Origin of the sequence: Methanohalophilus halophilus, assembly GCF_001889405.1 — an archaeon.
GTDB lineage: Archaea > Halobacteriota > Methanosarcinia > Methanosarcinales > Methanosarcinaceae > Methanohalophilus > Methanohalophilus halophilus.
Map to the genome: position 1 here is coordinate 115,343 of NZ_CP017921.1, position 57,671 is coordinate 173,013.

At 43.1% G+C, this 57,671-nt stretch carries 55 protein-coding genes and 2 tRNA genes (2 of these 57 running past the window's edge); 16 read left to right on the forward strand and 41 right to left on the reverse strand.

Features of this window, described 5'->3' with window-relative positions; genetic code table 11:
* A protein-coding gene (gene hmgA, locus BHR79_RS00590; RefSeq protein ID WP_072560298.1) for a hydroxymethylglutaryl-CoA reductase (NADPH) crosses the window boundary here: on the reverse strand, window positions 1-1,195 show its 5' portion. Its footprint begins 50 nt before the window's first position; 1,195 of the gene's 1,245 nt are visible here — the first part of the coding sequence; the start codon lies at window positions 1,193-1,195; its stop codon lies beyond the left edge, outside the window.
* A 279-nt stretch (window positions 1,196-1,474) separates the two neighbouring features.
* Here hmgA and BHR79_RS00595 point away from each other — a divergent pair, with 279 nt between their 5' ends.
* Both BHR79_RS00595 and BHR79_RS00600 read left to right on the forward strand, forming a co-directional pair.
* Entirely contained in the window at window positions 1,475-2,008 is a 534-nt protein-coding gene (locus BHR79_RS00595) for a hypothetical protein (RefSeq protein WP_072560300.1), read from the forward strand.
* 121 nt (window positions 2,009-2,129) lie between these two features.
* Window positions 2,130-3,431 (forward strand): TrpB-like pyridoxal phosphate-dependent enzyme, encoded by a 1,302-nt coding sequence (locus BHR79_RS00600; RefSeq protein WP_072560302.1) that lies wholly within the window; start codon window positions 2,130-2,132, stop codon window positions 3,429-3,431.
* Between the two features lie 14 nt (window positions 3,432-3,445).
* Here the strand turns inward: BHR79_RS00600 and BHR79_RS00605 are convergent, their stop codons facing one another.
* A complete protein-coding gene (locus BHR79_RS00605) occupies window positions 3,446-4,399 on the reverse strand; it encodes a mechanosensitive ion channel family protein (RefSeq protein ID WP_234970464.1) in 954 nt (317 codons plus the stop codon).
* Window positions 4,400-4,696: 297 nt separating this feature from the next.
* Window positions 4,697-5,605: a 30S ribosomal protein S6--L-glutamate ligase gene (rimK, locus tag BHR79_RS00610; protein ID WP_072560304.1), complete on the reverse strand. Its 909-nt coding sequence runs from the start codon at window positions 5,603-5,605 to the stop codon at window positions 4,697-4,699.
* 96 nt (window positions 5,606-5,701) lie between these two features.
* On the opposite strand from rimK, the gene BHR79_RS00615 reads away from it, so the two are divergent.
* From BHR79_RS00615 to ahbC, 6 genes are all read left to right on the forward strand, one after another.
* The gene (locus BHR79_RS00615; RefSeq protein WP_072560306.1) at window positions 5,702-7,891 is read left to right on the forward strand and encodes an ATP-dependent DNA helicase; all 2,190 of its coding nucleotides are present in this window, start codon (window positions 5,702-5,704) and stop codon (window positions 7,889-7,891) included.
* 43 nt (window positions 7,892-7,934) lie between these two features.
* Window positions 7,935-9,221, forward strand: coding sequence for a histidinol dehydrogenase (hisD, locus tag BHR79_RS00620; RefSeq protein WP_072560308.1), 1,287 nt, complete (start codon window positions 7,935-7,937; stop codon window positions 9,219-9,221).
* Window positions 9,222-9,307: 86 nt separating this feature from the next.
* Window positions 9,308-9,706, forward strand: a complete 399-nt coding sequence (locus tag BHR79_RS00625; RefSeq protein WP_072359329.1) for a DUF1699 family protein — start codon at window positions 9,308-9,310, stop codon at window positions 9,704-9,706.
* A gap of 106 nt (window positions 9,707-9,812) precedes the next feature.
* Window positions 9,813-10,577, forward strand: coding sequence for a uroporphyrinogen-III C-methyltransferase (gene cobA, locus BHR79_RS00630; protein ID WP_072560310.1), 765 nt, complete (start codon window positions 9,813-9,815; stop codon window positions 10,575-10,577).
* Window position 10,578: 1 nt separating this feature from the next.
* Window positions 10,579-11,367 carry a uroporphyrinogen-III synthase gene (locus BHR79_RS00635; RefSeq protein ID WP_072560312.1) on the forward strand — a complete coding sequence of 263 codons (789 nt, stop codon included), beginning with the start codon at window positions 10,579-10,581 and terminating at the stop codon, window positions 11,365-11,367.
* Between the two features lie 13 nt (window positions 11,368-11,380).
* A complete protein-coding gene (ahbC, locus tag BHR79_RS00640) occupies window positions 11,381-12,574 on the forward strand; it encodes a 12,18-didecarboxysiroheme deacetylase (protein ID WP_072560314.1) in 1,194 nt (397 codons plus the stop codon).
* On the opposite strand, the gene BHR79_RS00645 is transcribed toward ahbC, so the two are convergent.
* From BHR79_RS00645 to BHR79_RS00665, 5 genes are read right to left on the reverse strand one after another with little or no spacing between them, the layout of a single operon-like run.
* Window positions 12,575-12,799 (reverse strand): YgaP family membrane protein, encoded by a 225-nt coding sequence (locus tag BHR79_RS00645; RefSeq protein ID WP_072560316.1) that lies wholly within the window; start codon window positions 12,797-12,799, stop codon window positions 12,575-12,577.
* Between the two features lie 32 nt (window positions 12,800-12,831).
* Window positions 12,832-13,512 carry a peroxiredoxin gene (locus BHR79_RS00650; RefSeq protein WP_072560318.1) on the reverse strand — a complete coding sequence of 227 codons (681 nt, stop codon included), beginning with the start codon at window positions 13,510-13,512 and terminating at the stop codon, window positions 12,832-12,834.
* Window positions 13,513-13,531: 19 nt separating this feature from the next.
* Window positions 13,532-13,891 carry a carboxymuconolactone decarboxylase family protein gene (locus BHR79_RS00655; protein WP_072560319.1) on the reverse strand — a complete coding sequence of 120 codons (360 nt, stop codon included), beginning with the start codon at window positions 13,889-13,891 and terminating at the stop codon, window positions 13,532-13,534.
* 14 nt (window positions 13,892-13,905) lie between these two features.
* Entirely contained in the window at window positions 13,906-14,292 is a 387-nt protein-coding gene (locus tag BHR79_RS00660) for a desulfoferrodoxin family protein (RefSeq protein WP_072560321.1), read from the reverse strand.
* A gap of 21 nt (window positions 14,293-14,313) precedes the next feature.
* Window positions 14,314-14,829 carry a ferritin gene (locus tag BHR79_RS00665; RefSeq protein WP_072560322.1) on the reverse strand — a complete coding sequence of 172 codons (516 nt, stop codon included), beginning with the start codon at window positions 14,827-14,829 and terminating at the stop codon, window positions 14,314-14,316.
* Between the two features lie 265 nt (window positions 14,830-15,094).
* On the opposite strand from BHR79_RS00665, the gene cca reads away from it, so the two are divergent.
* Window positions 15,095-16,432: a CCA tRNA nucleotidyltransferase gene (cca, locus tag BHR79_RS00670; protein WP_072560324.1), complete on the forward strand. Its 1,338-nt coding sequence runs from the start codon at window positions 15,095-15,097 to the stop codon at window positions 16,430-16,432.
* On the opposite strand, the gene BHR79_RS00675 is transcribed toward cca, so the two are convergent.
* From BHR79_RS00675 to iorA, 3 genes are read right to left on the reverse strand one after another with little or no spacing between them, the layout of a single operon-like run.
* Entirely contained in the window at window positions 16,429-17,277 is an 849-nt protein-coding gene (locus BHR79_RS00675; protein WP_072560326.1) for a DNA-3-methyladenine glycosylase family protein, read from the reverse strand. The two genes, cca and BHR79_RS00675, sit on opposite strands and share 4 nt — an antisense overlap.
* 10 nt (window positions 17,278-17,287) lie before the next feature.
* A complete protein-coding gene (locus BHR79_RS00680; protein WP_072560328.1) occupies window positions 17,288-17,881 on the reverse strand; it encodes an indolepyruvate oxidoreductase subunit beta in 594 nt (197 codons plus the stop codon).
* Complete coding sequence (gene iorA / locus BHR79_RS00685) at window positions 17,878-19,683, reverse strand: indolepyruvate ferredoxin oxidoreductase subunit alpha (RefSeq protein WP_072560330.1); 1,806 nt, start codon at window positions 19,681-19,683, stop codon at window positions 17,878-17,880. The genes BHR79_RS00680 and iorA overlap by 4 nt, the downstream gene beginning before the upstream one ends.
* Window positions 19,684-19,838: 155 nt before the next feature.
* On the opposite strand from iorA, the gene BHR79_RS00690 reads away from it, so the two are divergent.
* Window positions 19,839-20,186, forward strand: coding sequence for a helix-turn-helix domain-containing protein (locus BHR79_RS00690; RefSeq protein WP_072560332.1), 348 nt, complete (start codon window positions 19,839-19,841; stop codon window positions 20,184-20,186).
* Window positions 20,187-20,188: 2 nt separating this feature from the next.
* A complete protein-coding gene (locus BHR79_RS00695) occupies window positions 20,189-20,806 on the forward strand; it encodes a 4Fe-4S binding protein (protein ID WP_072560334.1) in 618 nt (205 codons plus the stop codon).
* 4 nt (window positions 20,807-20,810) lie between these two features.
* Here the strand turns inward: BHR79_RS00695 and BHR79_RS00700 are convergent, their stop codons facing one another.
* Genes BHR79_RS00700 through BHR79_RS00710 form a run of 3 tightly spaced genes read right to left on the reverse strand, consistent with a single transcriptional unit; the run spans window position 20,811 to window position 25,442 of the window.
* Window positions 20,811-22,835, reverse strand: coding sequence for a thioredoxin domain-containing protein (locus tag BHR79_RS00700; protein WP_072560336.1), 2,025 nt, complete (start codon window positions 22,833-22,835; stop codon window positions 20,811-20,813).
* A gap of 8 nt (window positions 22,836-22,843) precedes the next feature.
* The gene (locus BHR79_RS00705) at window positions 22,844-23,698 is read right to left on the reverse strand and encodes a 2-oxoacid:ferredoxin oxidoreductase subunit beta (RefSeq protein ID WP_072560338.1); all 855 of its coding nucleotides are present in this window, start codon (window positions 23,696-23,698) and stop codon (window positions 22,844-22,846) included.
* 1 nt (window position 23,699) lies between these two features.
* On the reverse strand, window positions 23,700-25,442 hold the full coding sequence (locus BHR79_RS00710) for a 2-oxoacid:acceptor oxidoreductase subunit alpha (RefSeq protein ID WP_234970462.1): 1,743 nt from the start codon (window positions 25,440-25,442) through the stop codon (window positions 23,700-23,702).
* A gap of 564 nt (window positions 25,443-26,006) precedes the next feature.
* Here BHR79_RS00710 and BHR79_RS00715 point away from each other — a divergent pair.
* Window positions 26,007-26,408 (forward strand): hypothetical protein, encoded by a 402-nt coding sequence (locus BHR79_RS00715; protein ID WP_072560340.1) that lies wholly within the window; start codon window positions 26,007-26,009, stop codon window positions 26,406-26,408.
* Between the two features lie 21 nt (window positions 26,409-26,429).
* On the opposite strand, the gene BHR79_RS00720 is transcribed toward BHR79_RS00715, so the two are convergent.
* Window positions 26,430-26,501: transfer RNA gene (locus BHR79_RS00720), tRNA-Arg, on the reverse strand.
* A gap of 140 nt (window positions 26,502-26,641) precedes the next feature.
* On the opposite strand from BHR79_RS00720, the gene BHR79_RS00725 reads away from it, so the two are divergent.
* Both BHR79_RS00725 and BHR79_RS00730 read left to right on the forward strand, forming a co-directional pair.
* Window positions 26,642-28,003, forward strand: coding sequence for a PAS domain S-box protein (locus tag BHR79_RS00725; RefSeq protein WP_234970470.1), 1,362 nt, complete (start codon window positions 26,642-26,644; stop codon window positions 28,001-28,003).
* Window positions 28,004-28,012: 9 nt separating this feature from the next.
* Complete coding sequence (locus BHR79_RS00730; RefSeq protein WP_280522252.1) at window positions 28,013-28,243, forward strand: ATP-binding protein; 231 nt, start codon at window positions 28,013-28,015, stop codon at window positions 28,241-28,243.
* On the opposite strand, the gene BHR79_RS00735 is transcribed toward BHR79_RS00730, so the two are convergent.
* From BHR79_RS00735 to mtaA, 24 genes are all read right to left on the reverse strand, one after another.
* A complete protein-coding gene (locus tag BHR79_RS00735) occupies window positions 28,244-28,444 on the reverse strand; it encodes a helix-turn-helix domain-containing protein (protein ID WP_072560343.1) in 201 nt (66 codons plus the stop codon).
* Between the two features lie 104 nt (window positions 28,445-28,548).
* A complete protein-coding gene (gene rpsJ, locus BHR79_RS00740; RefSeq protein WP_072359292.1) occupies window positions 28,549-28,860 on the reverse strand; it encodes a 30S ribosomal protein S10 in 312 nt (103 codons plus the stop codon).
* 35 nt (window positions 28,861-28,895) lie between these two features.
* Window positions 28,896-30,164 (reverse strand): translation elongation factor EF-1 subunit alpha, encoded by a 1,269-nt coding sequence (tuf, locus tag BHR79_RS00745; protein ID WP_072560345.1) that lies wholly within the window; start codon window positions 30,162-30,164, stop codon window positions 28,896-28,898.
* A gap of 111 nt (window positions 30,165-30,275) precedes the next feature.
* Window positions 30,276-32,468: an elongation factor EF-2 gene (locus BHR79_RS00750; RefSeq protein ID WP_072560347.1), complete on the reverse strand. Its 2,193-nt coding sequence runs from the start codon at window positions 32,466-32,468 to the stop codon at window positions 30,276-30,278.
* 37 nt (window positions 32,469-32,505) lie between these two features.
* Window positions 32,506-33,066 carry a 30S ribosomal protein S7 gene (locus BHR79_RS00755; protein WP_394328864.1) on the reverse strand — a complete coding sequence of 187 codons (561 nt, stop codon included), beginning with the start codon at window positions 33,064-33,066 and terminating at the stop codon, window positions 32,506-32,508.
* A 5-nt stretch (window positions 33,067-33,071) separates the two neighbouring features.
* Window positions 33,072-33,500, reverse strand: a complete 429-nt coding sequence (locus tag BHR79_RS00760; RefSeq protein WP_072359284.1) for a 30S ribosomal protein S12 — start codon at window positions 33,498-33,500, stop codon at window positions 33,072-33,074.
* A gap of 42 nt (window positions 33,501-33,542) precedes the next feature.
* A complete protein-coding gene (locus BHR79_RS00765; protein WP_072560351.1) occupies window positions 33,543-33,968 on the reverse strand; it encodes a NusA-like transcription termination signal-binding factor in 426 nt (141 codons plus the stop codon).
* A gap of 19 nt (window positions 33,969-33,987) precedes the next feature.
* Window positions 33,988-34,275 (reverse strand): 50S ribosomal protein L30e, encoded by a 288-nt coding sequence (locus BHR79_RS00770; RefSeq protein WP_072560353.1) that lies wholly within the window; start codon window positions 34,273-34,275, stop codon window positions 33,988-33,990.
* A gap of 74 nt (window positions 34,276-34,349) precedes the next feature.
* Complete coding sequence (gene rpoA2, locus BHR79_RS00775; protein WP_072560355.1) at window positions 34,350-35,507, reverse strand: DNA-directed RNA polymerase subunit A''; 1,158 nt, start codon at window positions 35,505-35,507, stop codon at window positions 34,350-34,352.
* Window positions 35,508-38,153, reverse strand: coding sequence for a DNA-directed RNA polymerase subunit A' (locus BHR79_RS00780; protein ID WP_072562240.1), 2,646 nt, complete (start codon window positions 38,151-38,153; stop codon window positions 35,508-35,510).
* Window positions 38,154-38,164: 11 nt separating this feature from the next.
* Window positions 38,165-39,979: a DNA-directed RNA polymerase subunit B gene (gene rpoB / locus BHR79_RS00785; protein ID WP_072562242.1), complete on the reverse strand. Its 1,815-nt coding sequence runs from the start codon at window positions 39,977-39,979 to the stop codon at window positions 38,165-38,167.
* Window positions 39,972-41,612 carry a DNA-directed RNA polymerase subunit B'' gene (locus tag BHR79_RS00790; protein WP_091829054.1) on the reverse strand — a complete coding sequence of 547 codons (1,641 nt, stop codon included), beginning with the start codon at window positions 41,610-41,612 and terminating at the stop codon, window positions 39,972-39,974. Before BHR79_RS00790 ends, rpoB begins: the two co-directional genes overlap by 8 nt.
* Before the next feature lie 127 nt (window positions 41,613-41,739).
* Window positions 41,740-41,976: a DNA-directed RNA polymerase subunit H gene (locus BHR79_RS00795; RefSeq protein ID WP_072359276.1), complete on the reverse strand. Its 237-nt coding sequence runs from the start codon at window positions 41,974-41,976 to the stop codon at window positions 41,740-41,742.
* A gap of 48 nt (window positions 41,977-42,024) precedes the next feature.
* Window positions 42,025-42,101, reverse strand: a tRNA-Lys gene (locus BHR79_RS00800).
* Window positions 42,102-42,320: 219 nt separating this feature from the next.
* The gene (locus BHR79_RS00805; RefSeq protein ID WP_072560357.1) at window positions 42,321-43,556 is read right to left on the reverse strand and encodes an adenosylhomocysteinase; all 1,236 of its coding nucleotides are present in this window, start codon (window positions 43,554-43,556) and stop codon (window positions 42,321-42,323) included.
* 357 nt (window positions 43,557-43,913) lie between these two features.
* Entirely contained in the window at window positions 43,914-44,849 is a 936-nt protein-coding gene (locus BHR79_RS00810; protein ID WP_072560359.1) for a carbohydrate kinase family protein, read from the reverse strand.
* A gap of 81 nt (window positions 44,850-44,930) precedes the next feature.
* Window positions 44,931-45,767: a methyltransferase domain-containing protein gene (locus BHR79_RS00815; RefSeq protein WP_072560361.1), complete on the reverse strand. Its 837-nt coding sequence runs from the start codon at window positions 45,765-45,767 to the stop codon at window positions 44,931-44,933.
* Between the two features lie 24 nt (window positions 45,768-45,791).
* Window positions 45,792-46,583: a glycine/sarcosine N-methyltransferase gene (locus BHR79_RS00820; RefSeq protein ID WP_072560363.1), complete on the reverse strand. Its 792-nt coding sequence runs from the start codon at window positions 46,581-46,583 to the stop codon at window positions 45,792-45,794.
* Between the two features lie 161 nt (window positions 46,584-46,744).
* On the reverse strand, window positions 46,745-48,151 hold the full coding sequence (ahcY, locus tag BHR79_RS00825) for an adenosylhomocysteinase (protein WP_072560365.1): 1,407 nt from the start codon (window positions 48,149-48,151) through the stop codon (window positions 46,745-46,747).
* 106 nt (window positions 48,152-48,257) lie between these two features.
* Window positions 48,258-49,457 carry a methionine adenosyltransferase gene (gene metK / locus BHR79_RS00830; protein WP_072560367.1) on the reverse strand — a complete coding sequence of 400 codons (1,200 nt, stop codon included), beginning with the start codon at window positions 49,455-49,457 and terminating at the stop codon, window positions 48,258-48,260.
* Between the two features lie 546 nt (window positions 49,458-50,003).
* Window positions 50,004-51,338 (reverse strand): amidohydrolase family protein, encoded by a 1,335-nt coding sequence (locus BHR79_RS00835; protein ID WP_072560369.1) that lies wholly within the window; start codon window positions 51,336-51,338, stop codon window positions 50,004-50,006.
* Window positions 51,339-51,353: 15 nt separating this feature from the next.
* On the reverse strand, window positions 51,354-52,001 hold the full coding sequence (locus BHR79_RS00840; RefSeq protein ID WP_083432975.1) for an HD domain-containing protein: 648 nt from the start codon (window positions 51,999-52,001) through the stop codon (window positions 51,354-51,356).
* Window positions 51,998-52,741, reverse strand: coding sequence for a 4-phosphopantoate--beta-alanine ligase (locus BHR79_RS00845; protein ID WP_072560370.1), 744 nt, complete (start codon window positions 52,739-52,741; stop codon window positions 51,998-52,000). The genes BHR79_RS00840 and BHR79_RS00845 overlap by 4 nt, the downstream gene beginning before the upstream one ends.
* An 83-nt stretch (window positions 52,742-52,824) precedes the next feature.
* Entirely contained in the window at window positions 52,825-53,865 is a 1,041-nt protein-coding gene (gene mtaA, locus BHR79_RS00850; RefSeq protein ID WP_072560372.1) for a methylcobamide:CoM methyltransferase MtaA, read from the reverse strand.
* A 199-nt stretch (window positions 53,866-54,064) separates the two neighbouring features.
* Here mtaA and BHR79_RS00855 point away from each other — a divergent pair, with 199 nt between their 5' ends.
* Window positions 54,065-54,916, forward strand: a complete 852-nt coding sequence (locus BHR79_RS00855; protein ID WP_072560374.1) for a DMT family transporter — start codon at window positions 54,065-54,067, stop codon at window positions 54,914-54,916.
* Between the two features lie 26 nt (window positions 54,917-54,942).
* Here the strand turns inward: BHR79_RS00855 and BHR79_RS00860 are convergent, their stop codons facing one another.
* Both BHR79_RS00860 and coaBC read right to left on the reverse strand, forming a co-directional pair.
* Window positions 54,943-55,818: a pantoate kinase gene (locus BHR79_RS00860; protein ID WP_072560376.1), complete on the reverse strand. Its 876-nt coding sequence runs from the start codon at window positions 55,816-55,818 to the stop codon at window positions 54,943-54,945.
* Window positions 55,819-55,826: 8 nt separating this feature from the next.
* Window positions 55,827-57,035: a bifunctional phosphopantothenoylcysteine decarboxylase/phosphopantothenate--cysteine ligase CoaBC gene (gene coaBC, locus BHR79_RS00865; RefSeq protein ID WP_072560378.1), complete on the reverse strand. Its 1,209-nt coding sequence runs from the start codon at window positions 57,033-57,035 to the stop codon at window positions 55,827-55,829.
* Window positions 57,036-57,154: 119 nt separating this feature from the next.
* Here coaBC and BHR79_RS00870 point away from each other — a divergent pair, with 119 nt between their 5' ends.
* Window positions 57,155-57,671, forward strand: partial view of a DUF7109 family protein gene (locus tag BHR79_RS00870; protein ID WP_072560379.1) — the 5' portion only. The gene runs 41 nt beyond the window's last position; 517 of the gene's 558 nt are visible here — the first part of the coding sequence; its start codon is at window positions 57,155-57,157; the stop codon falls past the right edge of the window.

Consider the following 57,671-nt stretch of genomic DNA (forward strand, 5'->3'; position numbering starts at 1 on the left):
CACCTACAAGAGAGATTTCTCCTGCAAGTACCGCTGATGCTATTATTTCAGCCAGTTTTTTTGAATTGGCACCGGGCACATCACTTCCCCCGGCAACTCCCAGCAAACCCAGGCATTCTGCCTGCGTACCTATTTTAGTACCTCCACCTACAGTACCCAGTTGTAATGCCGGCAGGGTCACGGTACAATAAAGGGAGCCATATTTTGTGACATCCATTGTAGTTATCGCACTGCTACCCTCAACAACATGAGCAGGATCCTGGCCACAGGCAATATACATGGCAGCGATAATATTGGCCGCATGGGCATTGAATCCCAGGGACTGGGCACGTGCTGAACCCAGAAGATTTTTCCTGTAATTCACCTCTTCCATTGCTTGCGGAGTGGTCTTTAATTTCTTTTCTACAATTTCAGCAGTTAACTCAACTTCAACAACCACAGTTTTACCCCGGCCCTTGATGTTATTGATAGCTGCGGGTTTTTTGTCGGAGCACATGTTTCCGGAGAGCGACACCGGATACACACCAAACTCATCACTAATCAGGTCCACAATCGCCTGGGTAGCAATCGTTACCATATTCATTCCCATAGCATCCTTGGTGTCAAATTCAAAACGCAGATAAACATTGTTACCCAGGACATATGGTTCAACACCGGTAAGTTTACCAAATCGTGTTGTTTCAGAAGCTTTATTTTGAAGTTGTCCAAAAACGTCCCCGTCTTTTATCCAGTCAACAAATTCTTTTGCGTGATTAATATCATTCATCCTGAACACAGGCGCCCTGGTCATCACTTCATTGAAGACCCTCACTACAGTGCCACCTGAAACAGAAATCGCTGAACAACCACGATTCACACTAGCAACCAGAGCCCCTTCTGTCGTGGCAAGAGGAAGATAATAGTCCCCTTGCGCAAATTCTCCTCTTATTTTAACGGGACCTGCAATTCCCAGAGGAACCTGTACCGCTCCAATCATATTTTCAATATTGCGCTTACCTGCTTCATTTGCATTTATACTGAAACTACCAATATGTTCCAATTGTATATCTCTAATTCTTTCCAGAGCCATTCTGCGAAGGAGCACAGCCCTATCTTTTTCGACATGTTTGTCCAAACGATGCATTGAAAGATCGCCACTTACAAGTTGGCCCAATAATTTCTCTTCTTCCATAGAAAGTTGATTTTCCGGATTCATTGTGATCACTAATGATTTTGTGAATATGTATAATTATCACATATTGTTACAAGTATTCCACGCATAATAATCTTTAGAAATTAAAATCTTAAAACATACTTCCTCATACTAATGATTACTATACAAAACGATGTGGATAACGTTAAATAAGAATAAATATAATTTAAACTTGCTAGTGGTATAGCAGGTGGTACAACAAGAAAGCTTACATTAATAGCTATAGTTCAGGCTATCTGTTGTGCTTCTCTATCTTTATAGCAGACGTGGTGGTATGAGCTAATGAAGAGTGGGGATAGTCCAAACGAAGCCCCCGAGGCCAGCCAGAATCCCGATTCAGAATTCAATAAATGGAGAAGGGAATGGCTGGTCAAAAAGGCAAAGGAAAGAAGTAGCCATGGTACAAGGGAAAGTAATCCTGATATGGACAATGGCTTCTGGTACTGGTACATGGAAAAAAGTGCAAAATTGCATCAAAGGTACATGCATCTTTATGATGATATAACTGCAAAAGAATTCAGGGAAAACAAAGAGAGAATTGATGATGCAAGGGATGACATAGATTACATAAGGCAACAATTTTTGAAACAGGATCGAGAAACAGTGAAAGTACTGGCAGACAAGCTTGCTAAAGTGGGTTTGGAAAAAGAATCAAAGGAATTCCTATCTTTAAAGCCCATGCATAAGGAAACTATTCAAAAACTTGACCGTTTTTTTGAAGTGTTGCATAGCAAACACTACAATGATCTTGAAATAATCGATTTTTATTTATCCCTCTCACCAGAAGAAAGAGTGGAACTGGGTTGCAAACCCTAAAAATTCACAAATATATCTTTTCTTTTGCAACCTTTTCTGGTATGATTATCCGATAGTCTTAAATAAACAACTGTCCGTACAAAATAGTACTAAAGTGTACATTAAACATGAGGGACTTATCATGGAATATACAAAATATATACTCGATGAAAATGATATGCCAAAGAAATGGTATAATATTTTACCTGACATGCCCACCCCCCTTGATCCTCCATTGAATCCTGCAACAAATGAACCAATCAAACCGGAGGAACTCGAACCTCTTTTTGCCAAGGAACTTATCAAACAGGAAATGTCTGATAAGCGTTACATAGACATCCCTGATGAAATAAAAGATATCTATAAGCTCTGGAGACCATCACCCCTTTACCGTGCCTCAAGACTTGAAAAGGAACTCGACACACCTGCAAAAATCTACTACAAACACGAAGGTGTGAGCCCTGCTGGCAGCCACAAACCTAACACCTCAATTGCCCAGGCCTACTACAACATGAAAGAGGGAACCGAAAGGATTACTACTGAAACGGGAGCAGGACAGTGGGGAAGCGCTCTTTCTCTTGCATGCAACTATTTTGATATTGAATGTAAGGTATACATGGTACAATCAAGTTTCTACCAGAAACCTTACAGGAAATCCCTGATCAACCTCTGGGGAGCAAATGTAATTCCATCCCCGAGCAATGAGACCCAGTTTGGCAGGAAGATCCAGGAAGATTTCCCTGATACAAGCGGAAGTCTGGGTATAGCCATCAGTGAAGCTGTGGAAGATGCTGCTCTCAATGACAATACCCGGTATGCATTGGGAAGTGTGCTAAACCATGTGATGCATCACCAGACAATAATAGGACTGGAAACCCAGGAACAGATGAAAATGGCCGAGGATTACCCGGATGTCGTTATAGGTTGCTGTGGCGGCGGTAGTAACCTTGCAGGAATCGGACTTCCATTCATCAAAGATAAAATGGATGGCAATGACCTGAGAGTAATCGGTGTAGAACCATCCGCATGCCCTACCTTAAGCGCCGGGGAATTCAGGTATGATTACGGTGATACTGCCAAAATGACACCATTATTGAAAATGCATACTCTGGGATACGATTTCATACCGCCTGCAATCCATGCCGGTGGACTGCGTTATCACGGTTGTTCACCAATAATCAGTCAGCTTGCCAATGAAGGGCTCCTGGAAGCCACAAACTACCACCAGATCGAAGTATTCGAAGCAGGTGTTACTTTTGCCCGAACAGAAGGATTTGCCCCAGCTCCTGAATCATCCCATGCAATCAAATGTGCTATCGACGAGGCAATGAAGTGCAAGGAAACAGGGGAAGAAAAGACAATCCTGTTCAATCTGAGTGGCCATGGTCATTTTGATATGAGTTCCTATGATAAGTATTTCAACGGAGAACTTGGAAACGAATAAAAAAGAAGAGGATATTAAAAATCCTCTTTTCCTTCTTTTATCCCAACATAACTGTTTTCGTGTTCTGCAACCAGGTCTTTTTTGTACACAAGTGTCCTGTATGGGAACGGAATCTCGATTCCTTCTTTATCGAAACGTTTCTTGATGGCTTCCCTAATCTCACATCCTGTACCATAAGCAAAACTTCTGTCCCGTACCCAAACAAACAATTTTAGATTAACTGAAAAGTCCCCGAGTCCAGTTAAAAGGACAAGAACATCATCATCACTGAACTTTTCATCATATTTACGAAGTTCAGAGAAAGACATCGTATTTTTATTTTTGCGCCCTTCGTCGACCATTATCTTACGGGCCAGATCAATATCTGAATCATAACTTATACCGATATCAATAGGCCAGCATACCGTTGGGTCTTCTATAGTCCAATTTATGATCGCTTCATCACTGATTACATGGTTTGGTATGATAAGCCTGCGGTTATCCCACGTTTTAACGACAGTATGACGCAAAGTGATGTCTGTAATCTTGCCGTAATCATCCCTGATATTAACACGATCTCCTACCCTGAAGGGACGAAATATAGCAAGGGATACACCTGAAATAATATTTGACATTGTGCTCTGGGCAGCAAGACCAACGACTATACCCAAAAACCCTGCACCTGCAAAGATAGCAAAAGAAAGGTTTTGAAGCGTCGGAAAACGCATAATTATCAGAACTAAGCCAAATACATAAACAAGGGCTACGGATGTATGCCTGATAATTCGATAAGCAGTTTCATCTACAGCCATTTTACGGCTGGCCATTTCAAATTGATGATGAATTAGCCTGTCAACTAATTTTGATGCAACAAACGTAAGTACAATAATGAAAATTACGAATAGAACATCCAGTGCATGCCAGGAATTCCAGAAATGCCACGAAATGTCAGAAAGTACATCTGATGTGTTTGCCATTGGACCTACCATATTTACTCTTACTAAAACATCCAATAAATAATAGTGCTTATAATTTAATCTTTATCCATTGTTGTGTTCTTAAAAGAGCTGCTTCCAAAATAATCTGCAAGGTTTTCCATAAAAATAATGGTAGGTCTCCTTTAACAAAGGGCAACATCGTGTTGCTTATTAATCCAATTTTTTGCAAATACACAGTAATTATATTGTTACCCACATGATCATACAGAAATAGCAAGATTCTCTTTTATTCATCTCGTCATCCATATGAACTCAATATATCATTTCACATTACATACAACAGAATCCTTATTGTTTTGAACCTTTGGTACCTGTACGATAAGGCCTGGCATTTTCTTCGATAAAATCAATTATCATGGAAGCAACATTTTTTCCGGATGCCTTTTCGATTCCTTCAAGTCCGGGGGAAGAATTTACCTCCATTACAAGGGGACCCCTTGAAGATCTAAGCATATCAACTCCCGCCACATTCAGTCCTAGAGTTTTTGCTGCTTCAACAGCAGTTTTCCTTTCCGCCGGAGTAATTTTTACAGAACAAGCAGTTCCCCCACGATGGAGATTGGAGCGGAATTCTCCCTCTTTTGCCTGTCTTTTCATGGCAGCCACAACTTTATTTCCAATCACAAAACAACGGATATCCGATCCCTCTGCCTCTTTGATATATTCCTGCACCATTATATTGACTTCCATTCCTAAAAAGGCATCAATCAAACTTTCAGAAGCACTCCTTGTTTCGGCAAGAATTACACCTATTCCCTGGGTACCTTCAAGTAATTTCACCACCAATGGAGGACCTCCAATCATTCTAATGACATCATCGATATCATCGGGTGATCGAGCAAACCCTGTGATAGGCATACCCAATCCTTTTCTGGAAAGAATCTGCAAGGAGCGTAGTTTATCCCGGGACCTAGAAATGGATACTGATTCATTTACTGGAAATACGCCCATCATCTCAAATTGGCGTAAAACCGCAGTGCCGTAAAATGTAATGGAGGCAGCTATACGCGGTATAACAGCATCAAAATTATCAAGATCCTTACCCTTATAGTGGATGGAAGGCTTTGAAGATGTAATATTCATATAACAACGAAGAGTATTGACAACCATTGCAGAATGGCCTTTGATTTTTGCCTCTTCCACAAGCCGACGTGTTGAATATAAATTTCTACTTTGTGACATAATAGCTATTTTCAACCCACAATTCCCCTTTAATAATAAATGCTATTAATTGTATTTGTACCTTTCAACAGCAAAAGTGATATCCAAACTCACCTTTAGATGTGAAATTTCATGAAAATAGAAGAACTGGACCTACCTTCAGAAGCCATTAACCTATATCTTCAGGCCGGTATAGAAGAACTCTATCCGCCCCAAACAGATGCTGTAGAAAAAGGACTTCTGCAAGGAGAAAACCTACTTGCAGCAATCCCCACAGCATCAGGGAAGACCTTACTTGCAGAGATGGCGATGTTAAAGGCTATCAAAAAGGGAGGTAAGGCACTTTATATTGTACCACTGCGCGCACTGGCTTCTGAAAAATTCAGGGATTTTAAGCGATTCGAAAGTCTGGGTATAAAGACAGCCATATCAACCGGGGATTTTGATTCAAGGGATGAATGGCTCGGTTCTAATGACATAATCGTGGCTACCTCCGAGAAAACGGATTCCCTTTTGCGTAATTCCACACCATGGATGAAAGATATCACTGCTGTGATCGTTGATGAGGTCCATCTGCTGGATTCGGCAAACAGGGGACCCACACTGGAAGTAACCCTGGCAAAACTCAAAAGACTCAATCCGGAGGCACAGGTTGTTGCTCTTTCAGCTACAGTTGGTAATGCGATGGAAATTGCACAGTGGCTGGAAGCAAAACTAGTATTGAGCGAGTGGAGACCCACGGACTTACATGAGGGGATTTTTTTCGGGGATGCCATCAATTTCGATGAAGAGCAGAAGTTTATCGAAAGACGCCACAAGGAAGATTCTGTAAACCTTGTCCTGGATACTGTTATCGAGGGAGGACAATGTCTTGTTTTTGACAGCAGTCGTAGAAATTGTGTCGGATTTGCAAAGAAGTGTGCTCCTGTTGCAGGAGAACTTCTCGACAGGCAAAATCGCAATGAACTGGAAGAAATTGCAAAAGAGGTTCTGGAAAACGGGGAGACAAAACTTACTGAAACTCTTGCCTACTGCATAAAAAAAGGGGTTGCTTTTCATCATGCGGGACTGAATTCTGCCCATCGCAGGATAGTAGAAGATGCATTCCGGAACAATTTAATAAAGATGATCTGCAGCACACCAACACTTGCAGCCGGATTGAACCTGCCTGCCCGACGTGTGGTCATCCGCAGCTACAAACGCTATGATCCCAATGCAGGAATGCAACCCATTCCTGTGCTTGACTACAAACAGATGGCCGGCAGGGCAGGCAGGCCACATCTGGACCCTTACGGAGAAGCTGTAGTCATAGTGAAAACATATGAAGAACTAACCGATGTTTTGGAGAGATATATTAATGCTTCTGCAGAAGATATCTGGTCCAAACTGGGTACCGAGAATGCACTGCGAACCCATATCCTTTCAACTATTGCAAGTGGTTTTGCAAATTGCCACAAAGAGATACTTACCTTTTTGGGTTCAACCTTTTTTGCCCAACAACAACAGAGCTGGAATTTCGAAGAACTGCTGGATGATTGCATAACGTTCCTCAAAAATGAGGGAATGCTTGAACAGGACAATGAGGTCATCCGGGCAACAGCACTGGGAAAAATGATATCCTCACTATATATCGATCCCCTCTCGGCTTCAAAAATCATCCGGGGACTGGAAAAAACCACACATGTCACAGATATGACTTTGTTACAACTGATTTGCAGCACACCGGATATGCGCCTGCTTTACTTGCGCAACAGGGATTATGAAATAATAAATGATTATGTGATGAATCATACCGAAGATTTTATTGAAGTGCCCAGTCCTTTCAAACAGATAGAATATGAATGGTTTCTTTCAGAGGTCAAAACCGCTTTGTTACTCCAGGAATGGATCAATGAGAAAAGCCTGGAAAAAATTGTTGAGAACTATCAGGTCGGAGAAGGCGACGTTTATGCCAGCTCTGATATTGCCGAGTGGCTTATGCATGCCACTTCAAGAATTGCATCCAGAATAAATCCACAACTTGAAACCGAATGTGCAAAACTCGAAAAAAGGATACATTATGGCGCAGGCAGTGAACTAATGGAATTGGTGGAAATTCCCAATGTAGGCAGAGCAAGAGCACGCAAACTTTTCAAGAAAGGATATCTCAGCCGCCAGAAACTTGCAAAAGCAAATGAAAAGCAACTGGCAGGGATCGTCGGGCCAAAGATAGCACAAAAAATCCTTTCATATCTGGGCAGGGAAACTGACAGCAATGGTTATGTAGAGCCGGAAACATTGGAAAATAAAAAACAACAGAAAACATTCCAGGACTTCATCTGAAACAACGATCTAATACATAAACACAAAGACGGAGACTTACCCCATGCTTTATAAGAAAATTAAAGACCTCACCAATGGTGAATTGGATAATCTTATGGAAAGGGCATCAGATCTGATGGCTGTAAGGGATGCAGTTGAAACAATCCTTGAGGATGTAAAAAAGGATGGGGATAGTGCCCTGCGTCATTATACTGAAAAATTTGACAAAGCCCGGATTGGTGCCATCGAAGTAACTGAAGACGAGATTAATGAAGCAATGACAAAAATAGATCCGTCTTTGCTGAAACACCTGGATAAGGCTGCATCTAACATAAGGAAATTCCATGAAGCACAATTACCCCGGGACAAATGGTTTGTGGAAATTTCCCCGGGACTTAAAGCCGGACAGAAAACCGTGCCCTTAAGATCCGTAGGTGCCTATGTGCCCGGAGGAAGAGCATCGTACCCCTCAACAGCCCTTATGACTATAATCCCGGCAAAAGTTGCAGGAGTGAAGGATGTAGCAATGTGCACGCCTCCCGGGCCCGATGGAAAGGTAAATCCCCTGACACTTGCAGCTGCAAAGGTCGCTGGTGCTGACAGGATATACAGACTCGGCGGGGTTCAGGCTATTGCAGCTCTTGCCTATGGAACTGAAAGCGTTAAGCCCGTAGACAAGATTGTGGGCCCGGGAAATGTCTTTGTCACTACGGCAAAGATGCTTATCCGCACACATGCAGAGATAGATTTCCCGGCAGGACCCAGTGAGATCCTGATAATCGCAGATGAAACTGCAGACCCGGATTTCATCGCATCTGACATGCTGGCACAGGCTGAACATGACCCTAACGCAATCTGTGTATTAGCAACTACCTCTGAGAATATTGCAGCGAATACACAACAACGCTTAGGAGAACTTGCAGATACTACACCCAGGTCAGAAATAGTGAAAGAAGCCCTGCAAAATGCGGCCATCCTTATAGGCGATTCCCTTGATGAGTGTATTGGATTATCCAATAATTTCGGACCCGAACATCTTGAGATAGTGACAGCAGATGATGATGCAGTCCTGGACAGGATCGATAGTGCCGGATCGATTTTCATGGGAAAATATGCTCCCGTTTCAACCGGGGATTATGCGTCAGGAACAAATCATGTTCTCCCTACAGCCGGCTATACAAAACTCTACTCAGGATTAAACATCAATCATTTCCTGAAATATTCCACAATACAACAGCTGGACAGGAAAGGCTTGCAATCCCTGAGTGATACAATAATCACACTTGCAGAAGAAGAAGGGTTGTACGCCCATGCTGATGCCGTAAGGTTGCGTTTGAAGAAAAATGAATGATCCTCTCACTCGATAATTATTTAAGAGGTCAGACTTAATAATAATTTATTGAGTTGTACATCGAGCTTAATATCAGGAGTGGAATCATGAAAATCAGAGTTGTCAGCAAAAGGAAAGAAATTGAAACACTCGATGAAGGGGAAAGAGTGATTCATCTGGCTTTCCGTCCGTCCAACAAGGACATATTTGATCTCGTTAAAAGATGTAAGAATGTGGAAGTGATCCAGATACCTTCATCTTATAGGAAAACTGTATCAAAATCCATTGAAATGTTCCTTGAGATGGAAGGAATCAGACTTATAGAGGGAGATGTATGGGGACACCGGAAAGACATAAATGAATATTACAGCATCTCGCCTTCTGTTAATGAAAGGATAAAGGAATTGAAATCTGAGGGCATGTCAGACGAAGAAGTTGCCAGAAAGATAGAAAGAGAGGGAAAGCTCAACAAGGACATTTTATTATATATACTCGATAATCAATGAGTATATTTTTCACTTTTTCTTCCCTCCAATTTCTATCCAGTACATATAACCTTTTTAACCAATCAAATCCTTAGTTCCTCAAACACGTCAATAGAGGATTAATATCATGAATAGCGGATACGGGAAAGTATATCTTGTTGGGTCCGGCCCCGGAGATCCGGAACTGCTCACAATAAAAGCAAGAAAGTTGATAGACAACGCAGAGGTCATCGTCTATGACCAGTTGCCAGGAGAAGCAATCCTGCAGAGTATGCCTGAAACGGCAGAAAAAATAGATGCAGGAAAGTATGCAGGCAACCATAAACTAACCCAGACAGAAATCAACGATCTGATAGTGAAAAAGGCAGAAGAAGGAAAAAGTGTCGTTCGATTAAAGGGAGGGGACCCCTATATGTTCGGCAGGGGCGGCGAAGAGGCTGAAAAACTTGTGCAGGCAGGAATCGATTTTGAGGTTGTACCAGGTATCACCTCTGCAATTGCAGTACCTGCTTATGCCGGAATCCCTGTAACCCACAGGGACCATGCATCGATGGTTACATTCATTACCGGCCATGAAGACCCGACCAAAACAAAAACCGGCCTTGATTGGGAAAACCTGGCCCGCTTCCCGGGTACCCTGGTCATTTTTATGGGAGTGAAAAGGCTGGAGCAGAATATGAATGCACTGAAAAAATATGGCAAGCTGCCGACAACTCCGGTAGCAATTGTTGAAAAAGGAACCCGGCCCGATCAGAGGATCACCACAGGAAATATTGAGAACATAGCAGAAAAAGCAAAGGAAGCCGGTGTAAAGGCCCCTGCAATAACAGTTGTGGGTGATGTGGTTTCCGTACATGATATCCTGGGTATGCAAAAGGTCGTATGGGGATAATATGGACAAAAAGAGTAATACAATAGCAATAATGAGGCCACACAATTACCTCGCAAAATCCCGTGAGATGGCACAATCCATGGGATATGAGGTATTCGAGGCACCAATGATCGAGTTGAAGGACATGGAAGATGACATGTTCGACACATTCACAGACCATGTCCTTTCTGGAAAAAGTGACTATGTGATATTTACCAGTGCCAATGGTATAGACCATACCTTGGACAAGGTAGATGACAGGAATGAATTCACAAATTCCCTGAACAGGACAAAAGTAATAGCCATCGGACCAAATACCAAAAAAAGACTGGAAGAACTTGATATTGGAGTTCTTGGTATACCTGGTGTCTACAGCTCAGAAGGACTGGTTGAATATCTGTGTCCTGATGTGAAGGGAAAGATAGTGGATACCGCACGCAGTGCCTATGGTTCAATCCTGCTTATAGAAGGGCTTGAAAAGTGTGGTGCATCTGTTCTGGAAACACAGGTATATACACTCGTGCGACCCGAAGGAGACAAGCAGAGAGAACTTATTAAAAGGGCAGCATCCGGGGATATTGCCATTTTTGCCTTCACAAGTTCCATGATGGTACGCAATTTCTTCAGCCTGGCAGAAGAGATGGGAAAAACCGATGATATAAAGGAAGTAATGAAAAAGTCTATTGTGGCTGCAATTGGTACTCCTACAGCAAATACCATTCAGGAATATGGCGTGGAAACAACTATAAAACCCTGCAAGTACACCTTCGATGAAATGCTAAAAACCATTAAAGACGAATACTTTGACTGAAGAAGGTTTAGAAATGATCGGTATTTCAAAGCTCTATTGCGGAACTGTCGAACCATCGGATGCCCTGAGATATGGACGGCACTCCTCCAGATTACCTTCCCACCTACTCCAGTTCTCAAAGGACAAGAAACCTGTTGTGGTTTGGAATATCACCCGCAAATGTAACCTCAAATGCATTCACTGTTATGCCCAGGCAGACGATAAAGATTTTGAGGATGAACTATCCACAGAAGAAGGAAAAAGACTCATCGATGACCTTGCAGAGTTCAAAACACCTGTCATACTTTTTTCCGGAGGGGAACCTCTTGTCAGGAAAGATCTGCCAGAATTGGCCGAATATGCAGTCTCAAAGGGCCTAAGAGCAGTAATTTCCACAAATGGCACACTAATAGACATGGATATGGCAAAAAAACTAAAGGAAATCGGCCTGTCCTACGTTGGAATTTCTATTGACGGCACAGAAGAGACAAATGATAGGTTCCGGGGACAACAGGGAGCTTTCAAAAAGGCGCTTGAAGGTGTCCACAACTGCATGAAAGCAGGGATCAAGGTTGGCCTGCGTTTTACAATCAATAAAAGTAATTTCCGGGAAATTCCTGCAATATTCGACCTGCTGGAAGAAGAAGGAATTCCACGGATTTGTTTCTATCATCTTGTATATGCAGGCAGGGGCAGCGACCTCATAAAACAAGACCTGACACATGAAGAAAGCCGGGAAACATTAGACCTGATTATGGATCGTACAAAACAGCTTTATGAAAAAGGGATTAAACCAGAGGTACTTACAGTGGACAATCATTGTGATGCCCCCTACCTCTACATGAAATTAAAGGACGAAGAGCCCGAGCGTGCGGCCGAGGTCCTCGATCTTATGAAAATGAACGGAGGCAATTCCACCGGTGTAGGAATTGGTTGTGTGTCCTGGGATGGAACAGTGCACCCTGATCAGTTCTGGCGCCACTATACCATAGGGAATATCAGGGATAGGCCTTTCAGCGAGATATGGACAGATCTCAGCGACAATTTACTGGCGGGCCTGAAAGATCGCAAGCCTCTATTGAAGGAACATGCAAAAAGATGTGGCCAGTGCAAGTGGCTGGACATCTGTAACGGAAATTTCCGTGTACGTGCAGAAGCTGTTTATGGCAATGCCTGGGCAGATGACCCGGCCTGTTATCTTACAGATGAAGAGATCGGGCTGGAATAATTATTTTTTTGCGGTATTGATACCCAGATAATGGTAGGGCGTACAGTGCCTTGTCATTGCCGTAAATAATCCGGCCAAAGCCACAAGTGCAACCAGCCAGTTCCAGGGAGAGGTTTCCACAAGGTCCATGGCCAGGGCAATCGTTGCCACTGAACCAATGAGGGCCCTGAAAACCAGGTCAAACCCGCCAACATTTTCCTCGAGCAATATATCTTTGAAAGTCATTGTTCACCTAAAAAAAGCAGGTCAAGACCTGCTTACTCCTTACTTTTCTTGAAGCACATGAACCAGTCGAGACAATACTTATCGTCTTCTTTGGCCTCAACCCGTTCCTTTGCCATACCACATGAACCCGGTGGAGGAATAATTACGTCATCACCTGGTTGCCAGTTTGCCGGAGTGGCAATCTGTTCGGCATCCGATTTCTGCATGGCAATTACAAGTCTTTTGACCTCATCCATGTTCCGTCCGTTACTGAGGGGGTAATAGAGGATTGCACGTACCTTGTTCTTCGGGTCGATAATGAATACTGCACGTACGGCTTGAGTATCCGATGCACCCAGTTGGACCATACCGAATTTCTTTGCTACTTCCATCTTGATATCCGCAATTACAGGGAAATTAACCTCTACATCTTTCATACCCTTATATTCGATTTTCTCTTTAATGGTACGCAGCCAAGCAATATGTGCATGGATACCATCAATGGAAAGTCCGATGAGTTCGGTATTCAATTCCCTGAATTCATCCTCCATTGTAGCAAAGGTCATGAATTCGGTAGTACAGACCGGTGTAAAATCTGCCGGATGACTGAACAGAACTACCCATTTGCCTTTGTAATCTTTAGGGAAGTTTATTTCTCCCTGTGTAGTTGTTGCTTTAAAACTCGGTGCTTCATCGCCTATAAGAGGCATTCTTGTAGTTTCAGTTTCTTCCATAATTAATCCCCACTTTATTTCAAAATTCCAATTTATCCATCTGCTTTAATACCTGTCTGCTGAAATCAGTGAAATTCTGGATACCACCTGTCCAGGCAGCAATCATCATACAATCCGTGATCTCAGTACGGGTCGCTCCAAATTTCTTGAGTCTTTCAAGAATTTTCACAGCGCTTTCACTGTTATTATTTGAACAGGCAATGGAAAAGACAAGAAGGTGTTTCTCCTTCATGGAGAGACCATCTTCCCTGTCTTCCCACACAGCAGCATAAAATGATGCAAGAGCTTCAGAGAAGTCTTCATTTATGTCCTGGGCATACCTTATGGAGCGTGGCAGGAAACCTTTGACTTCCTTCACCTTATCTGCATTTGTGCTCATGAATTCACCAAATTTTAAAGTTCGATGATATTTTGCCAAAGGCCATGCACATTGCAATAGGATATAGCAAACACAGCTTTGAAATCGGCAACATTCACCTTAAACCTTGCAAGGGGTTCGGTAAATGAAGGACCGAATTCTGCACGTCCCAAGTCCACGATCTGGCCATATTTATCCCCACCGTAATTCGAGCCTGCAGCAGGTTCTCCCTTTTTCACACCATACAACTCAAGCCATACAATATGATGCTCAATAGTATTGGGGTGGGCAACTTCCTTTCCCACATGGACCGTCACCAGGTCATCCACATCTGAACCATGGGACTTGCCTATTGAAATGTCAGGTACATGTTTCTCTTTGCCTTCAGATACTTTTCCTTTAATTAATTCCTCAATATCCATACTAAATCCTCCTTTAACTGATTATTGTCCTTCCTGTGCCGGCGGGGTAAAAGCCCTTGCACCAAGTTCCTTGTCAATCATGAACAGGCCATTTCCCTCTTCACCTGCAAGCTGGAGTTTGCTGATTATCTCATTATCATTGCTCTCTTCTTCGATCTGTTCGGTGACAAACCATTGGAGGAAAATGTTTGTTGCATAATCCTTCTCCTCATTTGCAAGAGTTACCAGTTCATTGATTGATCTTGTGATAAACTGTTCATGTTCAAGGGTAGCTTTGAACATCTCAAGAGGAGTACCAAATTCCTTTGGTGGCTGCTCTATTGCCTTAAGCTGGATCTGTGCTCCCTGTTCATTCAAGTAATCATATATGCGCATAGCATGAGTCATTTCTTCCTGATACTGTACCATGAACCAGTTCGAAAAGCCGTCAAGTCCTTTATAGGAACTTGCAGCTGACATTGCCATATAAAGATAGGCAGAATACATCTCCCTGTTTATCTGCTCATTTAATGCTTCGGTCATCTTTTCACTTAACATATATTACCTCCAAATATTAAACCAAAAAAGACAACGACAGTTAAATCTGCACCCACCTGTTCTCCATCTGTCAAACTCCCGTTATCCATATAAGAGAAGATCGATAACTATAAATTTTTATCGTTAGACAGTTTTATGTTTATTTCTATTATAAAATAACGATAAAAGAAACAGTATATAGCTTCAAACAATATATAGCAAAAGACGACTGAAACCCCATACATAACAGAACATAACTAAAAACACAGAAATCAAAAGGATTTACATGCTGCCTCTTGAACAAAAAGTGCTGGAACGTATAAAGCCTTCATTGGAAGAGAAAGAAAAACTGGAACAAACTGCCAGTTATCTGATGAGAAGAGCGATTCAGATAGCCAAAAAAGAACATATTACCGATGTGAAGGTCCAGCTGGTAGGCTCAGCTGCTCGCAATACATGGATTACCGGCACACATGATCTTGATATATTCATAAGTTTTGACCCATCCCTCCCACGGGAAAAACTTGAAGAGTATGGTTTGTTCATAGGGCACGAACTTGCAAAAGAAGGCCGGTTCTGGGAAGAAGGTTATGCAGAACACCCTTACACCAAAATGAACTATGCGGGATTTGATGTAGATATTGTCCCCTGCTACCGTGTAACCGATGCTTCCAGAATAATCTCAGCTGTTGACAGGACACCTTTTCACAACCGCTTCATAAAAGAAAAAATCGAGGGTCTGGAGGATGAAGTGCTTTTACTCAAACAGTTCATGAAAGCCGGAGGGACATATGGCTCAGAACTGAAAACCCGGGGTTTCTCAGGATATCTCACCGAACTTCTCATAATCCATTACGGCTCTTTCAAAAACGTGCTTGAAGCCGCAGCAGTGTGGGAGCCGAATCAGAAAATAGAGTTCCTGAAACCCACAAAGGAATTTATCGAACCTCTTCAGGTGATTGATCCCACAGATGCAGGAAGAAACGTAGCCGCTGCTCTATCACTTGACAAGTTTTGTCTTTTCATTGATCTCTGCCGCCAATACCTGGAAGAGCCAAAGGAATCCTGCTTTTCAAAGAAAATCACAACCCCCCTATCTGATGGTGAAATAATCCAGAGAATGAATAAAAGAACAAGCTCCATAATTGCGCTGAAGTTCCAGACCCCCGAAGTTGTAGAAGATATACTGTATCCCCAGCTTTTCAAAATGCAAAAGTCAGTGGAAGCATTACTTGAAAAACAGGACTTCCGACCCATTAAAAGTGATATATGGGTAGGCAAGGACGTCGTACTTATCATTGAACTTGAAAATGCCCAAATTGCAACTGTAAAAAAACACAGAGGGCCTCCGGTATGGGTTAAACAACATGCTGAGATGTTCAGGAAGAAATACACCGACCGGAGAGATGTTTTTGCATTCTACATAGAAGACGGGAAATATGTAGTTGAAGTTCCACGCAAATATACAACTGCCTCTTCATTACTTGAAAATGAAATTCACAACTGTTCCCTGGGAAAACAGGTTTCAAAGAGCCTTAAAGACGAATATGAAATCCTGTCCGGAAAAAATATCCTGCAAATAAAGGATACCAACTACCGGGCTTTTCTCAATGAATTCCTTTAATCCATTCCACTGCCCAGTTTACCTTCAAGCCTGTGCTGATAGAAAAGATACTGCTGGGCATAACCACAGTAATGTCCAAAATAGGATCTTGCCCATTCAGCCATTTTGGGTTTGGTATAAGGTCCTTCAAAACTATCGGAATAATAATTTCTGATAACCTTGTCAACATGGGTATCCACAGGAAAAGCTTCCATTTTTCCATAGGAGAAAAGGAGGATACAATCAGCCACCTTATCCCCGATGCCTTCTATAGTCATCAATTGCTGTTTGGCCTGGAAATAATCCATATCATACAGCCCATACAGATCTAACTCTCCTGATTCTATCATCCGGGCAGCTTTGACAAGTCGGCGTGCCCTGAAACCCAGACTGCAGTCACAAAGATCCTCACCACAACAAGCTGCAAGGGCAGATATTTCAGGAAAGGCATAGATCCCATCAACAATTTCCTCCCCCAGCAGCCGGGAAAGTTTCTCGATGGATTTCATTATACGGGGGATATTCGAAGCGGTTGCTATCATATAAGATACAAGACATTCCCAGGGATCCTGCATAACCAGTCGCAAACCCCTGTATTTTGATATTGCTTCATGTAAGTATGAATCATGATCAATTGAGGAAAAGATATAGGGCAGGTCATCGTCCAGCCTGAAATATTTCACAAAAAACTCAACCGGGAGACGGGAATCAATGTAAAGGGTCCACGCCTCCTTTTCATAGAAGGCATGTACATAATCTCCCTGTACCACACCGTGCCACCAGTCATCTTCTTTTGACCAGCGAAATACCTGACCACAATCCAGAGTGTAGTCAAGATCAAAACATGAAGTCGGTATACTGTACATGCTAATGTTGTTACTGTCTTGTTGTTTCCCTGCCCAGCCGGAATGCACTCAGGTTGGTCTCGATGGTCTTTGGAGGTACCATATTCCTTATACATTCCACCAGTGTTTCCTCGGGGATCGGGAGATAAGAGGAAATTGCGCCCAGCATCACGACATTCAGGGTTTTCATATTCCCGGCCTGTCTGGCAAGGGCCACAGCATCAAAGGCCACAACCCTGTAATCCTTTTCAAGGCTGGCAACAATTTCCTGTGGGTCAGGGTAGGTGCATTGTCCTGATGTAACGGTTACCGGATAAATCGGGGAGGTATTCATCACCACAATTCCATCTTTTGCCACATCACTGATATAGCGCATTGCCTCTACCGGCTCCAGTGCCAGCATCCCCTGGGCACTGCCGCAGGGAATGAGGGAACCGAGATCGCAACCAACCCTTACATAATTCACAACAGAACCACCACGTTGGGCCATCCCGTGGGTCTCTGCTGCCCGGACATCCATTCCTTCAGAAACCGCTGCCTTGCCTATTATATCGGAAACCTTGACAGCACCCTGGCCTCCCACACCGGCTATCACAAGATCAAAATTTGATAAATTGGAAGTCATTTTTTCACCTCCATGATAGCATTGAAATTGCATATTTCAACACACAATCCACAACCACTGCACATTGTATTAATGGAGGCTTTTTTGGACACCTCATCAAATTCAATTGCAGGGCAGCCAAATTTCAAGCATTTCCGGCAACCTTTACAGAGATCTGTATCAACCATAAACGGAGTGTATCTTATGCCTTCCCTTGCTGCGGAAATTACACAGGCACGTTTGGCTATTACAACTGAAACCCCTTCATAGGCTTTTGCCCGCTCCAGTACATCCTCCGTGGCATCCATGTCGTAGGGGTCAACCACCTCCACGAATTCCGCACCCATTGCACTGCACAATTTATCAAATTCAACCTCTACTGTTGGTTCACGGGTTGCCGTCTTACCCATACCCGGATTGGGCTGGTGACCGGTCATTGCCGTAGTCCTGTTATCAAGTATCAGTACAGTAATATCAGATTTATTGTAGATAGCATTCATTAAACTGTTAATCCCAGTATGAAAAAAGGTAGAATCACCGATCGTACAACATATGGGTTTTTTCTCACCGGCGTCATAGATTCCCGAAGCAACACTGATACTTGCTCCCATACATAGAGTGGTATCCACCGTACCGTGCTGGATACCGAGAGTGTAACAACCGATATCACTGGGAAATACCGCATCTTCACCAAATACTTTTTTCATGACATGGAAAGTACCACGGTGGGAGCAACCCGGACACATTGCAGGCGGTCTGACAGGCAGTTCCATATCCTGCTTTGCAGGTTTACATTCACATGAATCAATTCCAAAAGCTTTAGCAATTCCATCCATGCAAATATCAACATTGAATTCACCTGTACGGGGAAGAAGCCCATCTGCTTTCCCAAAGATTTCAGTCTCAAAGCCTACATCTCTTGCAATTACCTTGCACTGATCCTCAATAACAGGTTCAAGTTCCTCTATCACAATTACCTGTTCTGTTTTAGCGAGAAGTTGACGAATACTGTCTTCTGGAATTGGATACGTCCCTATCTCCAAAAAAGAAGCGGTAATACCAAGCCTGTCAAGCGCTTCTTTTGTATAAACTGCAGCTGTTCCACAAGCAATGATACCAACAGTACTCTCTGCTTCTATGGTAAGTTCATTCCAGCCGGAAACTTCAAGCTCACCGCGAATGTCCTGCTGTATCGAAAGCAGATGAGGATGACGTATTCTCGCATTTTTAGGAACCATTACCCAGCGGTCAGGGTTCTTTTCAAATTTAATTTCACCTGTCTTCTGCCTGACTGGAGCCAGTTTTATATCCGATTTCCCGTGGGATATACGTGTTGTGGAGCGAAAGATTACCGGTATTTCATATTTTTCAGATAATTCAAAGGCATAAGGAATCATGTCCTTGGCCTGCTGGGGGGTTGATGGCTCAAGGCAGGGAATCTGTGAGAACACGGAATACCTGCGGGTATCCTGCTCGTTCTGGGAAGAATGGCAGGAAGGGTCATCGGCCACTATAATAACCATGCCTCCCTTGACACCCATGTATGCCAGAGTCATCAGGGGATCAGCAGCTACGTTCAGACCTACATGTTTCATGGTAACCACGGAACGGGCTCCTGCCATAGAGGCACCGGCAGCCACTTCCATTGCAACCTTTTCATTTACGGACCATTCAATATAGAAGTCCCTTTCTTTCATAGAAGCCAGAGTATCCACTATTTCAGAAGAAGGGGTCCCTGGGTAACCGGACACAACGTCCACAGCCCCTTCTACAATACCGCGGGCAATGGCAACGTTGCCTAGCATATATTCACGACCGCTCATGGTAATCGCCTGCTAATTCATAATATACATTATTGATAAATATATCTCGTAATATCATGAGTACTGCTATTTTTTGGCAACAGGTGACAGTTGTTAAAAGCATTTATATATGCTGTGAGTTATAGACAGTACTGCAATTTATAAGAGGTATTGGAATGATAGACTTTGCCTGCAAAGAATTCCGTTTAAACGATGTCATCAAATGTGCCCTGAACCTTACAAGAGCCGATATGAAGGTCATCGGGTTATTCTTTGATACTCCGGAAAAATGGGTAAATACTGAAGATATAGCAAATGATACCGGGCTTGACCTTTCAACTGTCCAGAGATCCGTTAAAAAATTACATGAAAAAGAAATCCTTACCAAATCCCAAACAAACCTGGATCGTGGAGGATACACCTATATCTATAAACTGAAGGAAAAAAACGAAATAAAGGAAATTATTATGCAAATTGTACATAAATGGGTAAACAAAGTCGATAATGAACTGGAGGCATGGTGAAAATGCTGAAGATTACACGTTATCTGTGGCTGCTTGTCCTGGTAGTCTCATTGGGTGGATTGTGGTATCCTTATCTTGGATATCTGATGGCAGTTGTAATGATCACCCTGTTGGCTACGTCTGTAGTAAGAGGACGCTGGTTCTGCGGCAACCTATGTCCGCGTGGAAGCCTCTATGATTTCGTGCTGAGCAAAGTCTCAAGAAAACAGGATATACCGGAGAGCCTCAAAAGTTTCTGGTTGCGAATACCTCTCCTGGTACTTATGATGACAGTAATGATATACAGGGTATCAGTGGTATTTGCCACACAGAATATGTTCGAAAAAATCGGAGTCGTACTAGTGTCAATGTGTATTGTTACAACTTCACTGGCAATCATGCTGGGAGGATTTTACAATTCCAGGACCTGGTGTACGGTATGCCCGATGGGAACTGCACAAAGAATAATCGGAGGAGACCGATACCAGCTTAAAATGGCACATGAACTTTGCATAGATTGCAAGAAATGTGAAAAAGTGTGCCCAATGGAACTTACGGTCAGGGACATAGGCAATAATCCCGACTGCATAAAATGTGGCCGCTGTGTGGAAGCCTGTCCAAAAGATGCCCTGTACTTTTAAATAATCAAAACAACAGGCTTTCCAATTCCCGGCGGTCGTTGACCGGAGGAGTGCAGCTCTGTCCTTTGCAGACATAAGCTGTAGTTCTCCCTTCTTTTACATCCATATCAAAAGTATAAGGGGCAATCCTGGACAGGTCTCTGGCAGATTCGGGATTTTTCAATAACAATATTGTTTGGGGAAGATAATTTTTCCTTACAACATCCATCATTTCCTTAAGCCCGATTTTTTCAGAATCTGTAACTATTACCACAAGGGTTGCCTCTACTCCAAGCATAAGACCGGTTAACATATAACTATAAGCCGGTGGAGAACGCTTCAGCATTCCACCAAAAGCCGACAGGGTTGTACGGGCTAAATCACGGTAACCCACATTACCGGTAATATGGAATAGGCAGAAGAGATCCCATACAGCCACTGAATTCCCGCTTGGATAAGGGCCATCAAAGACTTTTTTTGTCCTGTGGGGGATGTCAGATACATCCGATGCAGAGAAGAAAAAGCCACCTTGATCTTCATCATAGAACATATCAACCATTATATCCACAATTTCAATTGCTGTTTCCAGATATTTTGTCTCAAATGTAGCTTCATAAAGTTCGATCAAGCCCCATGCCAGAAAAGCATAGTCATCCAGAAAGCCATCAATTCCAGAATTGCCTTCATGGAAACGGTGATACAGCCTTCCATCATCTCTGCGCATGTAGGAGAGAATAAAAGAAGCAGCTTCTTTGCCTTTTTCAAGAGTGGAATTAACCCCGGATATTCTGGAAGCCATTGAAAGAGCAGCTATTGCAAGGCCGTTCCAGTCTGTAAGAATCTTATTATCAAGAGACGGCCTGATCCTTTCACTACGAAGGGAGAACAGGTGTGCTTTTATTTCTTTTAATTTTGCAGCTGAAGTGTCACTTATAGCATATTCATTACGGCGCAATACTCCTACATTTTCAGACCCCCCATCCAGGGGAATTATATCGTAGAACTGCAGAATAAAATCACTATCCTCTTTCCCGACAGAGTCCTCTATTTGACCTCTGGACCATAGATAGAATAAACCTTCCTGACCCTCACTGTCAGCATCTTCCCCACAATAGAATCCACCTTCTGGATGGCGTAGTACTGTACTCATATAGGAAATTGTTGAATCTGCCACGTCCCTGTAATGCACATTCCCTGTTGCCTGATAAGCCATGAGATAAACGACCACAAGCATTGCCTGGTCATAGAGCATTTTCTCGAAATGAGGAATATTCCAGCTGGCATCTGTAGAGTAGCGATGGAAACCTCCACCCAGATGATCGAATATTCCACCACTTGCCATTGAAGACAGAGTATTTTCGATCATCGTGAGGGACTGCGGTCGCTCATCCGTTTTCCACCGGTTGAGCAAAAATATAAGAATCGAAGGAGAAGGGAATTTGGGAGCCGGGCCAAACCCACCATTTTTCCAGTCAAACATACCGAAAAGTGCGGAAAAAGCATCCTCCAGAATGGACAGGTTTACCGGCTCCTTTTCGGCAGGTATATTATTGATTTCTGAAACCAATTGTGATGCCTGCTGCCTTATCTCAGCTCTTTTATTGTCCCAGATATTTGTAACCTGCATCAACAGGTCTGATAATCCCATCTGCCCCATTGCCGCTTCTTTTGGTATATAAGTGGCTGCAAAAAAAGGCTTTTTTTCAGGTGTCATAATTATGGTCAGCGGCCAGCCACCGCTGCCATTCATTGCCTGGCAGACTTCCATGTAGAACTCATCGACATCCGGCCTCTCTTCCCTGTCTACTTTTACAGGAATGAAATTAGAATTCAAAAGATTGGCAATGTGAGCATCTTCAAAAGATTCCTCTGCCATTACGTGACACCAGTGACAGGTTGAATACCCAATGGAAAGGAAGACTGGAAGATTTTTCCTTTTTGCCTGTTCAAAAGCTTCTTCTGACCATGGATACCAATCAACAGGATTTGTGGAATGCTGTCTCAGGTAGGGACTGTTTTCCCCGGCAAGCCTGTTGTTTTTGGAATTCATGATTACCCTCAGGAAAAATTCTCAAATACACTGTCCAACTTTGCTGAATCGTATTGTTTTGCTATAAGTGGCCCGCTTTTCAGTACATCCAGTTTAGACTCGAATGTCTCTGAATCCCTCTTATAGAACACACCCGTGGGAATCCGATCACCCCATTCAAGAGCTTTCTCAAAGGCTGCTGTCCTTTTTGCAGGATCATGCCCATTGTCTTCCATTTTGTAAACTCTGTCCCGGTACCATTTGTATGTATTGAGTTTATTGAAGGTAACGCATGGCTGGAGAATATCCACAAGGGAAAATCCCTGATGGGAAATAGCCTGTGAGATTAGTGATGAAAGGTGCTCGACATCTCCGGCAAAACCTCTTGCTACGAAGGGACAATCCAGGGATATGGCAACTGCCAGAGGATTGAAAGGAGTGTGGAGAACGCCGTGAGTCTGTACCTTGGTCTTCATTCCGATCTCACTTGTAGGTGATGCCTGACCCTTGGTCAAACCATATATCTGGTTATCATGTGCTATCAAGGTAATATCGGGATTGCGGCGTATGGCATGTATAAAATGGTTTCCTCCCTCACCATAGGAATCCCCGTCACCACCTACCGCAATCACAGTGAGTTCAGGATTGGCAACCTTTGCTCCCATAGCCGGAGGCAGGGTCCTGCCATGAAGACTGTTGAATGTATTGCATTTCAGGTAGTGTGGTAATTTACCCGACTGGCCGATTCCTGACACCATCAAAACTTCATGGGGCTCTTTACCAAGGTCCACAAGAGAGCGTTTCACAGCCTCAAGTATTTTGAAATTGCCACACCCGGGACACCATTCAGTTTCACCGTCTTTATAGTCGTCCATTGTTACCATTTCAGATCACCCCCATTCCTTCAAGCTCCCTTATTACCGATTGTGGTGTAAAGGGCAAGCCATCATATCTTAATATCTTTTTTGAAACTTCAAATCCTAATTCAGCCCGTAAAAGGCGTGCAAATTGACCTGTTGCATTATTTTCCACGCATATAGTGGTGTTCAACCCATCCAGTAAACTGAAAGTATCATGAGAAAACGGATAAATATCACTGAAATGAATCAAATTTATGGATACTTCGTCACGATTCAGGATGTCAACTGCCTCAGCAAGGGGACCATAGGTAGATCCCCAGCCTATCAGGGAAATATCTGCTCCGTCTATACCATGAATAGCTGGCATTTGCATTTCATCCGTAAGTCCATCTACTTTGCGCAAACGTTTTTCGTTCATACGGATGCGATTATCAGTAGTCTGGTCAATATGACCTTCTTCATTGTGTTCATCACTGTCTGCAACCACAAGTGCACCATTCTGCCCGGGTATAGCCCTCGGCGATATGCCGGATTCGGTGATTGCATATCTCTGGTAGTCACTGCTCACAGCCCGGTCTTCCAGAAGATGCCTGTTAATCTTCAGGCCGGATGTATCGAACCTCTCATAGGTAAAAAGACCATCTGCAAGATGCTGGTCACTCAATATCAGGACCGGAACCTGGTATTTTTCAGCTATGTCAAATGCCCGTCTTGTCTGGTTGAAGGCGTCCTTTGCCGTACGAGGGGCAAGCACACAACGGGGAAATTCCCCCTGTGCCGCATGAAGCACAAAATTAAGGTCCCCCTGTTCGGTCATTGTGGGAAGGCCGGTAGCAGGTCCGGGACGCTGGCCCAGAAAGATGACAACCGGTGTCTCAGTGATGCCGGAGAGCCCCAGTCCTTCTGTCATCAGGCAGAAACCTCCACCAGAGGTAGTGGTCATGGCACGCACCCCTGCAAAGGATGCTCCGATGGCCATATTTATGGCAGCGATCTCATCTTCGGCCTGCTCCACAACAGCATTGAAATCATCTGCATGTGCTGCCACACGAGTCATGACACCCGTTGAAGGGGTCATGGGATATGCCGAAAGGAATTGCACTCCTGCAGCAAGGGCACCCACCCCCACACTGTCATTACCATTTATCAAAATCCTCCTGTTAGTCGGTTGTGGGTTGAGATTATAGTTACAAACCCCCTCAAATTTACCATTTTTTACATAATCATAACCTGCTTGTGCTGCCTTTATGTTTTTTTCTACAACCTCATCACCTTTCCCTTTGAAAGTCTCAGAAAGGAATCTATTAAGTGTTGCAAGATCATAGCAAAGCAGGCCAAATACAGCTCCTACAGCAACGGTATTTGAAAATAATTTTTTACCACTTATATCCTTTGCAATTTCTGTGAAAGGAACAGATACTATATTCTCATTTACATTGTCCCCGACAATGGATTCATCGGCTAGCACGAATCCTTCTTTAACCTCTTCAATATGCTCAGGAATTGTCTGGTTGTCAAGAGCCACCAATATGTCTATCTTTTCATCCAGTGCATATATAGGATGATCACTCATCCTTATGTGGAAATAGTTGTGTCCGCCCCTTACTCTGGAAAGATAGAACTGGTTTCCATAAACATAGAAACCATCCCTTACAAATGTCCTTGAAAGAACCGATCCTATGGTTTGTATGCCCTGACCGGCTTCTCCACCTATTTTTATGTTTATATCGACGATAATGATTCCCCCTGAAATAGCACGATTTAACAAAAAGCCATTATAATAATGTTGAAACCTGAAATATAAATAATGATGGTTAAAGGAGACTTTCATCTATAGCAATGTTCAAATTACACAAAATCAATACCTAAATATCCTATATAGACACGTTTATTTTGAGATTCCCTAAAGACTTCCATTTAATCTTCTATATATATAATTAAAAGGAACCAAGCTACTAATCAGCTTAATTGTGTTTAAGTAGCCGGGATGAAATATGGATATATATTTAATTGTAGTAATAATTTTAACAATAATTGTCAGCATTCTTTGTACAAAAGTGATTTATGACACATACCGTATACTTAGACCTAAAAGTTACGCAGCTGATGAAGAATCAGATGAAAGTAAATAAATATATCCTTTATTAATAATACAATATATTATGCATTTATAATATGAACAACTAAAGTAAAAGGCAGATTTGTTACCCAGAAAGCAAATCGGGCTTCAAAACAGTAAGATTTATGTGCTTTTCCCTGATTGAGTTAAGAAATACTTATACTGCATAAAATACAAACCTCACATAAAGAAAAAAAAGAACGAGGTAACAATATGGAAGAAATTGACCTTTATCTGAATAAAATCAATGATTGCACAATAACTCCTTCTGATATAGATCTGGTTATCAAAATGCTCAAAGAAGATACCAAGAAGGGAAGGATAAAAGCCACCAAGGAAGATATTCAATGGTTTGAAATATACAAATTTGGCCTGGAAGAAATGGAACTTGAAAAAAGTGGCGAATCCAAGATGCAGGTTGGGGACTGGAGACAGGATCTCGATTACAGCAAAGCCAGATTCTTTGTAGATGAAATGGACGAGTTGGGACTGATTGAAAACGTATCATGGCATACTCAGGGAGTGGTCATATTTGACATCAAGAATATAGATGTCTACAGGATTCATCTTTTCAAGAAAATAAAAAATGCCCTCTGTGAACTGTACAGCCTGTAAAAAACAGGCAACTTTTTTTTAAGGACCTGCCGGGAATCGAACCCGGGTTCTAAGCTCCGGAGGCTAAAGTGATATCCTCTACACTACAGGTCCACAGGATTTGCTTTTATTGAATAAAGATGGATATAAAGTTTATCCTGATAAATAGATGGATTTATATGGAATCTGAATAATAATTCTAATATACAATATCTGGCAAGGAAGATAGAGTGAGGGGGTTCTTTTTGGTCGAAGTGATGACTAAAGGAGATGGTTTTTCCAGAACAAAGAGCAAAATAGAAGAATCTGGTGGAGAAAATATAGATTTATTAAAGCAGCGTATACTTGATCTGGAAAAAGAAGTCTCAAAAAAAGATGATCTATTCAATAAATTTGTCGAAAACCAGAACGAAGTCATCTTTTCCGTAAATACCAGGGGAGACTTCACATACCTGAACCCGGCAATCGAAAGAATGACCGGGTATAAAGTAGAGGAAGTCATCGGCAAATCCTATACACAATACATTTATCCCGAGGACCTGCCTGGCCTACAGAGAGATCTGGAAAAAACCATTCAAGGAATCCACAATCCCTACATGTTTCGTATAATTGACAAAGGGGGCAACATAAAATACGTACACACATCCTCAAAACCTATTTTCGAGAAAGGTGAACTTGTAGGTATAAGCGGAGTAATGGTCGACATCCAGAAACTCAAGCAGGTTGAGAAAAAACTAAAAAGTGAAAAAGACAAGGTCCGCCAGTATCTTGATGTCGCCGGAATAATTATACTTGTAGCAGACAGGGATCTCAAAATCAGTCTGGCTAACAAGAAAGCCTCCGAATGTACCGGGATTAAAAAGGATGAAATTAACGGCAGGAACCTGATAGAAACCTTTGTTCCCGAAAAGGAAAAAGATCATGTCAGGCAAATATGCAAAAACCTGCTTGACAGGAAGATAAATGAAAAACACTGTGAATTTAATCTTCTTGATTACCGGGGAAACCTGAGAAACTACATCTGGAATTTCTCATATTTCTCAGATGAAAATGAAAATATAGAGGGGATAATCCTTGCAGGTGAAGACATAACCAATCAGAAAAAGACAGAAGAAACCCTGATAAAAGCAAGACTCCTTGCAGAATCATCCAACCGTACAAAAAGTGAATTCATAGCCAACATGAGTCATGAACTCAGGACCCCATTAAATTCAGTGATTGGTTTTACAGATGTTGTTCTCACGGAAAGGCATGGACTTCTTAATGAAAAACAGAAAAGATATATGACAAACGTATCAAAAAACGGACATCACCTGCTTGATCTGATTAATAATTTACTTGATATTTCAAGAATCGAAACCTGCAAGATGGAAATGAAGGTTCAGAAGGTCGAATTTGTGCCCTTCATGAAAGAAATCCGGGAAAAAATCAAGCATATGGAAGCCAAAAGAGGGGCAATTATCAATTTCACCATCGAGAATGAAAAAGATATTATGTACGTAGATACGGATAAAATTGAGGAAATAATTTATAATCTCGTGGATAATGCTTTTAAGTTTACACCAAAAGGAAAAACAATCACTGTCAAATCCGCACTCAACCCGCTTGAACTTTAGATAGATGTCATCGACACAGGTATCGGTATCAATGAAAATGATATTGACAGGATTTTTGAACCCTTCACACAGGTGGATTCTTCAAGCACCAGAAAGTACCAGGGCACAGGACTTGGACTTGCGCTGGTTAAAAAATTCACAGAAATGCACAATGGAAAAGTGGCCGTGAAAAGTCACCCTTCAATGGGAAGTACTTTTATGGTAAGAATTCCGAGAAAAGAAATGCGTTGGGAAAGCTAATCATTCCTCAGACACAGCATAATAACACCTTTTTGGAGAACATACAAGTCCTTTTTTCTTAAGTTTGGTTATTGTATTGCTGACTACTTTCTTATCAATATCTGCAGCTTCGGCAACTTCACCGGATCGCATTGGTTTGCCGCTTTCTTTTAATGCATTATAGACCTTATCTTCAGTTTCATCCTCTATATCTTCTGGCATATAGATCACTCAGGATAAGAAGTAAATATAATTAACGGTGTGAAACATGCAGAAATAGAGAATTGACAATTAATTAAAAACAAAAGAAGGAGAGGGAAATTCCCTCAATTCTGAAGAACGATTTCAATATTGATGTCCTTGGGCACCTGAATGCGCATTAGCTGCCTGAGAGCACGCTCATCTGCAGCTATGTCGATCAGGCGTTTGTGTACACGCATTTCCCAGTGATCCCAGGAAGCGGTTCCGTCACCACTTGGGCTTTTGCGTGCTGGTACCACCATTTTTTTGGTGGGCAGCGGGACAGGCCCGGCTATACTTACACCTGTACGGTCAGCGATGGATTTTACCTGATCGCAGACACCATCCAGGTTCACCGGATCAATTCCCGACAGTCTTATTCTTGCTTTCTGTGCCATTATTCATTCCCCCTTAAAAAGGGTAAATTGAGTGTTTACTGTTTCTCTTTAACACTCATGCACATACCGGCAGCGATGGTCATACCCATATCACGGATAGCAAATCTTCCGAGTTGTGGGATTTCCTTGACAGGTTCAATGACCATGGGCCTTGTTGGCTTGACTGTTATGATTGCTGCGTCACCAGCCTTGATGAAGGTTGGATTTTCTTCTTTGACCTGCCCGGATTTTGGATCCAGTTTCTTGTCAATGGACATCAATGTACAGGCAGTCTGGGTTGTGTGGCAGTGGAATACAGGTGTGTAGCCGATTGTAACTGCGGATGGGTGCTGGAGCACAACAACCTGACCTGTGAATTCATCTGCAACTGTTGGTGGATTCTTGGCGTCACCACAGACATCTCCACGCCTGACGTCGGCTTTACCGACACCTCTGACGTTCCATCCGATATTGTCACCGGGTCTGGCTTCGTTTGCTTCTTCGTGGTGCATCTCAATGGACTTTACTTCACCGCTTGCTCCACTTGGCATGAATGTGACCATCTGGCCTTTCTTCATTACACCGGTTTCTACACGACCTACAGGTACTGTACCGATACCAGAAATTGTGTATGCGTCCTGTACAGGTACACGTAGAGGCAGATCGTCTGGTGCTTCTGGAAGTTTCAGACTATTCAGGCACTCGAGGATAGTTGGACCGTTGTACCATGGAGTGTTGGAACTGTTCTTGGATATATTGTCACCTTCAAAGGCAGAGGTTGGGATGAATGGAACATCTGCAGCCTTGAAACCAACCATACCCAGAAGTTCGGATACATCCTTTTTGACCTGGTTGTACTTGTCCTCACTGTAGTCAGTTGCATCCATCTTATTGACAGCGATAATGAGCTGGTTGATACCGAGGGTCCTGGAAAGGAATACGTGTTCCTTTGTCTGTGCCATTACGCCGTCTGGTGCTGCTACCACAAGAATTGCGGCATCTGCCTGGGATGCACCGGTGATCATGTTCTTAACGAAGTCACGGTGACCGGGGCAGTCAACGATCGTAAAGTAGTACTTGTCGGTGTCAAACCTTTTGTGGGCGATATCAATTGTGATACCCCTCTCACGTTCTTCTTTGAGAGAGTCCATTACCCATGCGAAGGCAAAGGATTCTTTTCCTTTCTCTTTTGCTTCTTCCCTGAATTTGTCGATAATGTGCTGTGGGATAGCACCGGTTTCGTACATAAGCCTACCGACAAGAGTGGACTTTCCGTGGTCGATGTGACCGATAACTGCTAAGTTCATATGTGGTTTGTCTGCCATATATCGATTCTCCTTCTAATTTGATGTTATTATAGGGTTTTTTTCTGTAATAGTCGTTAATAGGTTTAAATCTTTCTAACGACACTATAAAGTAAGAAGGAAATTCCCTTCTCACATACTTATGAAATCTTCAGGCTGCGGAACGCCTGCCTTGAGACCTTTCCTTTCTCTTATCTCATTTACTATCTCTGCAACCATATTGGCAGGCAGAGAGTCAAATCCTGCAAATTCAGTACTCCACATGGCACGACCTTCGGTTGCAGAACGTATGTCACCTGCAAAACCGAAAAGTTCTGATACCGGAGCCTTGGATTCGATCACTGTAGTGTCACCTTCAGATGTCATATTCAATATGATTCCACGGCGACCCTGTATTTCTTTGGTTCCGCCGCCCATCTGTTCCTGTGGCACCTGGATAAATACTTTCTGGTACGGTTCAAAGAGAACATCTTCTGCCAGAAGCATTGCCGCCTGGATAGCCTGTCTTGATGCAGGAATAACCTGTGCAGGACCACGGTGAACAGCATCTTCGTGGAGTTTGGCATCCATGAGTTTGACTTTTACACCCATGCATGGTTCCCTGGCAAGAGGACCTTCTTTCATAACCTCTGTGAAACCTTCAAGAATCAATTCCATTGTTTCGTTCAGGTACTGAATACCCTTGGTCATGTCAAGGAAGATATTGCTCTCATAAATATCTACAAGGCCTTTGGCCTCTTCCTTGCTCATACCGGCATTCATAAGCAGTTCCCTTCTTTCAAGCTCAGGCATCCTCATGTTGATTTCGCCATCCTTGATGAGCTTGATTATTTCAGGGTCAAGTGGCTCAATCTCGATATAGAACCTGTTATGCCTGTTAGGGGACTTTCCTTCAACCGGACCTGCATGAGATTTTACAGATTCACGGTAAACGACGATAGGAGGAGTGGTAGTGATTTCTACACCCTTATCACGTTCAATCCTGTGGCCTATGACTTCAAGGTGTAATTCACCCATTCCTGCCAGAAGATGCTCACCAGTTTCTTCATCAAGTTTGATTTGAAGGGTTGGGTCCTCTTTAGCTACCTGACGCAGGACTTCTACCAATTTTGGAAGATCCTTCATATGTTTGGCTTCAACAGCCACTGTTACCACAGGTTCACTTGCATGCTGGATGCTTTCAAAGGGCATCATATCTTCCAGGGTTGTGACAGTAGAACCTACGATAGCATCTTTGAGACCAGTGACAGCAGCGATGTTGCCGGCAGGAATCTTTTCCACTTCCAGCCTTTCAGGACCCATAAACACACCAACCTGCTGGATTCTGTTTTTGGTGGTTGTTCCTGAAACGTTAACTTCCATACCCCTGGTTAAGGAGCCACTGAAGAGTCTTCCTGTAGCAACTTCACCTGCATGTGGATCCATTGCAATATCGGTAACCATGAATGCAAGATCTCCCTTTGAATCGGCGTCTTTCATTGACTTACCGATTTCAGAGGTCTTATCCCCATGCCAGATGGCACCGACACGTCCTTCCTGTGCCTCGATTGGACTTGGAAGGTGCCTGATTACCATATCGTTGACTGCTTCATGGAGAGGACATTTTTCCGCAAGTGTCTTCATATCTTCATTGCGGCAGTATTCATAAACGTCATTGAAACTTACACCGGTCTTCTGCATCATTGGAACACTTATTGCCCAGTTATAAAGAGCTGAACCGAATGCAACAGTACCACCTGCAGCATCGACTTTCCAGCCGGCCTTATAACGTTCCTCATTCATACCTTTGATGAGTTTGTTAACAAGATCAATAAGTTTCCCGAGACGCATCTGCATTTCCTGTCCGCCTTCCTGAAGTTCATTAATCAGGCGATCAACTTTGTTAATGAAAAGTACAGGTCTTACGTGTTCCTTAAGTGCCTGTCTCAGAACAGTCTCAGTCTGTGGCATTGTGCCTTCAACAGCATCTATTACAACAACAGCACCATCCACTGCACGCATGGCACGTGTAACATCACCACCGAAGTCAACGTGGCCCGGGGTGTCTATGAGGTTAATGAGATATTCATTGCCATCATATTCGTGCACCATTGAAACGTTAGCTGAATCAATGGTAATACCTCTTTCCTGTTCTTCCTCATCAGAGTCCATGAAAAGTTGCCTTCCGGCAAGGTCCTGGGAAATCATCCCTGCACCTGCCAGAAGATTATCTGATAAAGTGGTTTTACCATGATCGATGTGTGCTACAATACCGATATTTCGGATCATATCGGGATTACTCATAAGCGCTTTAACACGCTCTACCATTTTTTTCCTTCGTCCCATAACTACAACCTACGCAGTAATTCACTATATTATAAGATTAACGTGCAGCCTTTGCGACCCTTTCTTTTGCATCTTTCCTGTTCACAGAGAAGCACTTTGCATCCCCGTTTGATGCTGCGATAAGTTCTGTCGCAAGGCAGCTGGCAAATGAACGTTTGGATTTGAAAGCTGTCTGCTTGGTACCCATAGCAATATACCTCAGTGCAGAGTCAACTCTTCTCTGAGGAGCGGTATCCACCGCTTTTGGTACAGAAATTCCACCGTATTTAAGACGTACTACCTCTTCCCTTGGGCCAGTATGAGAAATTGCCTCGACAAGTACCTGAACAGGATTTTTGTCAGTTTTGGAATGGATAATATCAAAAGCTTCCTTTACAGCAGTCATTGTGCACTGCTTCTGGCCTGTATTCTCTTCTCCGCGCATCAGATTGGTAATAAGCCTTTCAACAATAGAAAGATCGGACTTATTGAACTGCTGTCTTGCGTGCCTGCCACCTGTGTTAGGAATTGCAATTGGATCGACATTCACATATCTTCTGAGACCGGGATCGGCCACTTCAACATCAGTCATATCCCATTTACCGAATAATTTATTCATAAGAATTATCTCCTTGGCTTCTCCTTTTTGCCGATGACCATCTCATTCAAACTGACGTTATTAACAGCTGTGACCTTAAAGCGCACACCGGGAATATCACCCTTTGCACCACCCATGCGTCCACCAATCCTTTCCACTGTTATTTCGTCATGTTCATCAATGAAATTAATGGCACCGTCTCCGGGACAGAAAGCAGTTGCCTGCCTACCGTTCTTTATCAGTTGAATCCTTACACATTTCCTGATAGCAGAGTTGGGCTGTTTGGCCTCAATACCTACCTTTTCCAGCACGATACCGCGCCCCTGGGGAGCTCCTGATAAAGGATCGGACTTTACATTCAGTCCAAGGGTTCGCCTGCTGTAGCGAGTGTCTTTCCACCTTGCATTTTTACGTGCCGCTTTAAGTTTATGAGCTGCATATTTTCCATTTGTCATTTAGTATCCTCCAATAGATGAGTTAAATATTTGAAACCCGGATTATTGTAATATTAAATCTTCGATATCATGATGACGGTTTACAATCCTTTTTATCTTATCAATATTTCGACCGCTTTTCCCGATGGCCAGGCCCTTATTCATACTGGAAACCTCAACATAGGCAACCTTATTATCTTTTTTATCGCTAATTTCTACAGATTTTGTAGGAATCGTGCCAAATGCGTTCTTGATGAAGGTTACCGGATCATCGGAATACTCTATTAAATCCACGTGCTTGTCGACTGCTTTTTTGAAACGGTTAATATTGTCTCCATGCTTCCCGATTGCAGCACCCATATCGCCATTGTTGACCACGCATATAATTCGATCATCGTCTATAAGACAATCCTTAATGGGTGCCCCGGTCATACTTTCAAACAGGGCTATATATCTGATAGCATCTGTTGAAAGTTTGATATCACTCAAAAATAAAACACCCTCTATTTTAAACTAATCCTATAATATCAGATTCACCAGCATCAACAATTGCCATGGTGGTGATAGTGTACGGTTTACCACAAACAGTGCCAAGATCCATACTTGAACCTGCGTATTTAAGTATTGGTAAATCTGTTTCCTCGATCTTTTCCCTGATGTATGCCGGACAGTTTGCAGAAACTACTACCATTTTTGCATCTCCGTTTGTAGCTACATCAATGGTCCTGTTTGCCCCGACCACAACATCTCCTGTCCTAATGACTTTCAGCAATGCCTTATCAACATTAATATCCATATAGATCAACCCTTTTGAATTTAAGATTGGTACTTTAATACCTGATTCCTTATATCTAGTTTCTGGTTACAGTTTCATCCCTGTAGAGGATTTCTGGAAACGAGATGAACATCTCCTGTTCCGAGTTTGATTGGCTGCCCGACAATAATATTCTCAGTAACACCACTCAATTCATCAACCTCTCCACGCAAACCTGCATCAAGCAAATGATTTACGGTTACTTCGAAAGCCGCACGTGCAAACACACTGGCTTTTTCACCGGATATTCCATGACGACCTATCTGTTTTACTTCACCATCACAGGACATTATATCCGCCACCAGCATAATATGCCTCACATCAACTTCAAGACCCTGTTCACGCAGGGTATCTGTAGCCTCTTTGATTATTGCATTTCTGGCAGCTTCGATTCCAAAGACCTCATAGATTTCCCCGATATTATTGGTGCTTGTCCTTGTGGGATCTATACCATCAATTTCAAGGACTTTCTTGAGTTCGGAACCTTCTGTATAGAGCCTGTATTCACCATCCTCTTTTCTGACAACTACTCTCTTGATGCCATCAATACCCTTCAATGTAATGGTATTGATCTTCTTTGCAAGTTGTAATAGCTCACGATACGAGGGTTCTTTCAGTTTTATAAGAAGCTGGTTGGAAACTTCACTGGCCTGAACAACGGAAACACCAAGACCATGCTCAAGTTTCTCCATTACCGATTCAATACCTACTTCCCTTTTATTCATAGCCTTTTCATTCAAATCAATAACAAGTTGCATGTTAGGAAGATCAGTAGTGACATCGGCAAGATGCTCAACATGTGTAGCTTCAATCATCCAGGCAATCTTGTTTGCAAAATCCCTGTCTTCGAGATGTTCTTTGTCAAGATGGACGGTCATCATTGGTGTACTGGGACGTTTACGTGCATCAACAATCTCAATCAACCTGGGCAAACCCAGTGTAACATTGATCTCAGCCACACCAGCATAGTGGAAAGTACGCATTGTCATCTGTGTACCTGGCTCACCAATCGATTGTGCAGAAATAACACCTACAGCTTCACAGGGTTCCACGCAGGATTTATCATAAGTTTCCAGGAGTTTTTCAATAATCTCCTCCATCTGTTTCTTATTTACACTTGCTTTCACCGAATCACTAATAAGAGTCAACTTTACATCACTGGGAAGAGGTAAGTCTTTGACCATACCTTCAATTGTTGCTTCTTGAAGTACCATTTATTTCACCTCCTTACCAGTAACAGAACTTACTATGTTATGTACCGTATCCTCACTGTTGTAATCGCTCTTGGTGGAATCTATACCATCCTCTCCGTACTTGAATTGTACAATAACACCACGTGTTTCACGTACCGATCGATCATATTGTACTTCGAGATCCTGCAACGCATTTACAAGACGACGCTGCAGATAACCGGACTGGGATGTACGCACCGCAGTATCAACAAGACCTTCCCTACCTCCCACTGCATGGAAGAAGTATTCCGTAGGGTTTAAGCCGCTCTTATAGCTGGACTTTACGAAACCATGAGCATCAGCGCCAAGGTCACCTCTATCAAAGTGTGGCAGTGTACGACCTTCATAGCCTCTCCTGATACGTTCACCACGCACAGCCTGCTGGCCTACACAGGCTGCCATCTGTGTCAGGTTCAGCATAGACCCACGTGCACCGGATTTTGCCATAATCACAGCAGAATTTTCCAGACCCAGGTGGTTTCCTGCAATGGTACCGGTATGATCCCTTGCCTTACCCAGAGACTGCATGATCTTAAGCTCGATGGTTTCAGCAAGAGTTCGGCCCGGAAGGGGTTCAAGTTCTTTTGCTTCATAAGCTTGAATCAGTTCTGCAACTTCTTTTTCAGCACGCTCAAGTTCCTCATCGATATTCAGTCTTGCTTCACGAGGAATGTCCTCATCACTGATACCAAAGCTAAGGCCAGTACGCATCACACCACGAATCGCAAGCCTGGTCACATCGTCCACAAACTGAGCAGCCTCCGTTGCACCATATCTTTTCACAATGGAGTCAAGGATCTTGCCCTTAAAGGCACCGATTGCTTTCTCATCGATAGTCCCGGCTACCAATTCACCATTTTCAACCACCACATAAGAATCATACTCACAATCCCTACCCTTGCATACATCACACTTGAAACATACATTGGCTTTAAATTCAAGATTGAGATCGTTTGGAAGAATCTGGCTGAAAATCTGTTTACCCGTCCAGAAAGGATCCCCTGCATCATTATAACCTGCAGGCTCCGGAAGCTCACGTACTTCAGATTTACGTAAAAGTTCCAGAGCATCGTTCTTACTGATCGTCTTTTCATTACGCGTCAGCAGGAACATACCTGAAATATGGTCATGAATACCACCTATGATAGGACCGCCAAAACGAGGAGACAGGATGTTTTCCTGAACCTGCATCAAAATGCTTGCTTCTGCGCGGGATTCTTCCGTTTGCAGAACGTGCATATTCATTTCATCGCCGTCAAAGTCCGCATTGTAAGGAGGACAGACAGATGGATTAAGTTTGAAGGTCTTATTTGGCAAAACCTTGACCTTATGTGCCATTATACTCATTTTATGGAGAGAAGGCTGCCTGTTAAAGAGAACAATATCCCCATCCTGCATCTGCCTTTCAACTGTCCAGCCAGGTTCAAGCTTTTCAGCAAGTTCTTCCTTATTGGCTTCGGTGATCTTGAGCCTGCGCCCATCTTCACGGAATACATAATTAGCACCGGGATGAGTTTCTCCCCCTCTTGCAACATATGCACGCATCATTTCAAGGTTTCTGGAGATAATCCTTACAGGAATTGTCATTTGCTTGGCAATTGCATAGGGTACACCCACCTCATTGATACTAAGGTTGGGGTCCGGAGATACAACCGTACGTGCAGAGAAATTCACACGTTTCCCGGAAAGACTTCCCCTGAAACGACCTTCCTTTCCTTTAAGACGCTGTGTAAGAGTCTTTAGGGGACGACCAGACCTGTGTCTTGCCGGCGGGACACCTGAAACTTCGTTGTCAAAGAATGTAGTAAGGTGATACTGCAACAGTTCCCAGAGATCTTCTATAATAAGTTGTGGTGCACCTGCATCACGATTTTCCTGGAAACGCTGGTTTATACGAATAATATCCACAAGTTTGTGAGTTAAATCATCTTCACTGCGCTGACCTGATTCCAGAGTAATAGAAGGACGAACTGTTACAGGAGGAACTGCAAGCACTGTAAGAACCATCCATTCGGGTCTTGCAGAAACAGGATCCATACCCATGACCTTCAGGTCATCATCCGGGATATGTTCAAGACGATCACGGATTTCAGTCGGTGTCAACTTGTAATCATTCTCTATATAATCCGAGGGTTTTTCGAATTTTATCTCAAGTTGCTCTTCACCACAATAAGGGCATATCTTGGTCTTTCGTGCTTCTTTGAATACGTTATTAATCAGATCATCAGGCAGATGACTCATTACATCCAGTTTAGCAAACTGACCAAGATAGGCCTTCTTCTGTTTGTCCTCAAGAAGAAGATGACTGCAGTTACGACAGGTAGAACGTAGTACTTTTCTTATTATCTTATTAAATCCTACGTGAAGTACCGGTGCCACAAGTTCAATATGACCGAAGTGTCCCGGACACTCACCGGCTCTGCCTCCACAGGTCTTGCACCTCAGACCCGGGTCTATAACACCCAGTCTCAGGTCCATTAAACCCATGTCAATTGGATAACCATCGTCGTCATATGTGTCTGCAGTAATAATAGAAGTAACACTCATTTTACGGATTTCCCGTGGAGACAGGAGACCGAATCTGATTGCACCAATTCTCTGGGGAATAGAGGGTATAGTATTATCCATTAATATCACCATCACACAGCATCATCAAGTCTGAGCCTCGGAGCTACTCCAAGGGATTTGATTTCATCCAGCAAAAGCTTGAATGCATAGCTCATTTCTACACGGTGGATGTCCGTTTCCGATCCACAGTTTGAACAGTACCTCACATTACGCCTGCGGTCAAAGGTCGCAATCATGCCACAATTACTACAGACAAGCTCTTCAACTTTATCAGATTCATCAAGCAACCTTTCCTTAAGGGTCATCGCTGCACCATGGCCAATAAGTACATCCCTTTCCATTTCACCAAATCGCAGACCACCTTCACGTGCACGTCCTTCGGTTGGCTGGCGGGTGAGAACCTGAACTGGACCACGGGACCTTGCATGCATCTTGGATGCTACCATGTGGTGCAGTTTCTGATAAAGGATAACACCAACAAAAATATCGGCCTGAACCTTTTTACCGGTCACACCATCATAAAAGACTTCTTTACCGGTATGCGAAAATCCATGTTTCTGTAAACCTGCACGAAGGTCATCTTCCTTTTCTCCGGAAAAAGCAGTTGCATTGATACGTCTTCCTTCAACAGATCCTACTTTACCACCGATCATTTCCAGAACATGTGCAACTGTCATACGTGAAGGGATTGCATGAGGATTGATTACCAGATCCGGAACCATTCCGGATTCTGTGAAAGGCATATCGTGATATGGAACTATAAGTCCGATAACTCCTTTCTGGCCGTGTCTTGAAGCAAACTTGTCACCAATCTCAGGAATCCTCTGATCCCTGACCTTTACCTTGGTGAGTCTGGTACCATTAATGGATTCAGTGAGCAGGACAGTATCAACCACACCCCTTTCATTGGAACGCATGGTGATTGCACTTTCCCTTCTCTGTTCTACGGTGATACCGAAATCCGTTTGTTCTTCAAGGAAACGCGGAGGACTGGTCTTACCGATCAATACTGAATTAGGCCCAACTGTGGTCTCAGGATTGACAAGGCCGTCAACATCCAGGTTTGCATAAGCTTCCGCACTACGTGCACCCCTGTATTCCGAATCGGGAATTTCAAATTTATCTTCCTGCCCACCTGGATAACGACGTTCTTCGCCCTCAAAAGTCCTGAGGAAATGGCTTCTACCAAGACCTCTTTCAATGGATCCTTTGTTAAAAACCAGTGCGTCTTCAATATTGTAACCTTCATAGGACATTACAGCTACAACGAAGTTCTGACCCGCAGGCCTTTCATCAAAGTGAATTGATTCGCATGTCTGTGTGCGTGTGAGTGCTTTCTGTGGATAATGTAACACGTGTGCACGAGTATCAGGCCTGAGTTTAAGATTAGAAGTGGACACACCAATACATTGTTTGATCATAGCCGACCCCATGGTAATCCTGGGGGATGCATTATGTTCCGGATACGGCACCATGCCTGCACAGATACCCAGAATCAGAGAGGGATCTATTTCAAGATGTGTGTGTTTGGGAGTGATGTCACTCTCATAGAGTGCCACATATGAATTTTCTTCTTCTTCGGCATCCAAGTATTCAATACGGCCCTGCCTGATGAGGTCTGCACTCATCAAGTCTCCGCTTTTGAGTTTATCAATATGCTCTTCAGTAACAAGAGGTAAGCCGTTTTCCACTACTACAAGTGCCCTTCTTGCCCTCCCTATATCGGAATTGATTATTACTTCATGAATATCTTCATAAAGGGCTACATTTACCTGTCTGGAAAGCATACCGGCCCTTCTCTGCTTGCGAATATCTTCCACAAGATTGACAGGATCAGGATGTGTGCCTATTAATTCACCATTCAGGAATACTTTGGCATCAGTCACCAAGAATCACCCCCCCATTACCGGGAGATTTCTTACCACTATCATCAGTAATATCCTGATAACCAGGGGATTTGATTAAATCATCTACTGGCATTTCATGTTCCTCTGCATCAGTTCCTATCTCATTGGAATACTTAAGGATCTTTTCAGGCACATGAAGCTGCGCCGGTGCCACACCAAGACCATAAAGCACATTTTTCACTTTATCGAAATCATCCGCCCCTGTGGAAAGTTCCACCATCTGGGCAAAATTTTTCACCAAACCACAATTGGGACCTTCTGGTGTTTCTGAAGGACACAATCTGCCCCACTGAGTAGAGTGAAGGTCACGGGCTTCAAAGTGAGGTTGTGCCCTGGAGAGAGGAGATATTACTCGCCTCAGATGGGAAAGTGTAGAAATATAATCAGTACGATCAAGCAACTGAGATACTCCACTTCTTCCTCCAACCCAATTACCTGTTGCAAGTGGATGCTGGAGACGGTCTGTAAGGACATCTGCCCTGACCAATGTGGAAACATTCAATTCCCTGTTCCTCATGTTTGCTCTTTCAAGCTGGTATTTGACATCACGTGTCAGGCGGTTGAAAGCCACCCTGAAAAGATCTTCCAGCAAATCACCTGTTAGTTTCAGGCGCTTGTTGGAATAGTGATCCTTGTCATCAGCACTACGACGTTCAAGAGCCAGTTCAAAACATGATTCGGCCATGCGACCCAGGAAATGGGCTTTTGCCACCCTGTCCTCCGGTTCATTACCAAGATGAGGAAGCAGATACCTGTCAATAACATAATTTGCCCTCTTGATCTGATACTCGCTTGCCTGACCGGAGGCCACCCTCATACCGATCTTCTCAACCGCTTCCTCTACCGTATCGACTTCCGACTCTTCAAGGTTTTCGAACATGAACTTCATTATTTCCGGATCTGTTGAAACCGTCTTGACGACATCTTCATCAGTTTCAATACCAAGAGCCCTGAGAAGAGTTATGAAATTTATCCTTCCAGAGATAGAAGGGAAAGAAACTTCCAGCAGGGCTTTCCTGCCCCTTTCAACCACCACAAGTGCCCTGTAGCCTCTCCTCTGGGAGAAAACCTTTGCAACTTCTATGCGATCCCCGTAACGCTCTCCGATTTCGGCCAATATCTTGTTGGGTGCAAGATCCTCAAGGGTCATAACTACCCTTTCGGTACCATTAACGATAAAGTAGCCTCCCGGATCAAGCGGATCCTCGCCGTGTTCGATCATTTCCTCATCATCGATTCCAACAAGATTACATATCTCGGATTTGATCATAACCGGCAGTTGTCCAATTTTGGCTTCCCTTGGTTCGGATTCTTCTCCACCTTTGACCACGGACATTTCGAGGAAGAGAGGAGCAGAATAAGAAAGGTTTCGGAGTCTGGCCTCATTGGGGTAGAGGTTTTCAATTGCACCATCTGCCTCCTTGACAACCGGTTTTTCAACTCTGATGCGGCCTAACTTGACGTATATATCCTCAATGTCAGTCTCGATGAGATGTTGTTCATCGATAACTTTCTGAAGACCGCTGTTTAAGAACTTGTTATATGAATCGATATGGTGTTGTACGATTTTATCCCTTGTAAAATAGGCTTCCGACAGAAAATTGGTATCCAAAGCGATGCTAGCACCTTCTTTTAAGTTAATATAGAATATTCAGGCAAACAACGTAGCGCATGCGAATGTAAGCGTAAGAACAAAATCAATGAACGGGACAGAACCCGGCGAATATGAGTCATGCATGTCATTCAATTACATACCGGTAATAGGGGGCCTCTCCTGCAGTCTGGCTTTTGCGGGTAATTTTTACTACGTCTCCCACTTCTGCACCAATTTCTTTAATAACAGGATCTTCTATCTTGATTTTAGGTAGCTGTTCCCTACCAATATTATACTCTTTAAGAACAGATTTTATTTCATCCTCATCAATAATTTCATGGCGGGGAATGAATTCATGATCAAGCAGGCTGAACTTACTCAAATAATATCCTCCTATAAAATCTGCAGGTAAATATTTCCCATAAATTTGTGGCGGGCTCGTAGGGATTTGAACCCTAGACCGTCTGGTTAAAAGCCAGACGCTCTGCCTGACTAAGCTACGAGCCCACAATGTTTGCTGCATACACCATTCATGCCACCCTTAGGCAGCGGCAATACATGAGCGGCATTGTATATAAGGTTTGTTGTATAGGGCGCGTTTAACGAAAATCAAATGTTTCTAACGCATAAAAATGAACCCTAATTCCGGAAAATAAGGAAGCAGTAGAACACTACTACAAACAAGATATATATAGCATCATTTTCCGACTTTACAAAGTTATCTGTTTATGTGCCACATTTCCAGCCACCCATATATTCTGCCTGTTTGGGAGAATACGAATCTATTTCGACACCAAGGGTTTCCAGTTTGAGCCTTGCCACACGCACATCCAGATCTTGAGGTACCGCATGCACCCCTACATTGAGTTCATTCTCGGCAATATAACGCACACATTGGGCCTGGTTAGCAAAACTCATATCCATCACTTCAGCCGGATGACCATCACCTGCAGCAAGGTTTACCAATCTGCCATCGGCAAGAACATTAATGTGATTACCGCCTACCGTATATTCTTTGATATTTTTCCTGACATCCCTTACTGAAGAAGACAATGCAACAAGATCTTCCAGATTTATTTCCACATTGAAGTGTCCGGAATTGGCAAGTATTGCACCATCTTTCATCAACTCAAAATGGTCCCTGTTAAGTACATCAGTGTTTCCGGTAGTCATCACAAAGATGTCACCATAAAGAGCGGCCTTTTGCATAGGCATGACCCTGAAACCATCCATTTTTGCTTCAAGAGCACGTATTGGATCCACTTCTGTCACAATGAGATTTGCACCCAGACCTGAGGCCCGCATGGCAGCACCACGACCACACCAGCCATAGCCGCCAATGACAACGGTCTTACCCGCCACTAACAGGTTGGTAGTCCTCATGATCCCATCCCAGGAAGACTGCCCCGTACCATAACGATTATCGAAAAGGAATTTGGTCATAGCATCGTTTACGGCAATTACCGGCATCTTCAGGGCCCCTTCAGCTTCCATTGCCTTGAGACGATGGACCCCCGTAGTAGTTTCCTCACACCCTCCCAGGATTGAGTCCAGAAGTTCGGTCCTTTCCGTATGAATCTTAAAAATCAGGTCCGCACCGTCATCGATGGTTATATCCGGACCAATATCAAGTACTCTGTCAATAGAGCCGTAATATTCCTTGCTGGAACAATCATATTTTGCAAAACAATCGATATTATTTTTCTTGTCCAGAGCCACAGCCACATCATCCTGAGTACTCAGGGGATTGCAGCCAGTAATAGCAATCTCGGCACCTCCTGCGGCAAGAGTTTCTACCAATACGGCAGTCTTTGCCTCTACATGAAGTGCCATTGCTATCCTGTGACCTTTCAGAGGTTTTTCATCTTCGAATTCCTTCCTGATTATAGAAAGAACAGGCATATGATTCCTGGCCCACTCAATCTTTTGTTCACCAGATTCAATAAGTTCCTCATCGATCATACAATACCTCATTTGATAATGGCCCTATAGAAAAACTATTTACAACTTCTAATTCCCCATAATCCCACAAGAGGAAAGCACCTGTAATAGTTGAAAAAACACAGATTGATGAATAGACAAGGTTTGTCTTAAAATACTTAAACTTTGTTGATACAGCCACAGGAAATTATGAAAATCCAATCTGCACCTATAATATTCCAACCAAAAATATATGCAACACCCACATCTGACCTTAGTTCTATTGGAAAGACATTGGAATAAATATTAAACATGACTCCCAAATAAATAAAATAAGAAGAGGTTGCGGTGAGTTACCAGAACTTCTTCTTTGTTTAAAATCAGATATTACCACCTAATTTAAAAGACCGTACCAAAGGATTCCTTGAACCGCCTCTTGAAATCCGCTAGCTTAAAGTGATGGTTCTGTGTACCCTGGTGTTCAATTTTTATAGCACCCATCAAAGATGCAATACGCCCCGTAGTTTCCCAATCCAGGTCATTTGTTAGACCATAGAGCAAGCCAGCACGATATGCGTCCCCACAACCCGTAGGATCCTGCAAAGCAGCTGGTTTGGCAGCAGGAATCTGGATTACCTCACCGTCTTTATAGATCAATGAACCTTCCGGACCTTTTGTAACTATAAGAGCTTTGAGCTTTGCAGAGATCTCCTCCTGACTCTTGCCAGTGCGCTCTTGAATCAATTGCCACTCATAGTCGTTAACTGTCAACCATGTAGCTTGATCTATGAATTTCATTAATTCATCACCATCAAACATAGGCAGACCCTGGCCGGGATCAAATATGAAAGGTATACCCGCACTAGCAAATTCCCGGGCGTGCTGAATCATACCTTCTTTACCATCAGGTGCAACAATACCCACTGCATGATCACCTACATCAAGTACTGAATAATTATGGGAATAATCCATTGCACCGGGATGGAAGGCAGTTATCTGATTGTCATCCATATCTGTTGTAATAAAAGCCTGTGCTGTAAATGTGTCATCTACCACATTCACATGTTCCCGATTGATACCTTTCTCATCCATCCATTTTGCATAATGCTCAAAATCTGTACCAACCGTCCCCATCGGGAGGGGATCTCCACCAAGTAACTTGAGATTATAGGCTATATTTCCCGCACAGCCACCAAACTCACGACGCAATTGAGGGACAAGGAAAGATACATTCAATATATGCACCTTATCTGGAAGAATATGATTCTTAAACTTGTCATTAAATACCATGATATTGTCAAAGGCAAATGAGCCACAAATTAAAGCTTTGTCCATAATATATACTCCTAAGTTATGATTATAGTTTGAAATATAGATCATCTATCCGAAAAATAAATAAAAAGGGTAGTATCCCAATTATTCTTTACGTAAATGGAATATACCCCAGGTGAGATGTTCGTTATTACCACCGTTCACCCAGTGTTTGAGACCCTGTTTCATATTATTGATGTAGTTCTGACTGACTACCTTGGAGAGCTCATCTTCCTGCTTCTCAGTTTCTTTCAACACCCTTCCATAATGGGTCGGCAGCTGGGAAGCATGTTCTTCAAATTCAATTTCCTTCATACCATACTTTTTGGCAGATTCCCGATAAAACCCGGGTGAGCCGAGGGATTCCAAATGGATACGGTCCAGTATTGGTTGCAATACCCCTTCCGGACAATCATCAGTCTGCATCGGATCAGTAAATACAAAATCTCCGCCACTTTTCAGCACACGAGCAGCTTCTTTGATAACCTGTTCACGATTACCACTATGAAGGATTGCATCCTGGGACCACACCACATCAAAAGAGAAATCAGGATATGGAATTTCTTCAAAGCTACCATCCACAACTGTTATAAGATGGTCGAGACCCTGATCCTCATTCATTTTTCGGTCGCGTTCATTTTCTACTTCACTCAAATTAAGAGCAACTACCTGACACCCATATTTTTTGGCTAGATACCTGGCAGCGCCACCATAACCGGCTCCGATATCCAGAATTTTACTCTCCTTATCCAGATTGCTTATTTTTGACGCCATCCTTTCAATCGTACGTCGACTGGCGTCAAATATTGGTTCATCTTCTGAATTATAGAGACCGACATGGATATCCTCGCCGCCCCAGATGGTAAAGTAAAAATTGTCGGCGTCATCGCTATTGTAATATTCCTGTGCTTTATCTACTGCGGTTTTTTGGTTTTCAGACATGTTGATTTCATCTTCCCATATTTTTTAATTTTTTTCTGCAACATGGAGGAAGAAATCAGGCTCATCCTCTTTGTAGGTCTCTTTAAAGTCCCCCAGGGTATTTATTTCCTGGAAACCAACTTCATGCAGAAGTTGCCTGGTGTAATCTTTTCTCAAGGGGAACATATTGAGATTGTAGACTGAACCATCCGAGAATTCATATTTGAAGCGGGCAAGCCCCTCATCAACATGTTCCGGAAAGACTGATACAGTATCGCCACAGTAATAATGGGCATGCTTGCTGGAATAACCATCATCCAGTATGGCATCATAGTTACGCTGGTCAAGAAGCAATACACCATCATGTTTCAGCAACGCATAGAACTCAGCCAGAGCTTTTCTGCGGTCGCCTTCATCGAAAAGGTGTGTAAATGAATTACCCAGACATACAATAGCATCGAATTTGTCATGGATATCTTTATTCATCCATCTCCAATCAGCCTGAACGGTCCTCATCAAATATCCATGATCACGGGCATTATCAAAGGCTTTGACAAGCATTTCGGCACTGCCATCTGCACTTACGACATCAAAACCTGCCTGAAGTAAACGAACAGAATTAAAACCGGTACCTGTTGCCACATCGAGTACTTTCTTAACGCCCCTTTCTTTCAGGATGTTTATAATAGTATCCCCTTCGCTCTTGGCACGGCTTTCCCAATCGATGAGTTCGTCCCATTTATCAACAAATCCAGGAACATACTCTTCCTCATAATGGTCAGATTCCCTTACTTCTATTGGATTATCTCCAAAATCCTGTTTTTCATATTGGTTCATGTAGATCCTCCTATTGTTATTTAATGTAGTATATTTACAAATACAGTCGATTGTTGCTATTCGTCTGGCTCATGCTACCATGAATCCAGAATGGATTAAGTGAAATTAAATAAGGACTCCCACCCCGGGAGCCCTCCTCAGAACATCCATAACTTAATTGTTTAGTAACGGTAGTGTTCTGGTTTGTACGGCCCTTCAACAGGGAAACCGATGTATTCAGCCTGTTCCTGTGACATCTTGGTCAATTTAGCACCCAGTTTTTCGAGGTGCAATCTTGCGACCTCTTCATCCAGCACTTTTGACAATCGATAAACACCAACTTCCTTTGGACTCTCCCAGAGATCGATCTGTGCGAGTGTCTGGTTTGTGAAACTGTTTGACATGACAAAACTTGGGTGACCGGTTGCAAGACCCAGATTGACAAGTCTGCCTTCTGCCAGCACATATATAGAATGCCCATCAGGGAACTGGTATTCATCTACCTGTGGCTTGATGTTGACCTTTTTCACATTATCCATCTTGTTAAGTGCATCAACCTGAATCTCATTATCAAAATGACCTATGTTACAGACAATTGCCTGGTCTTTCATGTTAGACATGTGTTCGGTCGTAAGTACATCACAGTTTCCTGTTGTGGTCACATAAATATCCCCATAGGGCAGTGCATCCTCAACAGTCATAACATCATAGCCTTCCATCAATGCCTGCAGTGCGCAGATTGGATCGGTTTCTGTAATAATCACTCTTGCCTTGTGATTAGCCAGTGCTGCTGCTGAGCCTTTACCGACATCACCATAGCCACAAACCACTGCAACCTTACCTGCAATCATCACATCAGTACCACGCTTTATGGCATCTACAAGGGATTCCCTGCATCCGTAGACATTATCAAATTTACTCTTGGTTACAGAGTCATTGACATTTATAGCAGGTGTAAGAAGTTCTCCCTTCCTCTCCCAGTGATACAATCTGTGCACACCGGTGGTTGTCTCCTCGGACACACCCTTCCAATCAGCAACTGCTTTATGCCAGAATTGAGGGTCTTCCTTCAGGGATTTTTTAAGCACTTCGTTCTGGGCTATAAGTTCCTTGTTCTCTGTAGGTTCATCAAGGATGGAAGGGTCATCTTCTGCTGCATACCCGCGATGCATCATCAGGGTGGCATCTCCACCATCATCCACAATGAGATTTGGTCCTTTACCATCTGGCCAGGTCAATGCCTGTTTGGTGCACCACCAGTAATCATCAAGTGTTTCACCCTTCCATGCAAAAACCGGGACACCTGTATCTGCTATTGCGGCTGCTGCTTCATCCTGGGTCGAGAAAATATTACATGATGCCCAGCGCACATCTGCACCGAGTTCAACCAGTGTTTCAATAAGAACTGCAGTTTGAACAGTCATATGAAGACTGCCACTTATACGTGCTCCTTTAAGTGGTTTCATAGGCCCGTACTTTTCACGTGTGGCCATAAGACCCGGCATTTCCTGTTCAGCTATATTTAACTGCTTGCGACCGGAGTCAGCAAGTCCAATATCCTTAACTTTATAATCCTTATTTGTAACCATGTTTTCACCAATAATTAATCATCTTCTTAGCAACGCTAAGATTCCAAATATACTTCTAAATACCTAGTACCAATCTAAATAGTGACTATTGTGATTTAGACAAAAATCATTTCACTACGTTGAGATTGAATTTTCCTTTGAGGCTATCCACCTTGTCAAGTTGTTCCCAGGGGAAAATATTCCTTCCAAAATGACCATAAGAAGATGCCTGCCTGTATGACCAACCTTTAGGATGCAATAAATTCAGATCTTCTATCAGGGCTGCTGGTCTGAAATCAAATATTTCACCGGATTCCAATACATCCTGGATTTCCTGATCTTCTATTACACCTGTACCATAGGTATCAACATTGATACTGAGAGGCTTTGCGACACCAATGGCATAGGCCACCTGGATTTCACATTTATCGGCAAGACCTGCTGCAACTATGTTTTTGGCGACATATCTTGCATAGTATGCTGCTGAGCGATCAACCTTGGAAGGATCTTTACCCGAAAAAGCTCCTCCACCATGGCTGCCTACTCCTCCATAGGTATCCACGATGATCTTACGTCCGGTCAGTCCTGCATCTGCATAGGGACCTCCTAGAACGAATCCTCCTGTTGGGTTTATGAAATACTCGGTATCTGACCTCAACATACCGGTTGGTTCAAGGACTTCATTGATAAATCCTACCATGTCATTACGAACTGTTTCAAGGGGGATATCATCAGTCTGCTGGGATACCACTACAGCTGTTATGTGGTCAGGTTTTCCATTTACATATTTCACTGAAACCTGTGATTTGGCATCCGGTCTTAAGTAGGATACCTTACCTTCCTGACGGATAGAGTCCAGGTACCGGAGTAACCTGTGGCTAAATGCAATTGGAGCAGGCATGTATTCATCTGTTTCATTGGTAGCATAACCAAACATCATACCCTGATCCCCTGCACCCTGTTCTTCATATAATCCTGTGCCTTCGGTAACTCCCATAGATATGTCAGGGGATTGTTCATGGATTTTCGAGATATATTCAAAGGATTTATCCCAGAAAAGTAGGTCCTTATGATCATATCCTATATCACGGACTACTTCACGTGCTATATTCTCTGTATCAATCTGTTCCATACCTTTACAGGTAATTTCACCTGCATTTACCACAAGGTCATGGGCTACAAGTGTTTCACATGCCACACGACTGTTAGGATCAGCTTCCAGGCATGCATCCAGAACTGCATCAGATACCTGATCACATATCTTATCTGGATGTCCTGCACCGACCGCTTCTGAAGTAAATACGTGGTCATATTTGAGTTTGCTCATCTTCACACTCCTGTTTTATCTTAAAGGTCCGATTGAACGGATACGTTAAAGGTCCGATTGAACGGATACGTTAAAGGTCCGATTGAACGGATACGTTAAAGGTCCGATTGAACGGATACGTTAAAGGTCCGATTGAACGGATACGTTAAAGGCCCGGATGAACGGACATACATTTCGATTTGAATTCGCAATCAAATGTCAAGAATGGATAATTCCAAACTCTAACATCCCTATAGCATAATATAGTGGGAAGTTCTGGAATCAATGAAAATCATTGTTTCCCACGAACATAATAATTCCACCATAATTGTAATCGTTACTGATTGACATCACCTACTACGCCATACTATATATGTGTTTTCAAATTGAAGGTTTTTAAATTATTTTTGCAGTATATAAGAAAGCAAATATATATTTCACTTCAAAAATAATAAATAGAATCTATTTTTGTGTATTTATGGACAGATATTGCGAGTGGATACTGAAAGAGAGTTACATGGTTGTGGTTTCAGGCAGTCAATATTAAAACCAATATTGTAGATGAAATTATTGATCAGCTGAAGGATCATTCAAACCCAGAACATCAATCAGGTGTTGACTGTCAGTTTTTTTTGCAGCTTTAGAAGCTTCAACCATAATTTCATATTCATCCATACATAGAACCTGACCATTTTCCATGAGCACTTTTCCGTCCACCAACACTGTTGTGACATCACTACCACGAGCCGAATAGACAAGATGAGAATCAACATCATACAATGGCGTGAGATGCGGACGTTTCATATCCACAACAATTAAGTCGCCATAGTAGCCCTCCTTGATCATACCGGCCTCTATTCCAAGTGCCTTTGCCCCGTTTACAGTGGCCATCTCAAGTACTTTCCGGGCATCAATGACAGTTAAGTCCATACTGTTTACCTTATGGAGCAAAGCAGCCGTTTTCATTACCCCGAACATATCAAGATTATTGTTTGAAGCACATCCATCGGTACTCAGAGACACATTCACACCCTTTTCAAGCAGTTGTGGCACCGGTGCTATACCTGCTGCCGTTTTCATATTACTCACAGGATCATGGCTCACATGAACCCCGGTTTCAGCCAAAATATCCATATCACCCTCTGAAAGCCAGATACAATGAGCAGCAAGTACATCACTGTCAAAAAAACCAATGTCATGAAGCATGTTAACCGAACACTTGCCATATTTCTCTTTCATCTGGTTAAGTTCAGCTTCGGTTTCAAGAACATGGATGTGAACTTTTACATCATCCTTGCGAGCCTGCTCACGCACATCCTGCAGGAATTGCTGAGAGCAAGTATGAGGGGCATGAGGGCCATACATGACAGATATGCGCCCATTGGCTGCACCATTGAAATCCTTTACAAAATTCCTGCCTTTTAAAAGGGAAGATTCTGCCCTTTCTGGATCTCCAAAATCAATCATACCATAGGAAAGGGCTGCACGCATACCACAATCCTCAACTGCACGGGCAGCTGCCTGCTCATGAATATACATGTCAGCAAAGGTGGTTGTTCCTGATTTTATCATCTCCAGACATGCCAGCCTAACCCCTGCATAGATTTCTTCCGGACCCAATTTTGCTTCCACGGGCCAGATATAATCCTCAAGCCATTCTGCAAGGGGCAGATCATCGGCATAACCCCTTAAAAGTGTCATACCTGCATGATTATGGGTATTTACCAGTCCGGGCATGACAACCGAACCGCTTGCATCTATTATTTTGTCTGCCTTGCCATTATAAGAAAGACCCACATAGATGATTCTGCCATTTTCAATGGCAACCTCCCCTTTTTTGAGATCCCCTGTGTCAGGATCCATAGTAAGGATGTAACCGTTCTTGATCAAAATATCAGCCATAAAACCCCTCCAATATCAATAAACTTCCTTTTTGAGCTGTTCAAGGAAAGTTTCCATTATTCTCAGCCTATCTGTTGCAATATCCCTGGAAGTACGTGTGTTCAGACGATCCATGATCTTAAAAGGCTTCCTTTCCATATATTCTTCAAAACCTTCAAAAGGGTTTTGTGCATAGGCATTCATGGAACTTTCCTTCACAATACCATTGGCATGTTTTAAGCCTCGCAAAGCCCCCATTGAAACCAGTGACCTGAAAATACCTACCGCACCAAGGGCATCAATCCTATCCGCATCCTGTAAAATTTGCCCTTCGATTGATTCGGGAACCATACCCCGGCTGAATCTGTGAGTACGTATGCAGGATACAACATGTTCAATGGTTTTTTCATCAACTCCTTTATCAGCCAGAAAAGAATCTGCGATATCAGCACCATACAGTGCATGATCACCGCCTTCCTCATGTTCGCGAGCAACACCCACATCATGCAACAGGGCAGCAAGCCTCAATACATCAGGATTTCCCCCTTCCTTTTCCCCTATATACATGCAAATGGATTCGACCCTCTCCACGTGACCCATATCGTGACTACTGGGTTCATCGGAGAGTACACCTGACACGTAATTTCTTGTTATTTCAATAATGTCCAGAATGATCACCTTCACTGATTCTTAAGATTCTCCATAAGTTCTCCAACAGCTTCGCTGAGAAAGGTAGAGTTATCAAAATGATCTGCAATTTCCTCAAGCTCTTCCTGACTATATTTCTCAAACTGCTGTGAATAACTGATCATATTTGCCATCGCACGGCTCACATTGTCCACAATCGTAAGAGTGGCTGTCTTTGATGTGCGCGAGAAGGGATTCAAATCGATTGCAATAACAGTTTTACCCATCTCCACCAATTTCTGGCATCTATCCCCGTCCTCCAGGGGAACAAGAACCACATCTGCACTGTAGATTCCTTCCTGGTCCACAATAGCCCGGGCATGTTCAAGATCAAGCCTGCCATCCCCTCGTGCCCCAAGCACACGGGTCGCACCAAAGGATTCCAGATGAGAGATGATACGAGATACTCTCTCCTCAGTACGGTGAAAAAGATTGACTTCAAGAGATGCTCCTGTGACAGATGCAAGTTCAACCATTTTTTCAGGGACAAGGGCAGATGTATTGCCGTTTACCGAAATGACCGGCCTATCTGCCAGAAGAAGCAATGCAGAAGTTATCTTTTCTGCAAGTAAGGCCGAAGGGACAGTCCTTTCACCAAGCAGATAGTCAAAACATTCACCTCTGCCCTGAGCCACAAGACCCTGCATACTAGTAATACCTTTATTCACACCTTCAACAATATTTTCCCTTGCAATCAGGGAATGATAACGAGGATGTGTTTTTGGAATCCCGGTCAAATTTTTACACCTCAATAATCAGAACATACATAAATAGCTCAATAAATCGTTGTTTCAAAAGAAAAACAGGTATTTGTACCTTCTTATAACTCAGGATTTAAACCCTTATAGTACTCGTCCCTTGCTTCCACAAAAGCCTTCAGGTTTTCAAGCGAAGTATATGGAGCAAGTCCACAACCAGGGGCAAGAATATCCACACCGTCTTCAATACACATCTTAGCCTGTCTTTTAACTTCTTCTGCAGGACTCGAAAGGAGGATATCTACAGGCGAAACGTTGCCTATCAAACAAGCCCTGTCCCCAATTATCCTTTTGGCATATTTGGCATCCACTTTTTCTTCAATGCTCAACCCCTCAAATCCAGAACGTGCCATAGGTTCGAGGATTGCGGTGGCATCCCCGCATATGTGCAAAATCATTGGTCCATCAGTGCCGGAACAGATTTTGTCATATTCCGGAAGAACCAGAGATTCAAAATATTCAGGAGGTAACAGGTCCGGCCCTGCTTCGGAATCAGGTATACAGATTGCATCCACACCCCTTTCGAAAAGGGCATTGGAATATTCAACACATACTTCTACACCCATACCGAGCAGTTCACGCATAGTTTCCGGCTCAGTAAGGGACCACATAAGGTAATTCTTTGCACCCACAAGAGAAATTGCAATTGCAGCAGGACCAAGCATCCCTGCAACAACAGGAATATCTTCCCCAACCCTTTCCCGGACAATTTCCGTGGCATCCAGTATAGTGGATATACGTTCACTTTCCAGGAAATTATCCGGGAGATTGAACTTCCCGACATCCTCCTTATTGCTACATGGATTGTCAAGAACAGATGGCTGTGAATCAAAAGTTCCTTCCTTTATCGTGCACCCCAGAGTCTGGGCTATAGCCGTACCGTCAAAAGGATAACGTACGGCTTCCATGCCAGCGACCTCATACCCGCCTATAGCCAGTGTAGCCATTTTTTCAGCATCATAATGTGTCTCTGGCCAATAGCTGCCCGTGGCTTCCATCAGTTCAATTGTTCCTGTCTGGGTTACCGAACAGACCGGTACCTTGTCAACATCTTTTCCTGCAAGGGAATCCAAAAATCTTTGTTTAAGTGTGATGCCTGTCATTAAATGCCTCCGGATAAAAATATCAAATTGCAATCCTGCAAGGAAATCCAGATATGAGGTTCAGACGTGGTTATCTGCAGCTAATTTTATGAAATAATCTCACCTGAAGACTACTTCAATCTATCGACTAAAGCACAGATTTAACATCAAATACACCAATCAGCCAATGAGAATCACAAAATGAACCGGAGAATCCAAAATGATCCCTGTTGAGCTTATGGCAATCTTTTTTGGCCTTGCATCTGCCGTTTCCTGGGGAGCGGGTGATTTTACCGGCGGCTGTGCTTCAAGACGCACTAACGTATATTCAGTAGTTTTGGTAACCCAGATTGTAGGAGTTATACTTTTTCCAATACTCGCATTTGTTTTCTCAGAAAACCTGCCCCCATTAAGTAAATTGTTATGGGGATGTCTTGCAGGTTTTTTTGGAACATCCGGATTGTTAGCCCTTTATCAGGGATTGGTTGAAGGAAAAATGGGTATAGTTGCCCCGGTGGCTGCAGTTATATCGGCAATTGTCCCGGTAATTTACTCTGCGTTTTATGAAGGATTTCCGGAAATCCTGCGAATTGCAGGATTCATTTTTGCTTTTATAGCAGTGTGGCTTATTGTCAGTATGGATAATGGGCCAAAAATCAAAATAAATGACCTGAAGTATCCTTTTCTAGCGGGAATGGGCTTTGGACTCTTTTTTATATCCATAGATAATTTCAGTGAAACTGCCATATTCTGGCCACTGGCCTTTGCCAGAGGAACAGCCCTATTGATGTTTGTGGGTTTTGTCACACTAACAGGATCAGTGAAAGTGAAGCCCTCTTCCATTGACGTACTGCCCGTAATTGTTCTTGCAGGACTTTTCAATACCGGAGGAGGTACGTTCTTTACACTGGCTTCAGAAGCAGGCAGACTGGATATTACCACAATTCTATCCTCATTAAGCCCGGGAGTCACGGTACTGCTTGCATATTTTATACTAAAAGAAAAACTTGCCCCCAGACAGTGGTTAGGGGTGGGATGCGCCCTTTTTGCAATAATTCTTATGTCAATATGAAAGAGAAGATAGGTTTTGCAGAGATGTCAATCAGTACCTGCAACCGTGCTGCTAAATACCGTTCCGAATTCACTCATCACTTCCCTGAGGACAGTATCAGTACACTCCGGGCCAGCAATCGCAAAAACCGCATCCCCAAGCATAGCCTGTGAAGCAAATCCACCGACATTTTCCACAGCCTCTATAATGTCTTTTGTCCCCTTGCTCAAAAGGCCCAGTTCAAAACTAAAGCTGCGGGACTGAAGCATAAACTCTTCAATGGTCGGATTCAGTAGCAAGTTTTTCATTGCGGTTTTGCCTGCAATATTGATCTTTCCAGTCACAGAGGAATCGGAAAGGGTCTTTTTTGTAGACAACTTACCCAGAGCCACGCAGTGTACACTAAAAGAGGGAGAAACGATGCGATCCAGCAGGCCCCCTTTTGTTACCGGAGCAGGTCTTTTCCTGATAACTATGCCACCGTGTGCCTGGGCTTCCACATCACCCAGTCCACCTCCTCCTACAACTTCGGCAACATGGGCGGCTTCCACGAGTTCATTTTGAGTCAGGCCCAAGGAGAAAAGATCATTTAAGCAATAGGAAGTTGCCATTGCCCCTGCACCGGAAGCACCAAAACCACAGCCTACAGGAATATCAGCATGGGATTCTATCCTTACAGGTTCACAGGAGAGAGAGGCGACCAGATGGGAAGTTACTGGTGCTTGCTTCTTTGAACCATTCAGGAAAATTTCTGTCTCTGTAATATCGGGGCTTGAACATACTTTTACAGTGACACCCCTGTTAAGGACTAGGCCGCAACCTGTGGTGCCCTTTAAAGATGGATAATCGTTTTCATGGATTGTAAAAAAACCTGTGATATGGCCCGGAGCAAAGCATGTTACAAATTTTTGTTTTGTATCCATAGAAACCCTCACAACAGGATTTGCTCAAGCCGGTCCATTATAATAGATGCAAGATAACGTTTGGAACCACTATAATGAGATGGTGAAGGCCCCTCCTGCAGGATATATACGGAATTGTCAGATGTACCCATTCCGCCTGCCCCCACATCATTGGCAACAACCATGTCAAGCCCGTATTCCTCAAGCATACGGGTCGCACTTCCCACAAGCTCTTTTTCACCAACACCGGTTTCGGCTTTAAATCCCACAATAACTATTCCGGGATGCTTGCCCCTCACCTGTGGCAAAATTTTTTCAGTAGGATGCATCTCTAGAACAAGCTTTGCACCTGATTTGATTTTGGAACCCGAGGATTCAGGTGTATAATCCGAAATCGCAGCCGAACTTATGAATACATCGCATTCCCTGTCTATTTCTTCCATGCACCTATCCAGCATACTGGCTGCACTTTCTGCATAAACCTCATTTATACCATCCACATTCATTTCATTCCTGTGGATTATTGTAACATCCCCGCCCCGCCGGAAAGCCTCCTTTGCCAATTCCTGACCTGTTTTGCCGGAAGCCCGGTTTGTGAGTATACGTATAGGATCAATGATTTCAGCAGTTGCACCGGATGTCAGCACTATTTTCTTGCCTGCAAGTTTTTTTCCCATAAGTTCCCTTTCAACTGCCAGGACAATATCATCATTGGGAGATATCTTGGCAATCCCTTCCTCTACACGGGGGCCAACCAAACTGATACCATAACTCTCAAGTTTTTCGAGATTGGAATTCACTGCAGGATGATCATGCATGGATTGATGCATTGCAGGTACAATTATTGTGGGCATCCCGCTACCAATAGCGGTGGTTGCAAAAGTCGTTACAGGTGTATCATCAATTCCCATTGCGATTTTGCTTATCGTATTCGCAGTTGCCGGCGCTATCAATAAAAGGTCTGCCATACCCTGTATCCCGCACATCCCCACATGCTCCACCCCCCCGGTTATATCCGTAATCACTTCATGACCGGTAGCATAATGTAATGCATCAGGATGGAGAATACGCGTGGCCGCTTCACTCATGACAGCATAGACATTTGCACCGTTGCGTATTAATTCACGTGCCAGTTCCACAACCCTTACAGCTGCAATACTACCAGTAACTGCCAGCACAACGGTCTTACCCTCAAGGGATTTACTTTTAGTTCCTTTGATCCATAGTGTAGAATGCATGATTTTTCGCCTGTGTTATGGAAGAGTGTAAGCCTCTAATTATTTAAAAATAGTCGGATAAACACATTGAGTTTCGCGGGCATGACATTATTAAGCCATAAAATGATACAGAAATAATCATGATTTCAATCGAAGAACTTTCCGGGATAATTGATGTACTGGGAGCAGCCACCGTACATGAGATTACCTGCACTGCCCAGGAAATTACCTATGCAAGGGATGATGAACCTCCTACAGAAGAAGATATACTCAAGATGTGCGAAAAGGCCTGTTCCAGACATTTTCTGGAAAACGTAACCTGTGAAGAAATAATAGGGATGGAAAACACAGAGGAGACAGAATATTTTATTCTGGGACCAGACGCGTTTCCTGAATATCCACAGGAATTGAGTGATGCACTTGATATGCTAGGGTTAGAAAAAAGAGAACTGGACATGGGAAAAGTAGCAGCACGTTTTAAAAGAAGATTGAAGATGCGGACCACACATCTGGAGAACATGATCAATGAAGTTCAGACCCCTGCAGAACCTGAATACATACAGGATCTGGAGCAAAAATACATGGACCTTGTAAATATTTACTATGATTTTGATACATGGGTCCCTGATGCACTCACCGAGATAGAAGAAAATATAT

Excerpts from the sequence above, each read along its gene's own strand:
- BHR79_RS00595 (WP_072560300.1), top strand. The coding sequence starts at position 1,475 with ATGAAGAGTGGGGATAGTCCAAACGAAGCCCCCGAGGCCAGCCAGAAT.
- BHR79_RS00600 (WP_072560302.1), top strand. The coding sequence starts at position 2,130 with ATGGAATATACAAAATATATACTCGATGAAAATGATATGCCAAAGAAA.
- BHR79_RS00605 (WP_234970464.1), bottom strand. The coding sequence starts at position 4,399 with ATGGTAGGTCCAATGGCAAACACATCAGATGTACTTTCTGACATTTCG.
- BHR79_RS00615 (WP_072560306.1), top strand. The coding sequence starts at position 5,702 with ATGAAAATAGAAGAACTGGACCTACCTTCAGAAGCCATTAACCTATAT.
- hisD (WP_072560308.1), top strand. The coding sequence starts at position 7,935 with ATGCTTTATAAGAAAATTAAAGACCTCACCAATGGTGAATTGGATAAT.
- BHR79_RS00625 (WP_072359329.1), top strand. The coding sequence starts at position 9,308 with ATGAAAATCAGAGTTGTCAGCAAAAGGAAAGAAATTGAAACACTCGAT.
- cobA (WP_072560310.1), top strand. The coding sequence starts at position 9,813 with ATGAATAGCGGATACGGGAAAGTATATCTTGTTGGGTCCGGCCCCGGA.
- BHR79_RS00635 (WP_072560312.1), top strand. The coding sequence starts at position 10,579 with ATGGACAAAAAGAGTAATACAATAGCAATAATGAGGCCACACAATTAC.
- ahbC (WP_072560314.1), top strand. The coding sequence starts at position 11,381 with ATGATCGGTATTTCAAAGCTCTATTGCGGAACTGTCGAACCATCGGAT.
- BHR79_RS00645 (WP_072560316.1), bottom strand. The coding sequence starts at position 12,799 with ATGACTTTCAAAGATATATTGCTCGAGGAAAATGTTGGCGGGTTTGAC.
- BHR79_RS00650 (WP_072560318.1), bottom strand. The coding sequence starts at position 13,512 with ATGGAAGAAACTGAAACTACAAGAATGCCTCTTATAGGCGATGAAGCA.
- BHR79_RS00655 (WP_072560319.1), bottom strand. The coding sequence starts at position 13,891 with ATGAGCACAAATGCAGATAAGGTGAAGGAAGTCAAAGGTTTCCTGCCA.
- BHR79_RS00660 (WP_072560321.1), bottom strand. The coding sequence starts at position 14,292 with ATGGATATTGAGGAATTAATTAAAGGAAAAGTATCTGAAGGCAAAGAG.
- BHR79_RS00665 (WP_072560322.1), bottom strand. The coding sequence starts at position 14,829 with ATGTTAAGTGAAAAGATGACCGAAGCATTAAATGAGCAGATAAACAGG.
- cca (WP_072560324.1), top strand. The coding sequence starts at position 15,095 with ATGCTGCCTCTTGAACAAAAAGTGCTGGAACGTATAAAGCCTTCATTG.
- BHR79_RS00675 (WP_072560326.1), bottom strand. The coding sequence starts at position 17,277 with ATGTACAGTATACCGACTTCATGTTTTGATCTTGACTACACTCTGGAT.
- BHR79_RS00680 (WP_072560328.1), bottom strand. The coding sequence starts at position 17,881 with ATGACTTCCAATTTATCAAATTTTGATCTTGTGATAGCCGGTGTGGGA.
- iorA (WP_072560330.1), bottom strand. The coding sequence starts at position 19,683 with ATGAGCGGTCGTGAATATATGCTAGGCAACGTTGCCATTGCCCGCGGT.
- BHR79_RS00690 (WP_072560332.1), top strand. The coding sequence starts at position 19,839 with ATGATAGACTTTGCCTGCAAAGAATTCCGTTTAAACGATGTCATCAAA.
- BHR79_RS00695 (WP_072560334.1), top strand. The coding sequence starts at position 20,189 with ATGCTGAAGATTACACGTTATCTGTGGCTGCTTGTCCTGGTAGTCTCA.
- BHR79_RS00700 (WP_072560336.1), bottom strand. The coding sequence starts at position 22,835 with ATGAATTCCAAAAACAACAGGCTTGCCGGGGAAAACAGTCCCTACCTG.
- BHR79_RS00705 (WP_072560338.1), bottom strand. The coding sequence starts at position 23,698 with ATGGTAACAATGGACGACTATAAAGACGGTGAAACTGAATGGTGTCCC.
- BHR79_RS00715 (WP_072560340.1), top strand. The coding sequence starts at position 26,007 with ATGGAAGAAATTGACCTTTATCTGAATAAAATCAATGATTGCACAATA.
- BHR79_RS00735 (WP_072560343.1), bottom strand. The coding sequence starts at position 28,444 with ATGCCAGAAGATATAGAGGATGAAACTGAAGATAAGGTCTATAATGCA.
- rpsJ (WP_072359292.1), bottom strand. The coding sequence starts at position 28,860 with ATGGCACAGAAAGCAAGAATAAGACTGTCGGGAATTGATCCGGTGAAC.
- tuf (WP_072560345.1), bottom strand. The coding sequence starts at position 30,164 with ATGGCAGACAAACCACATATGAACTTAGCAGTTATCGGTCACATCGAC.
- BHR79_RS00750 (WP_072560347.1), bottom strand. The coding sequence starts at position 32,468 with ATGGGACGAAGGAAAAAAATGGTAGAGCGTGTTAAAGCGCTTATGAGT.
- BHR79_RS00755 (WP_394328864.1), bottom strand. The coding sequence starts at position 33,066 with ATGAATAAATTATTCGGTAAATGGGATATGACTGATGTTGAAGTGGCC.
- BHR79_RS00760 (WP_072359284.1), bottom strand. The coding sequence starts at position 33,500 with ATGACAAATGGAAAATATGCAGCTCATAAACTTAAAGCGGCACGTAAA.
- BHR79_RS00770 (WP_072560353.1), bottom strand. The coding sequence starts at position 34,275 with ATGGATATTAATGTTGATAAGGCATTGCTGAAAGTCATTAGGACAGGA.
- rpoA2 (WP_072560355.1), bottom strand. The coding sequence starts at position 35,507 with ATGGTACTTCAAGAAGCAACAATTGAAGGTATGGTCAAAGACTTACCT.
- BHR79_RS00780 (WP_072562240.1), bottom strand. The coding sequence starts at position 38,153 with ATGGATAATACTATACCCTCTATTCCCCAGAGAATTGGTGCAATCAGA.
- BHR79_RS00805 (WP_072560357.1), bottom strand. The coding sequence starts at position 43,556 with ATGATCGATGAGGAACTTATTGAATCTGGTGAACAAAAGATTGAGTGG.
- BHR79_RS00810 (WP_072560359.1), bottom strand. The coding sequence starts at position 44,849 with ATGGACAAAGCTTTAATTTGTGGCTCATTTGCCTTTGACAATATCATG.
- BHR79_RS00815 (WP_072560361.1), bottom strand. The coding sequence starts at position 45,767 with ATGTCTGAAAACCAAAAAACCGCAGTAGATAAAGCACAGGAATATTAC.
- BHR79_RS00820 (WP_072560363.1), bottom strand. The coding sequence starts at position 46,583 with ATGAACCAATATGAAAAACAGGATTTTGGAGATAATCCAATAGAAGTA.
- ahcY (WP_072560365.1), bottom strand. The coding sequence starts at position 48,151 with ATGGTTACAAATAAGGATTATAAAGTTAAGGATATTGGACTTGCTGAC.
- metK (WP_072560367.1), bottom strand. The coding sequence starts at position 49,457 with ATGAGCAAACTCAAATATGACCACGTATTTACTTCAGAAGCGGTCGGT.
- BHR79_RS00835 (WP_072560369.1), bottom strand. The coding sequence starts at position 51,338 with ATGGCTGATATTTTGATCAAGAACGGTTACATCCTTACTATGGATCCT.
- mtaA (WP_072560372.1), bottom strand. The coding sequence starts at position 53,865 with ATGACAGGCATCACACTTAAACAAAGATTTTTGGATTCCCTTGCAGGA.
- BHR79_RS00855 (WP_072560374.1), top strand. The coding sequence starts at position 54,065 with ATGATCCCTGTTGAGCTTATGGCAATCTTTTTTGGCCTTGCATCTGCC.
- BHR79_RS00860 (WP_072560376.1), bottom strand. The coding sequence starts at position 55,818 with ATGGATACAAAACAAAAATTTGTAACATGCTTTGCTCCGGGCCATATC.
- coaBC (WP_072560378.1), bottom strand. The coding sequence starts at position 57,035 with ATGCATTCTACACTATGGATCAAAGGAACTAAAAGTAAATCCCTTGAG.